This is a genomic window from Acidiphilium sp. AL (assembly GCF_025499445.1).
In the GTDB taxonomy this organism is placed as follows: Bacteria; Pseudomonadota; Alphaproteobacteria; order Acetobacterales; family Acetobacteraceae; genus Acidiphilium; species Acidiphilium iwatense.
The window spans coordinates 1-48452 of the sequence record NZ_JAIMBZ010000025.1 but is presented as its reverse complement, the minus strand read 5'-3'; the positions used below and the strand labels follow the sequence as shown (position 1 = coordinate 48452).

Annotated in this window: 35 protein-coding genes, 1 tRNA gene and 1 pseudogene; 20 read left to right on the top strand and 17 right to left on the bottom strand. The window is 63.8% G+C overall.

Annotated elements, in window-relative coordinates; genetic code table 11:
• Nucleotides 1-132 precede the first annotated feature (132 nt).
• Together AiwAL_RS13735 and pbpC are read left to right on the top strand one after the other, a co-directional pair.
• Nucleotides 133-4422 carry an alpha-2-macroglobulin gene (locus AiwAL_RS13735; protein ID WP_262312864.1) on the top strand — a complete coding sequence of 1430 codons (4290 nt, stop codon included), beginning with the start codon at nt 133-135 and terminating at the stop codon, nt 4420-4422.
• Nucleotides 4388-6403, top strand: coding sequence for a penicillin-binding protein 1C (gene pbpC / locus AiwAL_RS13730; protein WP_262312863.1), 2016 nt, complete (start codon nt 4388-4390; stop codon nt 6401-6403). Before AiwAL_RS13735 ends, pbpC begins: the two co-directional genes overlap by 35 nt.
• Here the strand turns inward: pbpC and AiwAL_RS13725 are convergent.
• The 3 genes from AiwAL_RS13725 to AiwAL_RS13715 are packed head-to-tail and all read right to left on the bottom strand — an operon-like array spanning nt 6360 to nt 8835.
• The gene (locus AiwAL_RS13725) at nt 6360-6962 is read right to left on the bottom strand and encodes a hypothetical protein (protein WP_235703077.1); all 603 of its coding nucleotides are present in this window, start codon (nt 6960-6962) and stop codon (nt 6360-6362) included. The two genes, pbpC and AiwAL_RS13725, sit on opposite strands and share 44 nt — an antisense overlap.
• Nucleotides 6959-7636, bottom strand: coding sequence for a leucyl/phenylalanyl-tRNA--protein transferase (gene aat / locus AiwAL_RS13720; RefSeq protein ID WP_235703076.1), 678 nt, complete (start codon nt 7634-7636; stop codon nt 6959-6961). The genes AiwAL_RS13725 and aat overlap by 4 nt, the downstream gene beginning before the upstream one ends.
• Before the next feature lie 20 nt (nt 7637-7656).
• A complete protein-coding gene (locus AiwAL_RS13715; protein ID WP_262312862.1) occupies nt 7657-8835 on the bottom strand; it encodes a hypothetical protein in 1179 nt (392 codons plus the stop codon).
• A gap of 175 nt (nt 8836-9010) precedes the next feature.
• On the opposite strand from AiwAL_RS13715, the gene AiwAL_RS13710 reads away from it, so the two are divergent.
• Genes AiwAL_RS13710 through AiwAL_RS13690 form a run of 5 tightly spaced genes read left to right on the top strand, consistent with a single transcriptional unit; the run spans nt 9011 to nt 17054 of the window.
• Nucleotides 9011-10378, top strand: a complete 1368-nt coding sequence (locus AiwAL_RS13710; protein WP_262312861.1) for a UDP-glucose/GDP-mannose dehydrogenase family protein — start codon at nt 9011-9013, stop codon at nt 10376-10378.
• Nucleotides 10371-12116 carry a methyltransferase gene (locus AiwAL_RS13705; RefSeq protein ID WP_235703073.1) on the top strand — a complete coding sequence of 582 codons (1746 nt, stop codon included), beginning with the start codon at nt 10371-10373 and terminating at the stop codon, nt 12114-12116. The genes AiwAL_RS13710 and AiwAL_RS13705 overlap by 8 nt, the downstream gene beginning before the upstream one ends.
• Nucleotides 12113-15238 carry a class I SAM-dependent methyltransferase gene (locus tag AiwAL_RS13700; protein ID WP_262312860.1) on the top strand — a complete coding sequence of 1042 codons (3126 nt, stop codon included), beginning with the start codon at nt 12113-12115 and terminating at the stop codon, nt 15236-15238. The genes AiwAL_RS13705 and AiwAL_RS13700 overlap by 4 nt, the downstream gene beginning before the upstream one ends.
• A complete protein-coding gene (locus AiwAL_RS13695) occupies nt 15238-16284 on the top strand; it encodes a rhamnan synthesis F family protein (RefSeq protein ID WP_262312859.1) in 1047 nt (348 codons plus the stop codon). Before AiwAL_RS13700 ends, AiwAL_RS13695 begins: the two co-directional genes overlap by 1 nt.
• A 20-nt stretch (nt 16285-16304) precedes the next feature.
• Nucleotides 16305-17054 (top strand): 1-acyl-sn-glycerol-3-phosphate acyltransferase, encoded by a 750-nt coding sequence (locus AiwAL_RS13690; protein WP_235703070.1) that lies wholly within the window; start codon nt 16305-16307, stop codon nt 17052-17054.
• Nucleotides 17055-17104: 50 nt separating this feature from the next.
• Here AiwAL_RS13690 and AiwAL_RS13685 read toward each other — a convergent pair whose 3' ends face one another.
• A complete protein-coding gene (locus tag AiwAL_RS13685) occupies nt 17105-18046 on the bottom strand; it encodes a glycosyltransferase family 2 protein (RefSeq protein WP_235703069.1) in 942 nt (313 codons plus the stop codon).
• Nucleotides 18043-20769 carry a hypothetical protein gene (locus AiwAL_RS13680; protein WP_262312858.1) on the bottom strand — a complete coding sequence of 909 codons (2727 nt, stop codon included), beginning with the start codon at nt 20767-20769 and terminating at the stop codon, nt 18043-18045. The genes AiwAL_RS13685 and AiwAL_RS13680 overlap by 4 nt, the downstream gene beginning before the upstream one ends.
• Before the next feature lie 104 nt (nt 20770-20873).
• Between AiwAL_RS13680 and AiwAL_RS13675 the strand changes: the two genes are divergently transcribed.
• Entirely contained in the window at nt 20874-21920 is a 1047-nt protein-coding gene (locus tag AiwAL_RS13675; protein WP_262312857.1) for a glycosyltransferase family 2 protein, read from the top strand.
• Nucleotides 21917-22195: pseudogene (locus tag AiwAL_RS13670) on the top strand (hypothetical protein); the annotation flags it as partial. The gene AiwAL_RS13675 and the pseudogene AiwAL_RS13670, both read left to right, overlap by 4 nt.
• Here the strand turns inward: AiwAL_RS13670 and AiwAL_RS13665 are convergent.
• Together AiwAL_RS13665 and AiwAL_RS13660 are read right to left on the bottom strand one after the other, a co-directional pair.
• Nucleotides 22138-22770: a DUF2142 domain-containing protein gene (locus tag AiwAL_RS13665; RefSeq protein ID WP_262312856.1), complete on the bottom strand. Its 633-nt coding sequence runs from the start codon at nt 22768-22770 to the stop codon at nt 22138-22140. The pseudogene AiwAL_RS13670 and the gene AiwAL_RS13665 overlap by 58 nt on opposite strands.
• A gap of 285 nt (nt 22771-23055) precedes the next feature.
• Entirely contained in the window at nt 23056-25734 is a 2679-nt protein-coding gene (locus AiwAL_RS13660; RefSeq protein WP_262312855.1) for a hypothetical protein, read from the bottom strand.
• Between the two features lie 171 nt (nt 25735-25905).
• On the opposite strand from AiwAL_RS13660, the gene AiwAL_RS13655 reads away from it, so the two are divergent.
• Genes AiwAL_RS13655 through AiwAL_RS13640 form a run of 4 tightly spaced genes read left to right on the top strand, consistent with a single transcriptional unit; the run spans nt 25906 to nt 30181 of the window.
• A complete protein-coding gene (locus AiwAL_RS13655; RefSeq protein WP_235703065.1) occupies nt 25906-27351 on the top strand; it encodes a DUF2142 domain-containing protein in 1446 nt (481 codons plus the stop codon).
• 60 nt (nt 27352-27411) lie between these two features.
• Nucleotides 27412-28260: an undecaprenyl-diphosphate phosphatase gene (locus AiwAL_RS13650; RefSeq protein ID WP_235703064.1), complete on the top strand. Its 849-nt coding sequence runs from the start codon at nt 27412-27414 to the stop codon at nt 28258-28260.
• Nucleotides 28260-29435 carry an MFS transporter gene (locus tag AiwAL_RS13645; RefSeq protein ID WP_235703063.1) on the top strand — a complete coding sequence of 392 codons (1176 nt, stop codon included), beginning with the start codon at nt 28260-28262 and terminating at the stop codon, nt 29433-29435. The genes AiwAL_RS13650 and AiwAL_RS13645 overlap by 1 nt, the downstream gene beginning before the upstream one ends.
• Entirely contained in the window at nt 29432-30181 is a 750-nt protein-coding gene (locus AiwAL_RS13640) for a GDSL-type esterase/lipase family protein (RefSeq protein ID WP_235703062.1), read from the top strand. Before AiwAL_RS13645 ends, AiwAL_RS13640 begins: the two co-directional genes overlap by 4 nt.
• A 7-nt stretch (nt 30182-30188) precedes the next feature.
• Here the strand turns inward: AiwAL_RS13640 and AiwAL_RS13635 are convergent, their stop codons facing one another.
• From AiwAL_RS13635 to AiwAL_RS13600, 8 genes are all read right to left on the bottom strand, one after another.
• On the bottom strand, nt 30189-31961 hold the full coding sequence (locus AiwAL_RS13635; RefSeq protein WP_262312854.1) for a glycoside hydrolase family 15 protein: 1773 nt from the start codon (nt 31959-31961) through the stop codon (nt 30189-30191).
• 22 nt (nt 31962-31983) lie between these two features.
• Nucleotides 31984-33312: a ribose 5-phosphate isomerase A gene (gene rpiA / locus AiwAL_RS13630; RefSeq protein WP_262312853.1), complete on the bottom strand. Its 1329-nt coding sequence runs from the start codon at nt 33310-33312 to the stop codon at nt 31984-31986.
• Complete coding sequence (gene pgl, locus AiwAL_RS13625; protein WP_262312852.1) at nt 33270-34010, bottom strand: 6-phosphogluconolactonase; 741 nt, start codon at nt 34008-34010, stop codon at nt 33270-33272. Before pgl ends, rpiA begins: the two co-directional genes overlap by 43 nt.
• The gene (locus AiwAL_RS13620) at nt 34007-34828 is read right to left on the bottom strand and encodes a Cof-type HAD-IIB family hydrolase (RefSeq protein ID WP_235703058.1); all 822 of its coding nucleotides are present in this window, start codon (nt 34826-34828) and stop codon (nt 34007-34009) included. The genes pgl and AiwAL_RS13620 overlap by 4 nt, the downstream gene beginning before the upstream one ends.
• Nucleotides 34825-36435 carry a glucose-6-phosphate dehydrogenase gene (gene zwf / locus AiwAL_RS13615; RefSeq protein WP_262312851.1) on the bottom strand — a complete coding sequence of 537 codons (1611 nt, stop codon included), beginning with the start codon at nt 36433-36435 and terminating at the stop codon, nt 34825-34827. The genes AiwAL_RS13620 and zwf overlap by 4 nt, the downstream gene beginning before the upstream one ends.
• A 2-nt stretch (nt 36436-36437) precedes the next feature.
• A complete protein-coding gene (gene gnd / locus AiwAL_RS13610) occupies nt 36438-37436 on the bottom strand; it encodes a phosphogluconate dehydrogenase (NAD(+)-dependent, decarboxylating) (RefSeq protein ID WP_262312850.1) in 999 nt (332 codons plus the stop codon).
• Between the two features lie 17 nt (nt 37437-37453).
• On the bottom strand, nt 37454-40279 hold the full coding sequence (locus tag AiwAL_RS13605) for a bifunctional transaldolase/phosoglucose isomerase (RefSeq protein WP_262312865.1): 2826 nt from the start codon (nt 40277-40279) through the stop codon (nt 37454-37456).
• A gap of 166 nt (nt 40280-40445) precedes the next feature.
• Entirely contained in the window at nt 40446-41219 is a 774-nt protein-coding gene (locus AiwAL_RS13600; protein ID WP_235703054.1) for an ROK family protein, read from the bottom strand.
• Between the two features lie 153 nt (nt 41220-41372).
• Here AiwAL_RS13600 and lepA point away from each other — a divergent pair, with 153 nt between their 5' ends.
• The 7 genes from lepA to AiwAL_RS20415 all read left to right on the top strand — a co-directional run bounded on the left by lepA (nt 41373) and on the right by AiwAL_RS20415 (nt 47322).
• Nucleotides 41373-43178: a translation elongation factor 4 gene (gene lepA, locus AiwAL_RS13595; RefSeq protein WP_235703053.1), complete on the top strand. Its 1806-nt coding sequence runs from the start codon at nt 41373-41375 to the stop codon at nt 43176-43178.
• Nucleotides 43179-43211: 33 nt separating this feature from the next.
• Nucleotides 43212-44555: a DNA recombination protein RmuC gene (locus AiwAL_RS13590; RefSeq protein WP_235703052.1), complete on the top strand. Its 1344-nt coding sequence runs from the start codon at nt 43212-43214 to the stop codon at nt 44553-44555.
• 51 nt (nt 44556-44606) lie between these two features.
• Nucleotides 44607-44696 (top strand) — tRNA-Ser (locus AiwAL_RS13585).
• A gap of 170 nt (nt 44697-44866) precedes the next feature.
• On the top strand, nt 44867-46081 hold the full coding sequence (locus AiwAL_RS13580; RefSeq protein ID WP_262312849.1) for a phage integrase central domain-containing protein: 1215 nt from the start codon (nt 44867-44869) through the stop codon (nt 46079-46081).
• A 394-nt stretch (nt 46082-46475) separates the two neighbouring features.
• Entirely contained in the window at nt 46476-46721 is a 246-nt protein-coding gene (locus tag AiwAL_RS13575; protein WP_235706234.1) for a type II toxin-antitoxin system Phd/YefM family antitoxin, read from the top strand.
• A 1-nt stretch (nt 46722) separates the two neighbouring features.
• The gene (locus tag AiwAL_RS13570) at nt 46723-47133 is read left to right on the top strand and encodes a type II toxin-antitoxin system VapC family toxin (RefSeq protein ID WP_235706235.1); all 411 of its coding nucleotides are present in this window, start codon (nt 46723-46725) and stop codon (nt 47131-47133) included.
• A 42-nt stretch (nt 47134-47175) separates the two neighbouring features.
• The gene (locus tag AiwAL_RS20415) at nt 47176-47322 is read left to right on the top strand and encodes a hypothetical protein (protein WP_407932581.1); all 147 of its coding nucleotides are present in this window, start codon (nt 47176-47178) and stop codon (nt 47320-47322) included.
• 63 nt (nt 47323-47385) lie between these two features.
• Here the strand turns inward: AiwAL_RS20415 and AiwAL_RS13560 are convergent, their stop codons facing one another.
• Both AiwAL_RS13560 and AiwAL_RS13555 read right to left on the bottom strand, forming a co-directional pair.
• Nucleotides 47386-47643 carry a hypothetical protein gene (locus AiwAL_RS13560; RefSeq protein ID WP_262312866.1) on the bottom strand — a complete coding sequence of 86 codons (258 nt, stop codon included), beginning with the start codon at nt 47641-47643 and terminating at the stop codon, nt 47386-47388.
• A 459-nt stretch (nt 47644-48102) separates the two neighbouring features.
• Nucleotides 48103-48276, bottom strand: a complete 174-nt coding sequence (locus tag AiwAL_RS13555) for a hypothetical protein (protein WP_235706236.1) — start codon at nt 48274-48276, stop codon at nt 48103-48105.
• Nucleotides 48277-48452: the final 176 nt, after the last annotated feature.

Below are 48452 nucleotides of genomic sequence, written 5' to 3'. Positions count from 1 at the left end.
CATGCTATACGAACTCATCCCCACCATGCCGGAGCCTCGCCTGCTGCCACTGGTCCAGAAATTCGCCGATATGCTCGCCGACCTGCCCGTCTTCGCCGAGACTTTCGGGGCAGTGTGAAAATGAGGGGAGTCTTGAGCCGCATCGCCGAACGTTCCCTGACCGGATTTTTCAGCAATCATCCGCTGTTCAACCCCACCGAATATCAATCGTCACTCGGCGACAATTACGGCAAGACGATCTGGAAAGGCGAAGCGAAAATCCAAAACTTCGTCTCCAACAGACTGATCCATTCAGTCATCGCCCTGCCGGATGTGATGAAGAAAACCGGCCTCTACGCCATCGCGATCCGACCCGGTCCGGGCCTGCCGGATGCCTATGCGCTGAACACCGTCCAGCTCGTGCTGCGCACCAACATGGCGCCCATCGTCTGGCGCGGCTGGAACGGCATGAATGTGCAAATTCGCAAATTCACCAGCGCGCAACCCTATGCCGATGTCACGGTCAATCTGATCGCCGCCGATAACGCGATTCTCGCCTCGGCAAAAACCAACGGTAAGGGCATCGTCAGCTTCGCCGGTCCTCTGCTCGCCGGCATCGCCGGACAATCGCCCGCAGCACTCCATATCACCGGGCCGGACGGCGATTTCACCGTTTTCAATCTGACGGGCTCGCCGCTCGATCTTTCGGATCGCGGTATTTCCGGCCGGCCGGTGCCGAACCGGATCGATCCCTATCTCTGGCTCGATCGCGGGATCTACCGGCCAGGCGAAACCGTGCATGTCGCCGCCCTCTACCGCACCGATCGCGACACGCCGCTCGACCTGCCGCTTCATGTCATCATCCGCCGCCCGGCAGGGCAGGTCTATCTCGACCGCGTGGCGCCGCGCACCGACGATGATTCGATCGCGTTGCCGGTGAAACTGCCCGGCGCGGCCCAGGCCGGCAACTGGTCGGTCAGCCTCGCCCTGGGCGCACACAAACCCGCGCTCGCCCGCCGCCAATTCACCGTCGCCGCCTTCGTCCCCGCGAAGCTCAAGGTCTCGCTCGGCCGGTCGCACCCGCTTACCCCAGGCAAGATCGACCACTGGCCGCTCAATGTGCGATTCCTCTACGGCGCGCCCGGTTCGAAACTGACCGGCAACGCCACGCTTCGCCTCATCGCCGATAACCAGCCGTTTCCGCAATGGCGCGGCTATTCCTTCGGCCTGCAGAACGAGATTTTCCAATCCAAACTCACCCGCATCGCGCTTCCCGAAACCGGCCCGCGCGGTAACACCTCGGTGCCGATCGACCTCACCAGCCCGCCCGACACCACGCGCGCGATCGAGGCGAAATTGTCGGTCAGCATCAACGATCCTTCGGGCCGCGCCGTCACCTCGGCGATCACCCTGCCGATAACCCCGGCGAGGCCGCTGATCGGCATCAAGGAAAATTTTGCCGGCCAGACCGTCGGCAACAAAATCGCGCCAGGTTTCAACATCGTGGCAATCGGCCCAGCGGGCAGTCAAGTGAAGATGGCGGTGACCATCAGCCTGGTCCGTCAGGAGATCGAATGGCACATCTATTTCAACGGTTCCGCCGCGCGCTGGGCGATCACCCATATCGACCGCCCGGTCGAAACCAGGACCATCACCCTGGCCGCCGACAAGCCCACGGTTTTCACCGCGCCCGTGCTCGGCTGGGGCCGCTACCGGCTGCGCGTGGTGCAGGCGAAAGGCGGTTTCGCGGCGAGTTCGGTGATCTTCTATTCCGGCTTCGCGACCTCCGCCAACCCGGCAGTGCCGCAGCGCGTCACCGTCTCGTCCGACCATCAGGATTACGCACCCGGCGATACCGCCGAGCTCCATGTCACGGCGCCATTCCATGGCCCCGCCACGCTGGTCATCGCCAATAACGCCGTGTTGTCGATGCGGAATTTCACCCTGCCGAACGGCGGCACCACGCTCGACGTTCCGGTGAAGCGCGCCTGGGGTCCGGGCGCCTATGCGATCGTCGAGGCGTTCCAGAAACCCGACGCGACCAGCCAGCCCTCCCGCGCGGTCGGGCTCACCTGGCTCGCGGTGAAACCGGGCAGACGAAAGATCGACGTGTCGATCCCGACGAAAAAACTATACCGCCCAGGCCACGACATTACCGTCGATGTCCATGCGCGGCCCGGCGCCTATGTCACCCTCGCCGCCGTGGATGAAGGCATATTGCAGCTAACGGACTTCCCGAACCCTGACCCGATCGGCCATTTCTTCGGCAAATGGCGGCTCGGCGTCGGCATCATGGACGATTACGCCGCTTTGCTCCTGCCGCCATCGGGGCAGGCCGCATTGCTGAAAAACGGCGCGGGCGCCAATTTCGGGCCGGCGGTGAAACCGATCCCGCAGCGCATCGTCTCGCTGTTCGCCGGTCCGGTGCGGGCCGGGTCCGACGGCGTCGCGAAAATCACCCTCCATATCCCCGAATTCAACGGACAGATCAGGCTGATGGCGGTAGCCTGGACCAAAACCGCGGTCGGCGCCGCGCATACCGATATCATCGTGCGCGACCGGGTGATCGCCAACGCGCTGCTGCCACGCTTCCTCGCCCCCGGCGACATCGCCAATGTCGGGCTGATGCTGCAAAATCTCGACCTGCCGGACGGGCAATTCACCGCAACCGTCGCGGCAACCGGCCCGCTCGCGTTCAAGGGCAGAACCAGCACCACGCTCGACCTCAAACCCGGCACGCGCCATGTCGTGCCGTTCCAGCTCGCCGCGTCGAACGCCGAAGGCACCGGCCAGATCAGCCTCGATCTCACCGGCCCGAACTACGCGCTGAAACGGCACTGGACGCTCACCGTCCATTCCGCACGCGCGCCGGTCACCAGACTCGCAGCCGCCAGCATCAAACCGGGAGCGACACAACAAATCGGGTTGAACGAGTCCGGCCTCTATCCCGGCTCGGTGCAGTCCACCGTCACTTTCGGCAACACGCTGCCCTTCGATCCGGCCGAATACATGCAGGCGCTTGCCGCCAACACGCTGCCGTTCCTTGCACAAAGCGTCAGCCGCGGCCTGCCGCTCACCGTGCTGCGCGGACCGGTCGCGGGACCGGACCCGACCGGGCGGCTCGCCCGCGCGGTGGAGCAGGTGCTCGATCTCCAGCGCTTCGACGGCTCCTTCGGCCTGTGGTCCTCGCATGATTTCAGCGAACCATGGCTGACCGCCTACGCTACCGAGTTCCTGCTCCGCGCGCGCAAGGCGGGTGTCTATGTGCCGGGCGTGCAGATCGATCAGGCGCTGGCCTGGCTGCACAACGAGGTTGTGCAAGGCAATCACGGCAGATTTTCGCAAATCTATGCCACCTATGTGCTCGGCCTCGCGGGCCGGCCACCGGCCGGCGCCATCCGCCTGCTCGGACAGGATGTCGATGCGCTGCACATGCCGCTCGCCCGCGCGCAGCTCGGCGCGGCGCTGAACGATATCGGCGAACCGAACCACGCCCGCGCCGCCCTGAACGCCGCACTCGCCATCCATAACCGGCTCACCGGCGACTGGTGGTTCCTCGATCGGGATTGGCAGAACGCCTTCGGCTCGCCGCTGCGCGACGCCTGGGCGGTTCCGGCGGTGATCGCGCAAACCGGGCTGTTGCGCGATAAAATCCCCGAATTGCGCGCCAATCTTCCGGGCAAGGGAATCAGTGTCGACGATCTGAACGCGCAGGAACTCGCCTGGGCCTGCTTCGCCAACGGCATTCTGGGCGCACCGCCGCCGCCGATGGATTTCCGCATCGGCACGCGGGAGATGAAATCGGCGAAGGCGATCAGCCAAAAGCTGACATCGCCGGTCAGCATCGACAATCTCGCCGCGACCCCGCTCGCGGTCAGCGTCGCGACCACCGGCATTCCGGCCAAACCACCCGCCGCCGCCCGGCAGGGCATGATCGTCGATCGCCGCTTCTACACGATGTCGGGCGACAAGCTCGATCCTTCCAATCTCGCGCAGAACACGGTTTTCATCATGGTGATCAGCGGACGATCGGTGGATTCCGCCCCGCATCGCGCGGTAGTCGATGCCGGGCTGCCGGCCGGCTGGGAACTCGCCGGCAATATCTCGAGCGGCAAGGTCAGCCACATGCGCTGGCTCGGCACGCTCAGCCATCCGCGCATCCGCGCCGCCGCCGACGATCGCTACGAAGCCGCGTTCGATCTCGCGCCCCACGAGTCCAATTTCTTCGGCGAGGATAACGGCGTCGATCGCGAATTCCGCGTCGCGGTCATGCTGCGCGCGGTCACGCCGGGCCGGTTCACCCTGCCCGGCGTCACGTTGTCGGACATGTTCCACCCGATGGTCTACGGGCGCACCGAAGGCGGCAGCGTCGCGGTTCTCGCACCGGGTCAAATTCCGCCGAAACCCAATGCCCCGACCAATGGTGGCCAGACGCATCCCTGACCCACTGACACGCTGGACGACCGCGGCGATCGTCACCGTCGCGATCGTCTTCGGCGCGGCGTGGCTCTTCCCGCCGAACCTCGCGCGGCTGCACGATCGGAGCCGCGTCGTGTTCGGCCGCCACTTCCACCCCATCGCAACTTTCGAAGACCGTCGCGGCGAATGGAAACTCCCGACGACCGAAGCCGAAGTCGACCCGCTCCTGCCGCGCATGCTGATCGCGTCCGAAGACCGGCATTTCTATCTCGACCCCGGCGTCAACCCGTTCTCGATTCTGCGCGCAACTGTGCAGATGCTCGCCGCCGGCCATGTCGTCTCCGGTGCGTCCACCCTCACCATGCAGGTCGCCCGCCTGCTGCATCCCGCGCCGCGCACGCTGAAGGTCAAAATTGGCGAGGCATTCCACGCCATCGCGCTGAACGAGCACGACGGCAAAGCCGAAATCCTCGGCATGTGGCTCTCGCTCGCCCCGTTCGGCGGCAATATCGTCGGCGTCGAGGCCGCTTCGCGCGCCTGGTTCGGCCACTCGCCCGCGACGCTCAGCCCCGCCGAAGCGGCGCTCCTCGTCGCTTTGTGCCGCCGGCCCGCCGCGCTCGACCCCGCGGTTCATCCGCGCGCCGCGCTGACCGCGCGCAACCGCATCCTGCTCGAAGCCGCCTCGCTCGGCGTCATTTCCCGCGCTGCCCTGATCCACGCCGAGGCAACGCCGGTGCCGCGCCGCCGCCATCGTTTCCTGACCCTCTCCCCGCAAATCACCGATCATCTGCCGGATCGCGCCCGCACCACGATCGACGGCGCGCTCGACACCGCCATCGCCCGCTTCGCGCGCGGCCAGTTGCGCCGGCTCGCCCCCACCGAAAGCCTCGCCATCATCGTCGCCGACGCGAAAACCCGTGCGATCCGCGCGATCTATGCCGGGGACTGGACCGATCCGCGCCGCGCCGGCTTTCTCGATCTCACGCGCACCATCCGCTCGCCGGGCTCGGCGTTGAAACCGTTTCTCTACGGCCTCGCCTTCGCCGACGGTCTCGCGCGCCCGAGCACACTGCTCACCGATCTGCCGCGCGATTTCGGCGGCTACGCACCCGACGATTATACCGGCGCGTTCAAGGGCGATGTCACCGCGGCCACCGCGCTGCGCCGTTCGCTCAATCTGCCCGCGGTCGCGCTGATGCGCCGTTTCGGCCCGGCAAAATTCGCCGCGCATCTGGCGAGCGCGGGCGCGCCGCTGGCCTTACCGCGTGGTGTCGCGCCCACCCTGCCGCTCGCGCTCGGCGGCGCCGGCATCACCATGCGCCGCCTCGTCGCCCTTTACGCCGCACTCGCGACCGACGGCACCGTCGAGCCCCTCCATCTCATCGCCGGGCAGCGGCGCAACCGGCGCCGCCTGATCTCGCCGGCAATCGCGCGCAGCATCACGGGCATTCTCACCCGCCCGTTCCCCGGCGGCGGCCCCGCGGGAATCGCCTGGAAAACCGGCACCAGTGCCGGCAATCGCGATAATTGGGCGATCGGGTACGATCGCCGTTATGTAGCGGGCGTGTGGATCGGTGAACCCGATGGCGGCGCTCTGCCGAACCAATCCGCCCTCGCCGCCTTGCCGGTCCTCGCCGATGTCTTCGGTTTCCTGAAACCGGCGCCGCTGCCGATGCGCCGCGCGCACCCGCCGGTCACCCTCGTCTCCGCCGCCCGGCCGAAGCTCGCTTTGCTGTTTCCGCCGCCGAAAGCCATCCTGCCGGTCGGTCCGCCAGTACATCTGCGCGCGATGGGCGGCGACCGGCCGCTAAACTTCATGATCGACGACCGGCTGCTCCCGTCCATCCCCGCTCTGCGCAGCGCGGACTGGCAGCCTCCCGGCCCCGGCTTCTACCACCTGACCATCCTGGACGCGAAAGGCGACGCGATCACCCGCACCCTGCGCGTCGGCAATCCCCGGCTCACCCGCCCAGCAACTGCGCCAGCATCTGCGGCGGCAGGGTGATGCTGGAATAGCCCGCCGGCGGGGTGAAAGCGGCGGCCTGTTGCGGCGCGTTGGTGATCGACAGCGCCTGCACGGCAACCGACCCATGATCGTTCTTCCCGGTCGCCTGCAGCACCACGCCGCCCGGCGTGATGCAGGCGCTGCCGTCGCCCTTGGGTTTCAGCACGAGATAGCGCGTGCACGCTCGGCCGGCGATGGTGGCCTGCCCCAGCCTGGTGAAATGCGCGCCGCGATTGTCCATCACCTTTTGCATCATCGCCGACAGGCCGGGCACCGCGACCACCGCATGCATCTGCGGCAGCACCACATTCGCTGCCCCCGAAGCGAGGTCGAGCAGGATCGCCGTTCCCGCCGCCTGACCGGACAGGCTGACCGCGCGCACCCGTTCGCTCGCCGCCAGATATCGCACCCGCCAGGTCTGCGTCGGCTTTCCGGGCTGGCTGATCCGATACACGCCCATCGCGTCATGGTCCGGGATCAGGCGCGGCGCCGCCGCCGCATGCGCCACCCCCATCGCGAGCAGGAAGGCAGCAAGAGCTGCGGTATTGTGGATCGTCATGCTTGGTCCTCCTGAATGATTCTGTGCATCGTCTCGATTTCGCGCGCGATTGTGGCAGGATCGAGTTCGGTCACCCAGCGCGCCGGCAGCGCGACCGCCTCGGCCAGCAAGGCGTGATAGGTCGCCTTCGAGACCTCGTAGGCGCCGAACCGGGCGAGATGGTCGGTGAGAAACTGGGTGTCGAGCAGCCCGAAGCCGCACAGACGCAGCCGCGCAACCAGATGCGCGAGGGCGAGTTTCGAGGCGTCGCGGGTCAGCGAAACCATGCTTTCGCCGAAAAACGCCCCGCCGATCACCAGACCGTAAAGGCCGCCGGCCAGCCGCCCGCCATCCCACACCTCGACGCTATGGGCGTGGCCGAGATCGTGCAGTTCGACGAACAGGCGCTCGATTTCCGCGTTGATCCAGGTTTCCGGCCGGTTCGCGCGGGGCTGCGCGCAGGCCGCGATCAGCCCCCGGAAATCCCGGTCGGCGACGATCCGCAGCCGCGTCGTGCGCAAGGTGCGGAACAGGCGGCGCGGCATATAAAACCCGTCGAGCGGCAGCACGCCGCGCCGCTCGGGATCGAGAAAATGGAGGCTTTGCGACTGCCGGGTCTCCGCCATCGGAAACAGCCCAAGTCGATAGGCGCGGAGCAGCATGTCGGCATTCAGCACACGGTCGCGCACAGTCATGTGGCATGATCGCCCGGATTTCAGGCGGCGGCAACCACGCGCGCGCGGCCGCGCCTGCCGTCGAACCGGCCCAGCGCCTCGGCATAGAGCGCGCGATCGAGGGTGGTGAGTCGATCGAGTTCCGCCGCGACCTCGGGGGTGATTTCGGCGCGCGGCGCCGCACGGAACCAGCCGCTCGGGTCGGTATGGTTCTCCGCCGCGACATTGCCGCGCACCTTCCCGCCCGGCGGCACCGCACCGATCGCCTTGGCCAGCCGGGCCACGCTCTCGTCCATCCGTTCGGTGATTCCGACGAAGCCGATCCGGTCCAGGGCCGCGATCGCCTCGGTCAGGGCAACGCGCGGATTGGCATGCAGCGGATCGTGCGCGGCACTTGTCCGATAGCGTCCGGTCAGGCGCCGGACATAGAAATTGTCGAGATAATTGACGATGAACGGATCGCTCCCGCGCAGAAAACCGAGCAGATCGTGCCGGTGCGCCGCCGCCACGGTGAAATTGCCCTCTGCGGGGTCGAGCAAGGCGGGATCGACGCTGCGCCAGTAATTGTACAGCGAAACGATCCGCGCGCGCGGATCGCGCAGGAAGGTGAATATGAACCGCTCTGGGTCAATCCGTTCCAGCGCCGGCAGGCCGTAGTGACCCCAGAGCAGCGGATAGCGCGCGATGTCGCGGCTGAGCCCGCACGGTGCGCGAAACCATAGATGCGGCGGCATCGAGCGAACCGGGTCGGGGTCGATCTGATCCGGGTGGAATTGTTCGGAGAGCCAGCGCATCACCGCGATCCCGCCGCATTTCTCGAAATGGAGGAAGCCGAGCTTCGGCCCGGTCCAGGCGGTGAACAGATTGCCGGTGAGATCCGGCACGCCCGGTACGCCCAAGGGCGTTACCCGGTCCGCGAACGGGTCGCCGCCGCCGCGGCAGCGCTCATGATACCAGGCGAGACCGACCGCGAGACGCATGATCCGGCGCGCCTCCGGCAAAACCAGCAGCCCTCGGATCAATGGCGGAATTTCGCGCGCATCGTCGATATAGCGGGTGCGCAGCGCCCGGCGGAACGCACCGCGTTCGTCCGTGCTGGGCCGGCGCCCGAGCGAAAGGCGCAGCAAAGCCGGCCCGATCGTGAAAGCGAGGAGATCGGCTCCCGCTTTGCCGATCAGGTTGCTCCATCTCGATTGTCGCAAAATCCGAGGCTTAGACATCAATAACTACCTAATTTGCGAATAATGTCGTATCAAGTAGCTAAAAGTTGCGGATTGTTGCTGAATGTTACAGGCGACGCGGCAGGGCCATCATGCCGGACGGGGCCGGCGGGGCTTGCAACCGAGGATGGGGCTTGCCAGAAGAACCGGGCTGGCTTGATGGGAGTGAACCGGGTTGAAGATCGCGATCATCGGCGGCGGCTATGTCGGCCTGGTGTCGGCGGCGTGTTTCGCGGAATTCGGCGTCGAGGTGATGGTCGCCGAAACCGATCCGGTGCGGCTCGACCGGCTGCGCGCGGGCGTGATGCCGATCTATGAGCCGGGACTCGAGGAACTGGTCGCCGCCAACCGCGCCGCCGGCCGGCTCGGCTTCACCGGCGCGCTCGACGCGGCGATCGCCGGAGCTCAGGCGGTGTTCATCGCGGTCGGCACCCCGTCGCGCCGGGGCGGCGGCCATGCCGATCTCACCTATGTCTTCGCTGCCGCCGAGCAGGTCCTGACCTCGCTCGACCATCCGGCTGTCCTGGTCACCAAATCCACCGTGCCGGTCGGCACCGGGCGGAAACTGGCGCAGCTTGCCGCCGCGCTGCGGCCCGATCTCGCGGTCGAGGTCGCCTCCAACCCCGAATTCCTGCGCGAGGGCAGCGCGATCGGCGATTTCATGCGGCCAGACCGGGTGGTGGTCGGCGCCGAGACCGAGCGCGCCCGCTCGGTGCTGCGCGCGCTGTACCGCCCGCTCAACCTGATCGAAACGCCGATCCTGATGACCGGGCTGGAAACCGCCGAGCTGATCAAATACGCCGCCAACGCCTTTCTCGCGATGAAGGTCACCTTCATCAACGAAATGGCCGATCTCTGCGAAGCCGTCGGCGCCGACGTGCACGACGTCGCGCGCGGCATGGGCTTCGATGGCCGGATCGGCCGGAAATTCCTGCATCCCGGCCCCGGTTTCGGCGGCTCGTGCTTTCCGAAGGACACGCTCGCCCTCGCCCGCATCGCGCAGGACGCGCGCGCGCCGAGCCGGCTGACCGAAACCGTGGTCGCGGTGAACGAAGCGCGCAAGGCCGGGCTCGGCCGCCGGATCATCGACGCCGCCGGGACGGAGCTTCGCGGCCGGCGCGTCGCGGTTCTCGGCCTCGCCTTCAAGCCGGGAACCGACGACATGCGCGATTCGCCGGCGATCCCGGCGATCGAGGCCCTGGCCGAGGCCGGCGCGCACATCGTCGCCTACGATCCGGCGGCGATGGAGGCGGCAAAACCGCTGCTCCCGGCCTCGGTGCGCTACGCCGCCAGCGCGCCTGAGGCGATCAAGGGTGCCGAGCTTCTGGTGGTAATGACCGAGTGGAACGAATTCCGCGCCCTCGCCCCCGCGCGGCTCGCCGCCGCGATGCGCGGCCGGATCATCGTCGATCTGCGCAACATCTTCGATCCGGCCGCGATGCGCAACGCGGGATTCGTGTATCATGGGGTGGGCAGGGGCCATGCCCCGCGAAAAATCGCCCCGCAAAAAATCGAATTGGACAGGGAAGTCGAGCATGGATGATGTGACCGCGCCTCAGCAAGTCCGCCTGGACCCGAACGGGCTTCCGATGATCGGCGCCTATCCCGATTTCGCCAATCCCGACCTGCTGGACGCGATTCCGCTCACCGCGCGCACCGTGCTCGATATCGGCTGCGGCGGCGGCGCGCTCGGCGCCGCATACCGGCGGCGCAATCCCCGCGCGCGGGTGCTCGGCGTCGATACCCACCCCGAATCGATCGCCCTGGCGCGGACCCGGCTCACCGAAGCCGCGCATTGCGACGTTCAGTCCGATCCCCTGCCCTTCGACCTGCCGGACGGCATCGACTGCCTGATCTATGGCGACATCCTGGAACATCTGGCCGATCCATGGGCGGTGCTCGCGCGCCACGCGGAGCAACTCAACCCGGACGGCACCGTGCTCGTCTGCTTTCCCAACGTGGAGAACTGGAGCATCGTCTATCGCCTGCTGAAGGGCAGCTTCGACTACGAGGACGAAGGCTTGCTCGACCGCACCCATCTGCGCTGGTTTACCCCGCGCATGATGGCGGCGGCGCTGGAACAGGCCGGTCTCGCTCTCTGCGATGTGCGCCCGCGCCTCACCAACCCGACCGAGGCGACCCGCTTCGTCGAGGCGATGACGCCCGCACTCAAGGCGATCGGCGTCGATCCCGCCGAATATCTGAACCGCGCGATTCCGATCCAGTTCGTCTGGCGGGCCAAGAAACAGCCGCGGCCGCGCCTCGTGCTCGCCACGACCATGCTGCCGCCGGTCGGCGGCGTGTCCGACGTGCGGGTGATCGAGCCGGTGCGCGCACTGGCGAGCGACGCCTCGGTGCTCGCGGCGATCCGCCCGGAAGCCGAAATCGCCCTGCTCATGCCAGAAGCGCCGCACATCGCGGTGCTGCACCGCCCGCTTCTGCTGGGCGAGCCGGGCCTCGGGCGGGTGCGCGCGCTGATCGACAAGGGCTATCTGGTGGTCACCGAATTCGACGACCATCCGGGATTTCTCGAAGGCCGCGGCGTGGCGACCGAGGATCTCCTCACCTTCAGCGCGGCCCACGCGGTGCAGACCAGCACCGAGGCGCTCGCCGCCGTACTGACCGAATACAACCCGGAAATCGCGGTCTTCCCCAACGCGATCGTGGAATTGCCCGAGCCGCGCAACTTCGCAGCACCAGACCGGATGACCCTGTTCTTCGGCGCGCTGAACCGCGAGGAAGACTGGGCGCCCTATATGCCAGTGCTGAACGAGGTGCTGCGCGCGGTGGGTGCCAGGCTCAACGTGCTGGTGCTGCATGATCGCGGTTTTTTCGACGCGCTCGACACCGCGAACAAGGAGTTCGTCCCGACCAGCGACTACGCGACCTATATGCAGCGCCTGGGCGAGGCGGAAATCTGCCTCATGCCGCTCGCCGACACCGCGTTCAACCGGGCGAAATCCGACCTCAAATTCATCGAGGCGAGCGCCGCGCGCGTGGTGTCCCTCGCGAGCCCGGTGGTCTATGAGGCCAGCATCCGGGACGGCGAAACCGGCCTCTTGTTCCGCTCGCCGGACCATTTGCGCATGCAGTTGCTGCGCCTGCTCGCCTATCCCGAGGCGGCGAAGCGTCTGGCCGAGGCGGCGCGCGCCCACATCGCCGCCGAACGCATGCTGGCCTATCAGTTGCGCGCACGGATCGACTGGTATCACTCGCTCTGGGCGCGGCGCGACGAACTGACCGAGGCGCTGCGCAAGCGCGTGCCGGCGCTGTTCGCTTGAGCGCCTTGTCCACCGCCGCCGAACCCGGCGGTCTCACCTTCGACTGGAGCGACGGCGCCCCTCACCAGGGACCCTGCCCGAATTGCGGCGCCGCCGGCCCGAGTCCGCTTCTCGTGCTGGTGCGCTGGACCGGCACCAAAAAAATGGCGCCGATGCGGCGCGCGATCTATGCCTGCCCAAATTGCGACGCGCGCTTTTACGAGACGATGCGCCTGCCCGACTATCATCACGAAGAGACACGGGTGATCGGCTGGCCGCAATTCTACATCCAGCAGAATGCCGGGCTCTGGCCGGTCACCGCCCCGATCGCGCGAATCGCCAAACCGCGCGGCGCGCGCTTCCTTGAAATCGGCGGCGGCTACGGCTTCGGCCTCGATTTCGCGATCCACGCGCTCGGCTGGACCGGCATGGGCATCGACCCCTCGCCGCTCGCCGAACGCGGCCGCGCCGAGCTTGGCCTGCCGGTGCGGGTCGGCTATTTCCCCGAGGCCGACGATAGCGGCGGGCTGCCATGGGACGCGATCGTCGCGACCGAGGTGATCGAGCACATGGATCATCCCGGTGTGCTGCTGCGTGACATCGCGGCGCGGATCGCGCCGGATGGCGTCGTGCTGCTGACCACGCCGGACGGCGGCGCGATCGCGCCCGGAACCCCGTACGAAGCGCTCGAACAAATCCTTGTCCCCGAAATCCACATGGTGTTCCAGACCGTGCGCAGCCTCGAGCACGCGCTGCGCACCGCCGGGTTCGCGCATGTCGCGGTCACCCGCGATGCCCATTCCGTGGTCGCCTTCGCCTCGATGGCGCCGCTCGCGCTCGACGATGATCCTGCCTTGCTGCGCCGCCGCTTCCGCGCCTATCTCGATGGGCGCGCGGCGAACCTGGATCCGGTCAGCGATGCCGGCATCGGCCTGCTCGGCCGTGCCCTGTTCGAAGCCGCCAATGACGGCGATTTCGCCGCCGCCGCGGCCGCGCGCGACCTCCTGTTCCCCGCGATCCGGCGGCGCTTCGGCCTTGATCTCGCGACGATCGAAACCCTCCCCGAACCATGCCTCGAGCCGCGCCTTGCCGCTCTGAAGGACCGGATCCCCTTCAATCTCGGCCCGGTGATGTACGCCGAGGCGATGCGCCGGATCGGCCTGGGTGCTACGCGGGCGGAGGTCGTGCGCGAACTCGGCCTTGCCGGACAGGCGGCCGGCGTTCTGGTCGAGGCGTTGCGCGCCTTGTGGCTGACCGATGCCATGAGCGAGGACATTGCCTTCCGCGCCCGCGCCGAGCAGGCGATCGGCCGTGCCGAGGCGGGGGATGACGAGGCGGTCGCACTGCTCGCCGGCCTGAAGCCGCGCGGTGAGACGGACGCCACGCGCCGCATTTATCTTTGGCGCGGGGTGATCGAGCTGACCAATGCCGACGCGACCGGCGCGGCGCGCGCGCTCAGGGCCGCCGAAGGACTCGGTCTGCCCGATGCCGATCTGCCGGCCGATCTGCGGCGCGACATCCATATCGTGCTCGGCCAATTGGCGCTCGCCGAAGGCGGCGACCCGGCCCAGGCGATCGCGATGGCGAACGCGCTCGGCGCGAGCGATCCGGTCGTCCCCGACCTCCTGCTCGGCGGCTTCATCCGGCTGGTGAATGCGGCGCGCTATGACGAGGCGATCGCGGTCGCCGAACGCGTGATCCCGCTCGCCTGCTCGCGCACCGACGCGGCTGGGACCGATGCGCGCGCCGCCCTTGCCATCGCCTACGAAAAAACCGCCGATCCCGCCGCCATCCCAACCCTGATCCGTCCGCTCGCCCTGCCGCCCGCGCGGCGCGACGCGATCCTGCTCGATGCGTTCAGCCGACTGGTCGGCACCGCCCGCTACGACGAGGCGGTGGCAATGGCGGATGCCGAGAATATCGTCAGCCGCGCGGTCGCACGGGATGACGATGCCGGACGCGATGCCCGCCTCGCCCTCGCTTTGCTCGATCTCGCGACCGGCGATCCGATGGACGTGCCGGCCAGGCTCTCCGGCCTCACGATGGATGCCGGCCAGCGCCGCGCCTTCCTGATCGGTGCCTTCTCGCGGCTGATCAACGCCGCGCGCTATGCGGAGGCCGCGCGTTTCGCCGGCGAACAGGCGATCGAAATCCTGATCGGCGACGGCGGCGACGAGCCGGCACGCGACGCGACGATCGGGATTGCGATTCTCGATCTTGTCGTGGGCGATCCCGCCATGGCACCGGCACGAATCGCGGATATCGCGATCGATGCCGAGCGCCGCCGTCAAATTATGCTTGGCGCCTTCGTCACCCTGGTCAATCGCTCCCGCTACGACGAGGCGCTTGCATTGCGCGACGCAGCCCCGATCGAAGCCTGGGCCGCCGCGCCGGAGGATGCCGACGGCGCCGACGCCTCGATCGCCCTGATCGCTCTCGCTCTCGCGACCGGCGATCCGGCGGAGGTTCCGGCACTGCTCGACCGTCTGCCTCATCTCGCCAGCGAGGTCGGGAACGATGCGCGGGCTCAGGCAACGCTGCGGCTGATCCATCTGGGACGGCTCGGCGAAGCCCGGCCGCTGATCGCGACGATCGATCTTTCGCTCCTCGATCCGGCGAGCCGGAGCGATCTGGTTGCGACCGAGGCGCATTTCGCGATCGAGGCGGCGGACACCGACCGGCTCGCCGCCCTGCTCGATACTCTGGAAAGCGACGCGGCCGAACCGGCCAGGATCAAGGCGCTGGCGGTGTCCGGCTTCGTCACCGCGGTCAATCGCGGCGATTTTGCCGCGGCTTCGCTGCTGCGCGGGCGGATCGAGCCGGATTTCGCGAACTACGCCAAGGCTGCCACGGAAGGCATGCGCAGCGCGGGTTTCGCGCTCGGCGTGCTCGATCTGCAGGAACCGGCACAACCGCATCGCGCCGAAGCCGCTTTCGCCGCAGTCCGCCGCGGCTTCGCCGCGGAACTGGCCGAGAGCGAAACCGCGCCCGCTCTGTTCTGGGAATCGCTGCGCGGCGAGATCATCGCATTGCACCAGACATCGCGCGCCGCCGAGGCCACGGCGCTCGGCCGGGCGATGCTCGCCCGCTATCGCGGCGCGCCGGAGGATCTGGCGCAGGAACTCATGACGGATCACCGATAATGCTGGCGATACTGCGGAAACTGAAACTCGGGTTCGGTGCCGCCCGCGCGGCAGTCACCCTGGCCGTTGCCGGCGTACTCGGCCGGCTGCGCAGCGCGCATCAGGTGGTCGCCAGCAAGCCAACGACGGGAATCACGCTCGGCCCGAAAGTGGTTCTGTTCCTGCACTGGGATCGCGGCGGCCGGGTGCGCGAGGCGCTGTTCACCTATATCGCGCAGCTCGCCGAATCCGGCCGTTCGGTGGTGTTCGTCACCAATGCCGGCAAGATCGAGCCCACCGCCGAGGCGCGGCTGCTCACTTTGTGCGCCGGCGTGCTGGTACGACGCAATATCGGCTATGATTTCGGCGGCTGGCGCGATGCGATCGAAACGCTCGACCTGCCGCGCACCGAGACCGAGGAAATCATCATCGTCAACGACAGCGTGTTCGGCCCGGTGCGCCCGCTTGAGGCCACGCTGCTGCGCCTCGACTACGAGCATGTCGATGTCTGGGGCCTGACCGAAAGCTGGCAGCGGCGCTATCATCTGCAATCCTATTTCGTGGCCTTCGGCCCGCGCGCGATCCGCTCGCCCGCGTTCCGCAAATTCTGGGCGCAGGTGATTCCGGCACCGTCGAAAGCCTATGTCATCGGGAAATACGAGGTCGGCATGACCCAGGCGATGATCAAGGCGGGGCTCAGGGTCGCCGTGCTCTGGCCCTACGAGGCACTGACCAAGCTGATCACCCGCGACCAGCTCGCGGGATATCTCGATACCGATGCCGGCGCCGCGATGCGCAACGACCCGATCGACATGACCCGCTGGCTGCATATTCTGCGCCTGCGCGACGCGATCGCCCGGCGCAAGCCGCTCAATCCGACCTCGGATCTGTGGCGGCATCTGCTGCTTTCGGGTTACCCGTTCATCAAGCGCGAACTGCTGCGTGACAACCCCACCAGGGTCGAGGATGTCGGCGACTGGGCGGATGTACTGCGCGATACGCTCGGCGTCGATCCCGCGCCGATCATCGCCGATCTCAGGACCATGCTGCGCGGCGACGCGCCCTGAAGATGGCAGGCACCGCGCGCATGCTGGCACGGCTGGCCGCGGTGCTGGCCTGGACGGTTCTGCTCCTGCCGGTGCAATTCGTGCTGATCCGCCTGAAGGGAGCGGCGAAGCAACGCCTGCCGATGATCTACTGGTCGGGCATGGCGCGGCTGCTCGGGGTGCGACTCCGCGTGATGGGTACCCTTGCGTCCGGCAACGGGCGACCGGTTCTGTTCGTCTCGAATCACAGTTCCTGGCTCGATGTGATCGCCCTCGGCGCGGTTCTGCCCGGCTGTTTCGTCGCCAAGGGCGATATCGCCAACTGGCCCGGCATCAATTTTGTAGCCAAGGCGGGGCGAACGGTATTCGTCTCCCGCGCGCGGTCGGGCACGGCGCGCGAGCAGAAAGATCTCGCTTCCCGGCTCGACGCCGGCGACAATCTGATCCTGTTTCCCGAGGGCACGACGTCGGACGGCGCGCGGGTTTTGCCGTTCCGGTCGAGTTTTCTGGCCCTTGCGGAGCGAAACGACGCGCCGATCGTCCAACCGGTGACGATCGTTTACGACCAACTGGACGGGCTGCCGATCTGCCGGCGCAACCGTCCGCTGATCGCCTGGTATGGCGACATGGATATCACCTCGCATTATGCGCGGCTGGGCCGGCATAATTGGCGGGCGACCATCGTGCTCGATCCGCCGGTCGATGCAAGGATCGGGCGAAAAATGCTGAGCGCTACGCTGGAACACGCAATCGCCAGTCGCGCCGCCGCGATCCGGCAGGGCAAAAATTAGGTCCGGTCTGGTGCCTTTGTTTCACGTGAAACAAAGGACAGTTATTATGACTAACTTTTCGTTATGTCAGATTTTTCCCAGATCGCGCGGACCAGATAGATCGGGCGCTGCTTGCTTTCCTCGTAGAGCCGGCCGAGATATTCGCCGATCACGCCGAGCGCCAGCAATTGCACGCCGCCCAGGAACAGCACCGCGACCAGGAGCGACGGATAGCCCTTGACCGGGTTGCCGTAGACCAATTTGTCGAAAATTGTGACGATTGCGTAAATAAAAGCAAAAATTGAGACAGCAAAGCCCAGATAGGATGCCAACCGGAGCGGCACGCTGCTGAACGAGGTGATGCCCTCAAGGGCGAGATTCCAGAGCTTCCAGTAGTTCCAGGTGGTGGCGCCGGCGTGGCGGGGGGCACGCCGATAGGTGATCGTCGCGGTGCGAAAACCCACCCAGGCGAACAGACCTTTCATGAAGCGCCGCCGCTCCGGCAGGCGTTTCAGCGCGTCCAGCGCCGGGCGGGAGATCAGCCGGAAATCGCCGGTATCGGGGGGAATATCGACATGGCTCATCCGGTTCATCACCCGATAAAAGCCGTGCGCGGTGAGGCGCTTCATCGGGCCGTCGCCCTCGCGGGATTCGCGCACCGCGTTGACCACTTCGAAGCCTTCCCGCCATTTGGCGATCAGTTCGGGGATGACTTCCGGCGGGTCCTGCAGATCGGCGTCGAGCGGGATCACCGCCTCGCCGCGCGCGTGGTCGAGCCCGGCGGTGAGTGCGGCCTCCTTGCCGAAATTGCGCGAAAGATCGATCACCCGGACGCGGGAATCGCGCTCGGCGAGGGCGACCAGACGCGCCAGGGTATCGTCCCGGCTGCCGTCGTTGACGCAGACGAGTTCCCAGGATTCCGCTCCGGCATCGAGCACCGCGCAAAGCCGCTCGTGCAGCTTCGCGATATTCGCGGCCTCGTTATGGAACGGAACGACGATCGAAATGGTCATCGGTGCGGGCGCCTGATTGCGATTATCGTGGGACCAAGGCCTTGCCAGATCAGGGCGAAAACACCCAGAAAAAACCCGATCCAAGCATAGACGATGTAGGGTGGCGCAAAGCGGAACCGGACGATGTTGCGGCCAGGACGAAGCTCGACGCTCTGGACGATCTCGTGATGGACCGATACCGGCACGCTCATTCCATTGATCGTGGCGCGCCATCCCGGCATGAACAATTCGCGGCGAACCAGCGATGCATGCGCGGAGCAGGTCGCGATCACGCTGTCGCGCCTGGCGTTTTGCAGCGTGCAGGCGGAGCCGCTCGTCGTGTAGAACGGATCCGCTCCTTTGAGACGCCAGATATTCATCAGCCTGTCGGCATAGACTTGCTGGAAATCTCGTGCATCACTACTATTTCCGAAAACCAGTTGGATGGTTTTCCCGGTAACGTCTTGACCAGCATTTGTACTTAGGACCACACCATGATCATGTGTCGGCCAAAGCCAGATCGCCTCCGGGTTGTTACCGCTCACATGCGTTACCGTCACGGTGAACTGCTCGCCAGGCACCAAGTGTATCGCTTTGTTCAGAGTCATTTCAAACGCGCTGTTATCGCCGGAACGGTTAAGATTAGCAGCCGTTTTGCTGCATCCGTTTCGCGTGCAAAGAGAAATTGCCAGTATTCCATCCGCGGTATTATCGTAATTGCCCTGTTCGACACCGATCCGATCGATCACCGGAAAGCGTACAATACTCCGAGGGGCGGCTTCGGTAACGGTCACGGACTGGCCGGCATAGAGCCGCAACGGTATACCGTTTACTGGTTCGCTCGGAAAACTGATTGTCGGGATAAGGTTCGTGCTAGGATCGGTTACGATATAGCGGACACCAAGATATAAGTAGCTCTTTTTAAAAAGCACGATATCATTCGCCGCTACTGGAATCTGCAACGGCGGAAATGGCGCCCAAAAAATAGTGCCGCTCAGTTCAGCAACAGACGGCAAAAGATGCTTTATAACGTAACTCGACCAATTAAGCGGAAGCGGAAGATAGTTATGGTTGATGCTTGAGATTCTGAAATATGCACTATAGTTCGGAGCAATAGGTCCGAGTGTATAAAACCGAGAAAGGCCTAGATTTGTTCGGAGGTAGCGTATCCCTGTCTTGTCGATCTGCCCTGGCTTCAAGCCAGATAGCTGTGGCAACATATACAGACAAATTGTGTTGATAACCAATATAATCGAAAGTGCCCAACGACGCTTTTCGTCGCGCAACGCAGCAACGCTGATTACCCCAAGAACAAGGCCGCTGAGCCCAATCGACAAGGCGAAAATAAGCCATTTGACCATCTGGGCACGATGAACGGAATTCCAATGCCAGAAAGCCGTCCAAGGCCAAACGAGATACACCGCTATGGCCAACAAGAAGAGGGTGATAAACGTTGCCCTGAGAAGGATTACACGAGGGAATATCTCCTGTTCCAGAACACAACAGGCTAGAATGATTGCCGCAATCTCCCAGGAAGGTGCCGCATAACGGAAAAATTCAACATCCTGCATGAAAGGTATGATATTCATAAGTGGCATAATCGGTGGAATGCCGAATGTTTTTCCTGCACAAAGAATAAGCCAAACCAATAACAGGATACGAAGCCTACGGTCGCGACACAGGAATACGCCCAGGCACGAAAAACCCAAAAGGGTTGCGCCGAGGAATCCGCCGACACCGCCGTTAATCGCGACAATCAATTGTCTACCGTACGATGCCGTAAGCGGGCCGAAGACATATGGCAACAAAATTACCGACATACCCCGTATAGACAGTGAAAGCAGTCCATATTGATGTAACCCAACAACATCGCTCTGGGTTAAAAAATCGAAAAATGCGACCAACTGTGGCGCGGCGATGAGAAGCCCGATCACGCCGCCGCACAGGATGTTACCAACATATTCTATTCTATCGTCCGCCTCGAACAGGCGAAATCCTGCCCAGAGCAGGGCGAACAATCCGTCGATATAAGCCTCTTCTGGAAATCCGCCCAGAATTGAAAAACCAATCCCTGCCGCAATCAGTAGAACAGATTGTCGTCGACAACGCCTGTCTCTTGCGTTTTCGATGCCGAGCAGCAATGTCGGCAGGAAAGCCATGACATTCAGCAACACCTCGCCGGGAGTCCAGGCAAATGTGCCAGAGAATGCATAGAGGAGTGCGCCAGATAAGGCACTCAAGCGGGTGAATTTCAAGCGCCTGAGCAATGCATAGGTAGAGAGACCTGCAATGATTTGCATGGCCCGCTCAAGCCAAAATATTCCATGATGAAAAAACAACAATAAAACAAAAGGAAGGAAAAATGCTGCCGGTTGAATTTCTCCGGCAAGCGGCAGTCCTATCCCGGAATAGGGGTTCCACCATGGAATAATTCCATGCAACCAATCATAGGCGGCTAGATTGCCAAGAGCCTGCGTGGTCCAGCCAGTATTCGGATCATCAAACGGCATTCCCCCTAACAAACCGTGCCGAACGCCAATGACTGCAGAAGAGGTGGACCAAATCGGATCGCTGCTGATGCCTAGAATTAGAGCCGGTATTTGACCAGCGAAAGGCGCAATCAGCAAAACAAGTACAGGAAGCCATTGGTAGCGACCAAGAAAGCCGACATGCGCCTCAGATATTTCAGGTGCGTCAGCAGCATTTCTGGCACGAGCCGTTGATGTTTCTGTCAAATCGGTCATAATGACATAGATGCCAAAAGTGACGTGGCGTTGCAAATTTTTGCTTTTTTGAGGCTTGAAGCGGTATTCATCTCTTCATGAATTGAGGAGAGGTTAGGAGTGTCTTGTCGCTGTCTGAGGTTCCCCCGACCGGGCAAATCGCCGCGGTAATTCCCTGCTACCGGGTCCGGGCGCATATCCTTGATGTGATCGAGCGGATCGGTCCTGAGGTGACGGCGATTTATGTCGTCGACGATTGCTGCCCGGAGCAGACGGGGGCGTTTGTCCGCGAGGCATCCCGCGATTCGCGGGTCCGTGTCATCATGCGAACGGTCAATGGTGGCGTCGGTGCGGCAACATTGAGTGGGTATCGCCAAGCCCTCGCCGACGGAATGACGGTGATCGTCAAGATCGATGGCGACGGCCAAATGGACCCAGCGCTCCTACCCATATTCGTCCGACCGATTCTGGAGGGCCGCGCTGACTACACCAAAGGCAACCGCTTCTTCAATCTCGACGATGTTCGAACGATGCCTACCATTCGCCTGTTCGGCAATGCCGTTCTTTCGTTCATGACAAAATTGTCAACGGGCTATTGGACCCTGTTCGATCCGACCAATGGCTATACCGCGATCCATGCCAATGTCCTTCGGCAATTGCCGCTCAATTCGATTTCGACCCGGTATTTCTTCGAATCCGACATGCTGTTTCGCCTCGGCATTCTGAGAGCCTGCGTTCTCGACATTCCGATGACCGCGATCTATGCGGAAGAACAGAGCAATCTGCGAATTCGTGCGGTGCTGTTCGGCTTCCTGAAGGGGCATCTGAGGAATCTCGTGAAACGCATTGTGTACAGCTATTTCGTTCGCGATTTTTCCATCGCCTCGGTCGAACTCGTCGTCGGCCTGCTGCTACTCGGCTTCGGCACGATATTCGGGTTTTCGCACTGGTGGTACAATGCACATCACGACGTGGTGACGACATCGGGCACGGTGATGCTTTCGGCATTGCCAGTGATTCTTGGGTTGCAGATTTTTCTGTCTTTCCTGGGTTTCGACATCGCGGCCGTGCCGCAAACCGCAATTCATCGGCTTCTTGATTCCACGATACGCAGCGGCACGAAAGCGCATGCGGACGTTTCCAAATTGCCTGCCGGATCAGGCAAGCGATGATAAATACGCTGGCATTGCTGGCCTTCACGATCCTGTTGGCGCTCGGCCAGCTTTTATTCAAAAAAGTCGGGCTTGAGCTGCGCGGAATCAGCCTGACCGATGGCATTTTACGCATTCTCGGGCGGCCGGCCATCTATGCCGCCGGGCTGCTCTATTTTATCGCGACTGTACTTTGGATATGGATTTTGTCGAGGGTGCCGTTAAGCCGTGCCTACCCTTATGTCGCAGTTGGCGTCGGGCTCGTGCCTTTCCTGTCGATTTTTGTCTTCGGTGAGCACGTACGACCGTCATTCTGGGTTGGAGTCGTCCTGATCATGGCCGGCATTATCATAACCCAGCTCGGCAATTCCGCCGGGTGATGCGGCGGCGACGGCGGGGCGGCGCCGATGCCGATGGTTCCGGGCAGGTAGAAGAACGGAAAATACTGGACGGTGTTCGGGCAGATATCGAATCCGGTCTGCTTCGACCATTTGATCGCATTCGCCTGCCGCACGCGTTTCTGGGTCAGTGGCCGGGCCGGACCGGACGGAAGTTCGGCCGCCGATTCGGCGATGATCGCCAGATTGGCGTTCACCCCGGAGACCGGAAAGGTTCCGTGCCGGATCGAGTCGGGGAAGTGCTCCCGAAACCCGAGAATCTGGCCGTAGAGCAATCCATCCGCGCGGGCGATATGCGCCGGCTCGTCGGCGACCTGTCCCATAGGAGTCAGCAAGGCGAGGCGGATGCCGGTCGGCAGCGCGCAGGCCAGGAAAAGGATTGGCAGCCAGCGCGTGTCGAGAAGCAGTCGCAGGAAACGGCCAGGATACGCGGTGGCGGAACCGGAGACCCGGCGGTGCAAGGACAGATCCATCGGGTGCGACGCATAGCCAAGAAGCCGACGCCGGTCCATGGACCGGATGGCTTGCGCCCCAGGCTGGATTGCTTCGGCGCTTCGCTTCTCGCAATGACGAGTCGGCGTCAGGCGTGAGTCGTAGGCTACGGCGGTTGGTATAAGTGACCCTTCAGCCCGGTCATTGCGAGCCGTTACAGCCGGCGCGACGATCCATTTTGTGGTAGCGTTATGCACGAAAAATGGATTGCTTCCGCCTCGCAAGCTCGGCGTCGCAATGACGGGTGGGGCTGTTTGGTGGCGCTGCTACCGGCGGCGGATGAAAGCCGCCGCCCCGGTTGCCTGCCACGCGATGCCAAAAATGCCGATCCAGAAGGCGATCCAGCCAAATGTCATGTAGGGCGGCTCGAAATCGAAACGGACATGGTTGCGGCCCGGTTCGAGCGCGACCGCCTGGACGATGGCGTGGTGCTTCAGGACCGGCGCCGGAACGCCATCGATCGATGCGCGCCATCCCGGCATGAACAATTCCCGCCGGATCAGGAGCGCGCGGGTCCGGCAGATCGCGGTCACGCTGTCGAGCCGAGCGTTTTGCAACGTGCAGGCGGCGCCGTGCGTCGTGTAGAACGGCTCTGCTCCCTTGAGCCGCCAGATGGTCATGAGCGGGTCGGAATAGACGCGCTTGAAACCGCTATGGCCGGTCGTCCCGAACACGAGCTGGATGGTTCTGCCGGCGAGAGACTGACCGGTGTTCGACGACAAATCCGACTTCTGACCGTGCTTCGGAGGAAGCCAGATCGCCACCGGGTGGTTGCCGCTCTCATGCGTTACCGTAACGGTGAAACGCTCTCCGGGAGCAACATGGATAGGTTTGTCCAGGCCGATCACGAAAGCACTGTCATCGGGAGAATTATGCAGTTTGCCGCTGCCCACGCCACATTGTCCATCGACGCACAGCGTCACGGACAGAGTGCCGTTGGCGGAATTGGCGTAAGTGCCCTGGTTGACGCCCACACGCCCGATCACGGGAATTCGCCTGAGGACGGGCGGCGCGACCGCGGCGATCGTCAGCGACTGGCCGGCCCAGAGCGGCAGCGCAGTGGCGTTGCTGGAATCCGCCGGCATGGCGAAGGAAGGCGGCAAGGAATCGCCCGGCATGGTCAGAAAATAGCGGACGCCGAGATATCGATAGCTGCGTTTGAAGCGCACGACGTCGCGGCTTGCCTGCGGCACCTCGTTGTCGGGAAACGGCGCCCAGAAAATATCACCGCTCGATGTCGATAATTTGGGAAACAGGTGACTCTGGACGAAATCGGCCCAGTTTCGCGCGACCGGCAGATAGTTGTGGTTGATGTCCGGGATTTCGAAATAGGCGCTGTAATTCGGCGGCATCGGGCCCAGCGCGTAGAAGCGCGACAGGCCGAGATGGGTTTTCAGGAAATCGATCGCTGGCCAATCGATCCGTCCCGGCCTGACGCCGGAGAGTTGCGGCAGGGCGAACAGGATGATGGAATTGCCGACCAGGATCAGCCCCGCCAGCCAACGCCGCCTCTCACCCTTCGCCAGAACCCAGATCAGGGCGATGGCGATCATCGAGCCGATCGGCAAAGCGGTGGCGCGGATCAGCCATGTCACCATGATCGCCCGGTCATGCGCATTCCAGTGCCAGGATTGCGCCCAGGGCCAGGCGAGCCCGATCGCCAGCGCGATGACGGCCAGGGTCGCGGCCAACGGGAGAACCAATCTCATCCGTCCCTCGCGCGCGTCTTCCAGGGCGTTTGCCGCGAGGATGATCGCCGCCAGTTCCCAGGCGGGCGCGGAATAGCGGAAAAACATGGTATCCATCATGAACGGCAGCGCGTTCATCAGCACCATGACCGGCGGAAACCCGAAAATCTTACCGGCGGCAAGCACGATCCAGACGGCGAGCATGATCGCGATCGGGCGATCGCGCCGCGAGGCGAGCCCGGCGAAAGCGAAGGCCAGGGTGAGCGCGCCGATATAGCCGCCGATGCTGGACGAGACCGGCAGGAGCCGCGCGCCGCCCAGATCGCCGCCCAGCGGCCCGTAGATATAGGGCAGGATGATGGACGCGAACCCGCGCAGATCGACCGAAAGATTGCCGATGGCGTGGGTCTGGAACACATCGCTCGCCGCGCTGAAATCGGCGAAGGCGACGATGGCGGGGGCGGCGATCAACAATCCCAGAATGCCGCCGAATGCCACCCTCCAGGCGAATGCCGGGCGATCCGGCGACTCGAACAGCCGGACGATCGCCCAGAGCAGCGCCATCAGCCCGTCGATATAGGCGGCCTCGGGAAAACCGGCGAGAATCGAGCCACCGATGCCGAGCGCGACCAGCACCACGGCATGGCGGCGAGAAGCCGAATCCCGCGCATATTCGATGCCGAGCAGCAGCACCGGCAGGAACGGCAGGACGTTGAGGATGGTTTCGCCCGGCACCCAGGCGAATGTGCCGTTGAATTCATAGAGAAGCGCGCCAATCAGCGCGGCGAGCCGGCCGAGTTTCAGGCGCCGGAGCAGGCAGAAGGTCGCGATGCCGGCGAAGATTTGGAGCGCCAGTTCCAGCCAGACGATGCCGCCCCGGAACGCGAGCAGCAGCACGAAGGGCAGGAACAAGGCCGCCGGCTGCATTTCGCCCGCCAGCGGCAGACCGATTCCCGAATAGGGGTTCCACCAGGGCACTCTGCCGTGCAACCAGTCCTGTGCCGCGAGATGGCCGAGCGCCTGATTGGTCCAGCCGACATTGGGATCGCCGAAGGGAGCGCCCGCCAACAGGCCGGGCCCGACGCCGAGCACCACGCCGGACTGGAGCCAGATCGGGTTGGTGCTCAGCTCGAAAATCCATGACGGAACCTGCCCCAGTAGCGCGGCGAGAACGATGACCAGGAACGGCAGCCATGGATAGCGATCGAGCCATTCCGCCGGAGGCGCGGCGCTCAAAACCAACCCTGTTTCAGACATATCCCGCAAATCGGTCTCCCCGTGCCTCGATGTCGCGCCGTCGCGGCGGCTCCGGTATGGTGCGCGTGCGACGCAAGGCGCCGAAGCGTTGCGTTCGCGCCACACTTAACCATGAAGCAAGGAATGGTCCATGCCGAAGTCATGTCATCGTCAGGCCAGCGGCGGGGGCCGATGAGGCGGTTCCTCCGGTCGCACTGGATCGCGATCCTGTTCGTCGTCACCGCGCTGCCCACCGGGCTGAGGCTGGCGCTGGTCACGCCGATCGGGCAGGTCGCCGACGAACCGGCACATATCGCGCGGGCCGGCGCCCTGCTGCATGGCGAACTGCTCGGCCATCGGGTGCCGTTCCGCCCGCCGGGCCGGAACACCGTCATCGTGCCGGCCACGATGGTCGATGCCGGGCTGATCGGCGCCTCGTTCGGCGAAATGAACGAGACCTGCGGCGATCAGACATCGGTGGCGAGCACCGCCGCGCTGCGCTGGGCGAAAGCCCGCAACATCGATATCGATTTCAACACGGTCCAGTATTTTCCGGCGCTGTATCTGCCGGGGACGCTCGGCATCGCGGCCGGGCGGGCGGCGGGGCAGCGCCCGCTCGCCGCCTTGTTCACCGGACGCATTTTCATGCTGCTCGCCTATCTGGCGGTCGCCGTGGCGGCGATCGCGATCGCGCGATTCGGCCGGGGGCTGATCTTCGCCACGCTGTCGCTGCCGATGGCGCTGAGCCTCGGCGCTTCGTTCAACCAGGACGGGCTGCTGATCGCGACCAGCGCGCTGACGGGCGCGCTGCTGACGCTCGACCCCGCGCGATACCGGCGGATACGCTGGCTGGCCCTGCCGGCGTTCACCCTGGTGATCTGTTCGAAGCCGCCCTATGGGCTGCTGCTGTTCGCGGCCCTTGTGCCGCTGGCCGCGCCGCGCCTGGTGCGGCGGGGGTTGACCACGGCGGTATGGGCGCTTCCGCCGCTGCTGTGGGTTGCGGTGATGGCGCACGTGTCGCTGATGCCGTATCTGCGCGGCTCGTATCATCCCGGACCGCTCTGGCCGGGCAATCCGGCGACGATATTCCATACCACCGACCCGCTGGCCAATCTGCGCGTGCTGCTGGCGGAGCCGGCGCGGATCGTCACCATGCCGGTCGGGTTTCTCGTCGCGAACGGGTGGATCATGACGACATCGGCGATCGGCAGCCTCGGCTGGCTTTCGATCGGCCTGTCCAACTGGGCCTATGGCGCGTGGCTCTTCGCGGTCCTGGCCGCCGCGCTCGGGGTGGCTGCCGGGCGAGACGATGGCGGCGTGCGGTGGTTCGCGCGCGATGCCGGCGCGATTCTGATTCTCGTCGCCGCCAGCGTGATCGCGGTGGAACTGGCGATCTATCTGAGCTGGGACGACGTGGGGGCGGCGGCGATTTCCGGCCCGCAAGGGCGGTATTACCTGCTGTTCATCCCGTTTCTGATGCTTGCGATTCCGCGACTCGGCGAGCGGATCGCCGGACGGTTCGGGCCGGGCGCCACGGGGTTCGCCGAAGCGCTGACCGCCCTGCCGGCGATCGTGATCGCGGCAATCGACATGGCGTATCTGCCGGGATTGATGCTGCGCCGGTTCTGCCTTGGATAGTGTGGTTTGCGTTCCGCCCGAGGCTTTGCCACTGAAGGCGCACAATTTCCCGGAGCCGTCATGACCCCGTCGATCGCCGTACTGTTCGCCCTGATGCAGGGCGCCACCGAATTATTCCCCGTCTCCAGCCTGGGCCATGCGGTGATCGTGCCCGCGCTGCTGCACTGGCACGTGGACCAGCACGCGCCGTCCTTCCTGCCTTTCGTGGTGATGCTGCATGTCGGCACCGCGACGGCGCTGCTGCTGTATTTCTGGCGCGACTGGTGGGCGATGCTGATGGGGCTGCTCGGCCGGGGTGAGGCGCGCGCGGTGGATGCGCAGCGCGGGCTGCTGCTGCGGCTGGTGATCGCGACGATTCCCGCCGTGGTGATCGGATTCGCGTTGAAAAAGCCGATCCAGCATCTGTTCGCGACGCCGATGATCGCGGCGGGATTCCTGATCGCCAATGCGATCCTGCTGCTGGGCGGCGAAAGGCTGCGCCGGCGCAAGGTGGGGCGGGATTTCGGGATCGGGCAGCTCACGCTGGGCGATGCGTTCATCATCGGGCTGTTCCAGTGCCTCGCGTTTCTGCCCGGACTGTCGCGTTCGGGAGCGGCGATCGTCGGCGGGCTGACGCGCGGGATCGACCACGAGGCGGCGGCGCGCTTCGCGTTTCTGATGGCGACCCCGGTGATCGCGGGGGCGACGGTGATCGAGGTGCCGAAGCTGATTCATCATCACGCGGCGATGAGCGGGATGCTCGGGCTGTCGGTGCTGGCGGCGGTGGTAGCCGGCGTGGTCGCGTTTCTCTCGACCGCGTTCCTGATGCGCTATTTCCGCGGCCATGACCGCTGGGCGCTGGGACCGTTCGCCGGATATTGCGCGGCGTTCGGGGTGTTGAGCCTCGTTCTGCTGTCGATCGGAGCCTGATGCCGCCGATCCGCCCCGAGGCGAAACGCCTGATGGCGGCGCGGTTTTCCCGCAGCATCGCCCAGGGTGCGCTGGTGGTCGATTTCGCGCTTTATGCGACCAGGCTCGGCTGGAGTGCGGCGTTTCTCGGCGTGGTGTTTGCCGTTGCCGTGCTGTTCACCGTGATGCTGACGGCGGCGATCGGCCCGGCGAGCGACCGGCTCGGGCGCAAGCGGTTCGTTCTGGTCTACGAAGCGATTTCGGCGCTTGCCGCGGTGATCGCGCTGGCGAGCCACGCGACCTGGCCGCTGGCTTTCGCCGCCGTGATCGGTGGATTCGGGCGCGGCGCCAATGGCGCGGCGGGACCGTTCGGTCCCGCCGAACAATCGTGGCTCTCGGGGTTCATCGAGAGGCGCGATTTCGGAGCGGTGCTGTCGTTCAACATCGCGATCGGATTTTTCGGCATGGCGACCGGGGCGGTGCTGGCGGGTGTGGTCGGCGCGCGGCAGGAGCTGTTCCTGCTGCCGCTGGTGGCGGCGCTGATCGCGGCGGCTCTGCTCATCGTCACCCCGGACCCGCCGCGCGGTGCCGTGCCCGCACGGTCGGGCCAAGCCGCGGCGACGCGCGGCGAGAATGGCCTGCTGTGGCGGCTGGCCGGGCTGAACATCCTCAACGGCACGGGAATCGGATTGAGTGGGCCGTTCATGTCCTGGTGGTTCGCGGCCAAGTTCCATGCGACGGCTGGCACGATCGGCCCGGCGCTGGCCGTGGCCTTCGCCGCCGGTGGGATTGCCTCGGTAACCACCGGGGCGCTGACCCGCCGGCTGGGCGTGGTGCGGGCGGTGGTGCTGATGCGCGGCATCGGGCTGGCAAGCCTGTTCGCCTTGCCCTTCGCGCCGAGTTTCGCGACCGCGACCGCGATCTATGCGCTGCGCTCGGCGTTCAATCGCGGCACCGCAGGAGCGCGGCAGGCCGTGGCGCTCGGGCTGGTCGGCGACGAGCGGCGCGGCCTCGCCGCGAGCGTGAACAGTATTTCGGTGATGGTGCCACGCGGCATCGCCCCCGCGCTCGCCGGGGTGTTGTTCGAGTCGGGCGCGCTTGCCGCACCGTTTTTGCTCGCGGGGTTGTTTCAGGGAGCGTATCTGTTTCTCTATCCGCGCGTGTTCGGTGCGCATGATCCGTCGAGGCCGCCATGATCCGTCGATTTTTGCTTGGCCTTTCGCTCGCACTGCCGATCGCGGCCCGTGCCGGGATCAATCTTGCCGCGGTACCGATCGGGCGGACCGATTTGCCGTGGTGGCGCGCGCGATTCGAAACGACGCTGCGCGAGGCGCACGCCGATCCTGACGCAAAGTTAGTATGGCTGGGAGATTCGATCACCCAGTACTGGCAGCGCACCGGACCGGCGCGGTTCGAGGATGTTCTGCCGGTGTGGAACCGCTATTACGGACGGTACAATCCGCTCGATTTCGGGCTGATCGGCGACACCACGGCGAGCGTGATCTGGCGGCTCGATCATGGCGAATTCAATGGGCTGCACCCCAAGCTGGTGATCGTTCTGATCGGGGCGAACAATCTGGGTGCGACGCATTGGGGCGCGCATCTGACCGTGCCGGGGATCGAGGCGGTGGTGAATAATCTGCATCGCCGCGTGCCGGGAGCGAAAATTCTGCTGCTCGGCATTCTGCCATCGATCCGCTCGGCGTGGATTTCGGCGGAGACGGTGAAAATCAACGCCGAGCTTGCGGGTATTTATGCACACAGTCCGGTGGTGACGTTCCGCGATGTCGGCGCCGTGCTGGAGCATGACGGCAAACCCGACGCCTTACTTTATGTCGATCCGAAATTGCATCCGCCGCAGCCGGCACTGCACCCGGACGCGGCGGGGATGCGGCGGATCGCGCATGCGCTGCAGCCGACCGTCGAACGGCTGATGCAATAATAGGTGGTCAATCCATCGCGCTGAGGCGCATCGCCGAATTGACCAGGGCGACATGGGTGAAGGCCTGTGGGAAATTGCCGATCTGGCGCTGCCGCGCGGTGTCGTATTCTTCGGCAAACAGCCCGACGTCGTTGCGCAGCGCGATCAGTTTTTCGAACAGGGTTTCGGCGTCGTGCTTGCGGCCCATGAGCGCGTAATTATCAACCAGCCAGAAACTGCACGCGAGGAACACGCCTTCGGTACCGGAAAGACCATCCTTGCCGGTATCGGTGTCGTAGCGGCGGACAAATCCGTCCTGCAACAGATCGCGTTCGATGGCTGCGACGGTGCCGATGATGCGTGGATCGTCGGGCGGCAGAAATCCCACCACGGCCAGAAGCAACAGGCTGGCATCGAGCGTCCTGGAGCCATAGACCTGGGTGAACGTGTTTCTCGAAACGTCGAATCCCTGGGCGCAGACCTGATCGTGAATGTCCTGACGGATTTTACGCCAGTGCTCCGCCGGTCCGTCATAGCCGAATTCCTCGACCGAACAGATCGCCCGATCGAACGCCACCCAGGCCATCACCTTGGAATGTACAAATTGCTGGCGCCCGCCGCGCACCTCCCAGATGCCTTCGTCCGGCGCGGCCCAGAATTTTTCGAGATCATCAAGGAGATTGCAGCGCAGTTCCCAACTGTTCTGATCGTGCTTCAGGCCGCCGCGATGCGCCTGATACAGCGTGTTCATCATTTCGCCGTAGACATCGAGCTGACGCTGCTCGGCGGCGGCATTGCCGACCCTGACGGGCCGTGAATTTTCATAACCACAGAGCCAATCGACCCGCCATTCGGCAAGCCGTCTTTCGCCGGCGATGCCGTACATGATCTGGATGTCGGCGGCGCTGCCGGCGACCGCGCGGTCGAGCCAGTGGCGCCAGGCGCTTGCCTCGTCGCGGTACCCCGCATTCATCAGGGCCTGGAGGGTGAAGCTCGCGTCGCGCAGCCAGCAATAGCGATAGTCCCAGTTGCGTTCGCCGCCGATTTCCTCGGGCAGCGAGCACGTCGCCGCCGCGACGATGCCGCCGGTCTCCCAATGGGTCAGCGCTTTCAGCGTGATCAGCGAGCGCTTCACGATTTCCGCCCAGCGCCCCTTGACCGGCGCTCTCTGAGTCCATTTTTGCCATTTTTGGGTCGCGAGTTCGACGCTGTGCGCTGGATCGAACGATTTCGGCACATGACGGTGCGAGGGCAGCCATTCCAGCGCGAAGGCGACGGTTTGGTCGGCTTCGACGGTGAACCGTGCTTCGGTGTGCTGGTTCTGCCCTTCGAGCGGCACGTCGGACCACACGACCGCCATGTCCGGCCCGGCGATCGCCACGATCCCCTCATGGCCTGGCATACGGCGCACCCAGGGCACCACCCGGCCGAAGCCGAAGCGGAAAACGAGTTCCAGCCGCATCTCGACGCTGCCGGAAAGCCCGGTGACCAGACGCACCATGCGCGTGGTATCGTGCGGATGCGGCACCATGCAATCGGTCAGGCGCACGGCACCTGTATCGGTATGCATGTCGGTCTCCAGCACCAGCGTATCGTCGCGGTAACGGCGGCTGGTTTCTTTGATCGGGTCGGCCGGGGCGATCAGCCAGCGGCCATTGTCGCGGGTTCCCAGCAGCGCCGCGAAACAGGCGTCGGAATCGAATCTCGGCAGGCACAGCCAATCGATCGAACCATCCTTACCGACCAGAGCCGTGGTCTGCCGGTCGCCGATCAGCGCGTAATCCTCGATCCGAAGAGCCATCCGTCATTATCCTTCAATTAAGTCAGGAGCGGGCATCACGCGCGGCGAGCCGCTCCACGATATCCCTGACGATCTCGATGGGCGACGCGTCCACCTTCACCACGATCGCGTTCTCGCCCTCGCCGGGCAGTTCCAGTGTGGCAAACTGGCTGTCGAGCAGTTTCGCCGGCATGAAATGCCCGTGACGATTTGCGATGCGATCGGCCAGCAGATCGCGATCGCCGTCGAGATGAATCAGGGTCACATCGTCTGATCCGCCACGCACAAAATCGCGATAGCATCGTGTCAGAAGAGAACTGACAATGACGCCACCCGATCCGGCATCCCGCCAGCCGCGCAGTTCCAGCGCGATGCGGTGCAGCCAGGGCATCCGGTCGTTATCGTCGAGCGGCTTGCCTTCGTGCATCTTCCGTCGGTTCGATGCGGGATGCAGATCGTCGCCATCGCGGAACGGCACGCCGAGCACGCCGGCAAGCATCGCTCCGATCGTGCTTTTGCCCGAGGCGGAAACCCCCATCACGGCGAGCAGCGGTTTGTGCGCAAGGTGCTGCAGACGCAGTGCGCGCAAAGTCGCGATCATGGTGGAGACACCGAGCTTCGCGAAAACGTCACCCTCGAAACAGCGTGTGCTGCCATCGTCATAGCCGATGATCGCGCAATCGCAGCCGGCGGTGAACAGCCCGGTTTCGACCACGCCGGCAATCGATTTCAAAGCCCGATCGAGCGCCACCGCATCGATCCGTCCTGGAAGCACACAGTCGGCGATGACATTGCCGTTGTCGGAGATGAAGGCCTTGCCATTCGCCTGTTTGCGCGGTTCGGCAAGCAAGCCCAGTTCGCCGATGCGTGCGAGGGTTCGCGCGACCGCGAAATTCACGATTTCGACAGGCAGTTTCGAGCGCTCACCCAGGCGCGAGACCAGCTTACCCTGATCGGCGATGACGACGAAGCGGTGGGAGGATTCGGCGATCTGCTTTTCGCGCAACAGCGCGCCGCCCAATCCCTTGATGAGGTGCAGGCTGCCGAATTCGACCTCGTCGGCGCCATCGACCGCAAGGTCAAGCACGCCATCGAGTGCTGTCACCTTGATGCCGAGTTCGGCGGCGCGGCGCTCGGTTGTCACTGATGTCGCCACGCAGGCGAGATCGATGTTTTCGGTTTTTACCCGCTCCGCCAAGGCATCGAGAAAATGCGCGATGGTCGAGCCGGTGCCGAGTCCGAGCCGCATTCCGGGTTCGACCAGTTTCGCCGCCTCGCGCGCGGCCGCGCGTTTTTGATCGTCCTGTGTGGTCATGCGGATTGCTTCGATCAATCCGCCCAGCGCCCGGCGGCGGCACGATCGGCCAGCCATAGCAGGCGTCCCTGGGGACGCAGCCTTGCCGCCGGAACCTCGCGCTCTTCGCCGCTCAGGATACGATCCAGCATCGCGCGTTTTCCCCCGCCCGAGACGACGAACACGACCAGTTCAGCACTTTCGAGCACCGGATATGTCAGGGTGACGCGCGATTCCGGGCGCCCTTCGGTGACCGGCAGGACCCAGCGTTTTTTCTCGTCGAGCAGTTTTGGCTGGCCTGGCAGCAAGGATGCGGTATGGCCGTCATCACCCATGCCGAGAAAGCAAATATCGAAAAATTTCCGATCCGGTTCCAAGCTTTCCGAACCGTAGAGGGATTTCAGGGTTTTTTCATAAGCTATGGCGGCCTCGTTCACCGTCAAACCCTCGAACGGCACCGGATGGATTCGCGGCTTTTCATGATCGAGCCGGTCGAACAGCGAATTGCGGACCATGTGAAGGTTGCTGTCGTCATCGTCCGGGGAGACGAAACGCTCGTCGCCGAGCACGAAGTCGATCGCCGACCATCTGATCTGCTGCCGATAGGGTGCGACGGCGAGCCGTTCGTAGAGTGATTTCGGCGTCGAGCCGCCGGCAAGGCCGGCGACGAAGCGGTCTGGCGCCACCATCGCCGCATCGGCGAACAGTTTTGCGCCGGCTTCCGCGAAAGCCTCGGCATCGGGAACGACCAGAATCTCGCCCAGCACCGGTTTCATGCGCCGTCTCCGTCGAGCACGAAGCGCCGTATCGCCTTCGCGAATCCATCATGCTCATTGCTGTCAGTGGCGAATTTCGCGTGTGCCTTGACCGTGTCATCGGCATTGCCCATTGCGATCGACACGCCGCTGCGCTTGAACATTCTGACATCGTTCGGCATGTCGCCGATCGTGGCGATGTGGTCCGGCTCGATCTTGAGAATACGGGACAGCGAATCGACCACCGCACCCTTGTTGGCTTTTGCGTTGGTGATGTCGAGATAATAAGGCTGCGAACAGGAGGCAGCGACATTGTCGCCGAATTCGTCCTGAGCGGCCTTCAGAGCCTGCTGCATTTTTTCATGGTCATCGGTGACGCCGACGATCTTGACCACGGTTTTCAAATCGTCGGCGGAAAAATCCTCGATGATTTCGGGATCGAACTGCACCGTGCGCGCCTCGCGATCGACATGCGGTGCCAACTTATCGCGCACCAGCCAGCGCCTTTTGGTATAGACCCACGCATCGAGATCGTGCTCGCCGAGCAAATCGATCGCGCGCTTGATGACCTCGCTCGGAAGATCATGACTGTCGATCACCGTTTTGAGATCGGGCGCGATCAGCACGCCGCCATTGAAACCGGCGATCGGCGTGTCGATGCCGAGTGGCTTGCTGACCATCGCCATGCCGCGCGGCGGCCTTCCGCTGGTGATCGCGAATTTGATGCCGGCTTTGTGCAGATCGGCAACCGCGCGTTTCGCCCCCTCGGTGAGTTCCTTTTCGTTGGTGACCAGGGTGCCGTCGACATCGGCGAGAACCAGCTCGATTTTGCGGCTCATGAGCGCCCCCCCGTCTTGGGCAGGGCGACATCGCGCCAGCGGCGCCCGGCATCGTCGTCCGACAGCAGGCGATCCGCCGCATCCGGGCCCGGACTGCCCGAAGCATAATTCGGAAAATCGCTCGGCTTCGTCGCAGCCCAGCGATCGAGGACCTGTTGCACGACGCGCCAGGTTTCCTCCACCATGTCGGCGCGCTGGAACAAAGTCTGATCGCCGATCATGCAGTCATACAGCAGGGTTTCATAGCCGACATTGGGTTCCGGCGCAAACCAGTCGCGATAGCGGAAATCCATTTTCACCGGAGCGAGGTGCATCGCCTGGCCGGGGCGCTTGACCTCGAACTGCAGCGAAATGCCCTCATCCGGCTGGATGCGCAGCACCAGCCAGTTCGGCGGCATGGTGTCGAGCGAGGTGCCCTGGAACGCCGCCAGAGGCGCCTTCTTGAAGCGGATGGCAATTTCGCTCATCCGCTGGGGCATGTGCTTGCCGGTGCGGATGTAGAACGGCACGCCGGCCCAGCGCCAGTTGTTGATTTTCAGTCGCATCGCCACATAGGTTTCGATGGCAGAGTCTTTTGCGACATCCGGCTCGTCGCGATAGCCGATGACCTGTTTGCCGGCGACCGTGCCGGGGCCATACTGGCCGCGCACCGCATCGGTTTCGGTCAATGTCTCGATCGCGGCGAACAACTCGTATTTTTTGTCGCGGATCGCTTCCGGCTTGAACCCGATGGGCGGTTCGATCGTCACCATGGCGAGCAACTGGAACACGTGGTTCGGCACCATGTCGCGTAATGCACCGGTCTGTTCGTAGAATTTACCGCGCCCTTCGACGCCCACGGTCTCTGCGACGGTGATCTGCACATGATCGATCCGGTCGCGGTTCCAGATCGGCTCGAACATCCCGTTGCCAAAGCGCAGTGCCATGATGTTCTGCACCGTTTCCTTGCCGAGGAAATGGTCAATGCGATAGATCTGGCGCTCCTTCAGGATGCCGAGGATCTGCGTATTCAGCGCCTGGGCCGAGGCGTAGCTGTGGCCAAAAGGTTTTTCGATGACCACACGGCACCATGGCGCATCGATGGCAGCATCGTCTTTCTCGTGAACCAGCCCGGCTTCACCCAAATGCTCGACGATGGTGCCGAAGAACCGGTCCGCCACGGCGAGGTAGAACAGCCGGTTGCCGCCGGTGCCGTGCTGGGATTCGAGCGATTCCAATTCCTGTTTCAGCGCCTGATAGAACGCGGCATCGGTGAAATCACCCTGGACGTAGGAAAGGTGACCGGCAAATTTGTTCCAGGTATTCTCGTCGATTTTCTTGATCTGGTCTTCGGCGTTGGGGTCGCCAATGAAGCTTTCCAGCGTCTTGTGCAGCGAGTTTTTCCAGTCATCGGCGCTGCGTTTGGCGATATCCGCGCCGATCAAGACGAATTTCTCGGGAATCAGCCCGGTATGCGCGAGGTTGTAGAGGGCCGGAACCAGCAGGCGCTTGGTGAGATCGCCCCCGGCGCCGAAAATGACGACGCTGCACGGACCGGGCGGTTTCGCCGAACTGGGCTGTTGCGTGGTCGCGTCGTCGCGCAGCGGATGATTGGCCATCGCCGTCATGGTCAGCTTCCCTTTTTGCCAGTGTCGTGACCTTGTTCGATGTGACCACCGAAACCCTGGCGCATCGCCGAGAGCATTTTTTCGCCGAAAGTGTGTTCCTTGCGCGAGCGGAAGCGGGCGAACAGCGAGGCTGTCAGAACCTCGGCGGGCACGGCTTCTTCGATGGCGGCCTCGATGGTCCAGCGGCCTTCGCCGGAATCCTCGACATAGCCGGTATAGTTGGTGAGTTGTTCGTCCTTGGCCAGAGCCGAGGCGGTCAGGTCGAGCAGCCAGGACGAGACCACGCTGCCGCGCCGCCATACCTCGGCGATGTCCGCCAGATTGAGCTCGAAGCGATGGTCTTCGGGCAGATCGGTCGAGGATTTGTTGCGCAGGACGTCGAAACCTTCCGCATAGGCCTGCATCAAGCCGTATTCGATGCCATTATGGACCATTTTCACGAAATGCCCGGCACCGACCGGGCCGGCATGGATGTAGCCCTGCTCGGCGCGGGGGTCTTTCCCGTCGCGATCGGGGGTTTTCTCGATCGTGCCGATGCCGGGTGCCAGGGACTTGAAAATCGGATCGAGCCGTTTCACCACATCGGCCTCGCCTCCGATCATCATGCAATAGCCGCGCTCGATGCCCCAGATCCCGCCGGAAGTTCCGACATCGAGATAATGAATGAATTTTTTCCTGAGCGTGGCCGCGCGGCGGATATCGTCCTTGTAGAAGGTATTGCCGCCATCGATGATGACGTCGTCCTTATCCATCAGCTCGGCGAGGGCTTCGATGGTTTCCTCGGTGATATGTCCCGACGGCAGCATGACCCACACCGCGCGCGGTGCCTCCAGCGCCTTGATCATCGCGGCAAGATCACCGACGCCGGTTGCGCCGTCTTTCTGAAGATCCTTGACCGTGTCAGCGGATTTGTCGAACACCACGCACTCGTGTTCTGCACGCATCAGACGACGCGAGATATTGGCCCCCATGCGGCCAAGGCCGACGATTCCGATTTTCATATTCTTGCTCCGCTCCGTTAATGGAATGCGTGGTCGACGGCCTGTTGCAATTCCTTCAAGCCCGTGCCGACATCTTTCAGGTGAACGCGCAGAACGCGCCGGCCGCGCTCGACCAGGACGCTGAGATCGCCCTGGGCTTGCGCGGCCTTGACCTGGCCGAAACTATAGGAGTGGCCGGGAACCGGAAGATCATGCGCATCGTCCGCAGTGATTTGCAGGAACACGCCGCTGTTCGGTCCACCCTTATAGGCCTGGCCCGTCGAATGCAAAAAGCGCGGCCCGAAACCAAGGCAGGTGGCGACTTTGCGTGCGTCGCGCAGCCGGGTTCGGATCGCCTCCAACGCTTTGCCGTGCGCCTCGTTGCGCTCGATATAGGCGAGGATGGCGATGTAGTCGCCGGCGTGGGCGCGGCCGAAATGCTTCGCAAGATATGTCGCGAGCGAATTATGCCGGCCGAGTGCTTCGGCATTCTTCGCGTCGGCATGGATCGCGACGCCGTTCGCGCGGAACACCGGCTCGTTCTGCGCGACGCCGCCGGATTTTTCATAAGCGTCAGTCAGGGCACGGGTTTTGATCTTGCTGGCTTCGACATCCGGCTGGTCGAACGGGTTGATGCCGATGATCGCACCCGCGACGGCAGTTGCGATTTCCCAACGGAAAAATTCCTGCCCGATATGCGCGACATCGCGCACCGCGATACGCACCACCGGATGCCCCGCTTTCGCCAGGGCCGCGACATGAACGGATTGCGCCTTCTGCTCATTACCGTCGAGAACGAGATAGGCGAACACGCGATCCTTGCCATAGACGCTGACATCGCCCAGCGGTTCACTGTCGAGCGGGATCAGGCCGTGACCCTGCTTGCCCGTGGACTCCGCGATCAACTGCTCAAGCCAGGCGCCGAGATCGGCGATTTTCGGCGAGGCGATGATGGTGACCTTGTCGCGCTTGAACTGCTTGACGGCGATGCCCAGCAGCAGGCCGAGTTCCGCGCCGGGGTTCTGGTCCACCGGAACATTGGCGCCGCAACCGGTGACCATGTGGGCGGTGATTTCCAGGAACCGCGCCACGTCGATTCCCATGGCGGCGGCGGGAACCAGGCCGAATTTCGACAGCACCGAATAGCGCCCGCCGATCGATTTCACGCCATGGAAAATATGGGCGAAACGATCCTTCCTGGCCTCGGCTTCGAGCGCGGAACCCGGATCGGTGACGGCGATGAAATGCTCGGCCCAATGGGCGTCGCCGACCGTCTCGATCATGCGCGCCTTGAAATAGGCGAGAAAGATGTTCGGCTCCAGCGTGCTGCCCGATTTCGACGACACGATGAACATGGTTTTCTTGAGATCGAGCGTGCGTTCGAGCGTGCGGATTTGCGCGGGATCGGTGCTGTCGAGCATGTGAAAGCGTGGCCAGCCCGCATGGTGACCGAAGCTCTTTGCCAGCACTTCCGGCCCGAGGCTCGACCCGCCCATGCCGAGCAGAACGAGATGCGCGAATCCGCCGGATTTCACCGCCTCGGCGAAGCGCGCCAGCGTGCCGACATGGTCGTGTTCATGCCTGACGATATCGAGCCAGCCGAGCCAGTGATCTTCGTCCTTGCCGGTCCAGACCGATTTATCGCCTTCCCATAATTTGCGGATTTTGCCTTCCGCGAGCCATTGTTTCTGCTCTGCCGCGATTGCGGATTTGAGCGCATCGTCGGTCTCGACGGTCGCCTTGTTCACCGAGACCGACGCCGCGCGCTTTTCGGCCACCGCGCCGAGCAGCTTGTCGAACGCATCAGCGAATTGCTTCACCCCGTCCACCACCAGATCGGCGGTGACTTTTTCGAGAGAAATGCCGGATTTTTCGAGCGATTTCAGGATTGCCCTGCCGCCGGCGAGATCCTGTTCGACCGCATCGGGCACAACTTTGCCGTGGTCGCGGAACGCATCCATCGTCGCCGGCGGCATGGTGTTGACGGTGTCGCGGCCGATCAAGGTTTCGACATAGAGCGTGTCGGGATAGGTGGGGTTTTTCACGCTGGTCGAGGCCCAGAGCAGCCGCTGGGTGTGGGCCCCCTTGGCGGCGAGCGCATCCCACGCCTTGCCGGAAAACAGCTTCTTGTATCTCTCATAGGCGACTTTCGCATTGGCGATGGCGGCTTTGCCGAGCAGCGGTTTCAGCGCGGTGTCGCCGGCATCGATTTTCGCCTGAAGCTGCTTGTCGATGACGTTGTCGATCCGGCTGACGAAGAAGCTGGCGACGCTGGCGACTTTGGAAACATCGCCGCCCTGTCCGGCGAAATGCTCGAGCCCGGCGATATAGGCTTTCGCCACCTCCTCGTAGACCGGCACGGCGAACAGCAGGGTTACGTTGATCGACAGCCCCTCGCCGATCAGGGTGCGGATCGCCGGGATTCCGGCCGTGGTGGCCGGCACCTTGACCATCAGATTGGGCTTGCCGACCGCTTTCCACAGGCGCCGCGCTTCGGCGATGGTGGCTTCGGTGTCGTTCGCGAGATAGGGCGAAACCTCCAGGCTGATGAAGCCGTCGCGGCCCTTGGTTTCTTTGAACACGGGAAGCAGGACATCGGCCGCTTCCTTGATGTCGGCGATGGCGAGATGCTCGTAGATCGCCATCGGACCATGATCGGCGTGCTTGAGGAACGCGGCGAGATCATCGCCGTAATCCTTCGAGCCGGCGATGGCTTTTTCGAAGATCGATGGGTTGGAGGTGACGCCCTTCAGCCCGTCCCGCTCGATCAGGGTTTTGAGGTCGCCCTGTTGGATCAGATGGCGCTGGACGAAATCGAGCCACGGCGCCTGGCCGGTCTCGGCGAGTTGTTTCAGGGCATTCATCATGAATCTCCTAGCAGATAGCAGAAGGCGTGGATGTCGATCGTTTCGGTTGGACGCGGCCTCCCTCCCGATCATCCGTCAGGACAGATGGGGCGGGCGGCCACTGATGTCACGCGATGTCGGGCGGGGTCGGGCGTTCCTGACCGTATCGTGAACGCGGGGGCGATCATGCGTCTAGCTGCCCCGGAACACCGTCCCACAACCTGATCCCGCCGGTGATGCCGGTCTCGTTCGAGACCAGGTGGACGTCAGCGGGCAGGTCGAAGCCGATCCGCTTCGTATTGCCGCCGCCGATATAGAGCATGTCGAAATTGACCAGGACGCGCAGCGCCTCGATGACCTTCTGCACGTGCTTGTTCCATTTGCCTGCGCCATCGACCTTCAAGGCGGCTTCGCCCACGTAATGATCGTAGCTGCGCTTGTTGCGCGCGATGTGCTGGCCGAGTTCCAGATGCGGCGCGGGTTCGCCGTTGCTGAACAGCGCGAACCCCATGCCGGTGCCGAGCGTGATGGTGCATTCGAGCCCACGCCCGGAGATGGCGCCGAGGCCCTGCACCGTCGCGTCGTTGGCGAGCCGCACCGGACGGCCGAGCCGGGCCGACAATTTTTCCACCAGCCGGAATCCGTGCCATTCGGCGCCGCCGAGATTGGGCGCCGTCAAGATGAGTCCATCGCGCACCGCGCCGGGAAACCCGACCGAAACCCGGTCGAACCCGCCGAGCGGGGCGGCCAGCGCGGCGATGGTTTCAACCAGGACCGAAGGCGCGCCGCCGAGCGGGGTGACCACCCTGACCTGATCGGTCAGTTCAGTCGAATCCTGGCCGACGATCGCGGCCTTGACATGGCTGCCGCCGACATCGACACACAGGGTACGGAGCTGCGCCGTGCCAGGTTGCTTGGCGTCGGCCCGGTGCGTTGCCTGGCTCGTCGATCGGTCCATGGTTCCATCCCCGGCTAATAATGCGCCTGAAGGCGCACGCGGAACAATCTGGCGCGTTCCGCCACTCTTTTCAATTGCGTCGCGGAATCGTCACCCCGGCACGCCGGACGGAGCGGCGCTGACACGGAAGCGAAACTGGACTAAAGGGCGCGTATGACCGCGACCCCTACCGAACTCATCCGCAATTTCTCGATCATCGCCCATATCGACCATGGCAAATCGACCCTGGCCGACCGGCTGATCCAGGCCACCGGCGCGCTGACCGCGCGCGAAATGACCGAGCAGGTGCTCGACACCATGGATATCGAGAAGGAGCGCGGCATCACCATCAAGGCGCAGACGGTGCGGCTGTCCTACCCCGCGAAGGACGGCAGGACCTACACGCTGAATTTGATGGACACGCCCGGCCATGTCGATTTCGCCTATGAGGTGAGCCGCAGCCTCGCCGCGTGCGAGGGGTCGCTGCTGGTGGTCGATGCCTCGCAGGGCGTCGAGGCGCAGACCCTTGCGAACGTGTATCAGGCGATCGACGCGCATCACGAGATCGTGCCGGTGCTCAACAAGATCGACCTGCCGGCGGCCGAACCCGAGCGGGTCAAGCAGCAGATCGAGGACGTGATCGGGCTGGATGCGTCGGATGCGGTGGAAATTTCCGCCAAGACCGGGTTGAACATCGAAGCCGTGCTGGAAGCGCTGGTGACGCGGCTGCCGCCGCCGGTGGGCGATGCCGATGCGCCGCTGACCGCGCTGCTGGTGGATAGCTGGTACGACCAGTACCTCGGCGTGATCATCCTGGTGCGGGTGAAGAACGGCCGGCTGAAACGCGGCCAGCGCATCCGCATGATGTCCACCGGGGCAGTGCATACGATCGATCAGGTTGGGGTGTTCGCGCCGAAATTGCGCGCGGAGGCGGATCTGGGGCCGGGCGAAATCGGTTTCATCACCGCCGCGATCAAGACGGTGGCTGATTGCAACGTGGGCGACACGATCACCGACGATCGGCACCCCTCGGCCGAGGCGCTGCCTGGCTTCAAGCCGTCGATTCCCGTCGTGTGGTGCGGGCTGTACCCGGTCGATGCGGACGATTTCGAGAAACTGCGCGACAGCCTGGGCAAGCTGCGGCTGAATGACGCGAGTTTCCACTACGAGGCGGAAACCTCGGCGGCCCTGGGCTTCGGATTCCGCTGCGGATTCCTGGGATTGCTGCATCTGGAGATCATCCAGGAGCGCCTGTCGCGTGAATTCGACCTCGATCTGATCGCGACCGCGCCTTCGGTGGTGTATCGGCTGCACAAGACCAATGGCGAGACCATGGAGCTGCACAACCCGGCCGACATGCCGGACGGATCGGTGATCGATCATATCGAGGAGCCGTGGATCAAGGCGACGATCATGGTGCCGGACGATTATCTCGGCGCGGTGCTGACCCTGTGCAACGAGCGGCGCGGCCAGCAGGCGGATCTGACCTATGTGGGCAATCGGGCGATGGCGGTGTATCGGCTGCCGCTGAACGAGGTGGTGTTCGATTTCTACGATCGGCTGAAATCGGTCTCGCGCGGCTATGCGAGCTTCGATTACCAGATGGACGATTACGTCGAGGGCGAGCTGGTGAAAATCTCGATCCTGGTCAATCTGGAGCCGGTCGATGCACTCGCCTTCATCGCCCATCGTTCGGTCGCCGAGACGCGCGGCCGGGCGATCTGCGCCAAGCTGAAGGATCTGATCCCCAAGCAGTTGTTCAAGATCGCGATCCAGGCGGCGATCGGCGGGCGGGTGATCGCGCGCGAGACGATCGGCGCACTGTCGAAGGATGTGACCGCGAAGTGCTACGGCGGCGATATCAGCCGCAAGCGCAAGCTGCTGGACAAGCAGAAAGAGGGCAAGAAGCGGATGCGCCAGTTCGGCAAGGTCGAAATTCCGCAGACCGCGTTCCTCGCCGCGTTGAAGATGGACGCCTGAGTTTTGCTCCTCCTCGATGCCGGGATTTTGTTGTTGTTGCTCCTCCTGGTGCTGCTGGCGCTGGCGGTGCTGTCGCTGCAATCCCGGCGGATTGCGGGGCTGAGCGAAACGCTGCGGAGCGAAATCGCGGAGCAGTCGCGCGCCGGATTGATTACCGCGTTCGAGCGGGTGCAGGAGGGGGCGCGGGCGCAGAACGAGCAGTTGGGCCGGCTGCACGGCGCGATCGGCGATCTTTCGCTGCTGATGACGGAAAAACTGGCGGAGGCGGAGCGCGCCGCCCAGACCGGCCGCGCCCAGGCGCTGAACGAGACGCTGGCGGTGATCGCGCGTCTCACCGACAGCCAGACCCAGCTCGCCGACCGGATGGGGCGCGATTTTGGTGGTTTCTCCGTCGCGCTGCGCGAGGAGCAGGAGAAATTGCGCGGCCGGGTGGAGCAGAAACTCGACGAAATGCGGGCCGGCAACGAGGCCAAGCTGGAGGCGATGCGGCTCGCGGTCGATGAGCAACTGCAATCGGCCCTGGAAAAGCGGATCGGCGAGAGTTTCCAACGGGTCGCCGACCAGTTCGCCCAGGTGCAGCAGGCGATCGGCCAGGTGCAGAACGTCGCGACCCAGGTGGGCGATCTCAAACGCCTGTTCGCCAACGTGAAATCGCGCGGCGGCTGGGGCGAGGCGCAGATCCGCCAGACCATGGAGGATACCCTGCCGCCGGGCACCTTCGAGGCGAATTTCAAGGCCGATCCGAACAGTGCGGAGACGGTGGAATTCGCGCTGCGGATGCCGGTGCGCGAGGGGGAGCAGCCGGTATATCTGCCGATCGATGCGAAGTTTCCGACCGAGGATTACGACCGGCTGCTGCTGGCATCGGAGGCGGCGGATCGGGTGGCTGAGGAGATCGCGATCGTGGCGCTGGGCGCGCGGATCAGGGCGGAGGCGAAGAAGATCGCCCAGAAATATATCCGTCCGCCGCGCACCACCGACATCGCGGTGCTCTATTTACCGAGCGAGGGGTTGTTCGCCGAAGTGGCGCGGATACCAGGGCTGATCGAGCAGATTCAGCGCGAAACCCGTGTGCTGATCCAGAGCCCGAGCTTGCTCCCTGCCCTTCTGCATACCATCCGAGTCGGCCATTTCACCGTGCAACTCGAGCGCAAGGCGGGCGAAATCGGCAAGATCCTGAGCGCGGTGAAAGCCGAGTGGGGCAAACTCGGCGACACGATGGAAAAACTCGCCAAACGCTCAATCGACATGAGCGGCGATATCGAAAAAACCCAGATCCGCATCCGCGCCGTCGGCCGCACCCTGCGTGCGGTCGAAGCAGTGGACTACATCGAAGCCGCCCCCCTGCTCGGCATCGAAGCCGCCGCCGAGGAATAGCCCGCCCCCGCTTGAGCCGCCGCGTTTCTTTGGCTAAGAAGCGCCGGCGCCGGAGGGATGGCCGAGCGGTCGATGGCGCACGCTTGGAAAGCGTGTGTGCGTGAAAGCGTACCGTGGGTTCGAATCCCACTCCCTCCGCCAGACCCCGGTTGCCCCTTGTCGATCACCATCGAAAAATCCCTTGAAATCCCTTGTTTTCTGAGCCTATCGTGTGGCTGTTCATCGGCTCCGATGGGCGGCAAGCGCGATGGAAGGCGGGGTAGAATGCGGGGTATCGAAATCCGAGATGGGGTATTTTCGGGGTTTACCACATGCTGACCGACGCGGCGGTGCGCAAGGCACCTGCTGCCGCGAAGCCCTTCAAGCTCTATGATTCAGGTGGCCTGTTCGTCCAGGTGACACCCGGCGGTAGCAAGCTCTGGCGGATGCGATACTCGCTCGCGGGCCGCGAGAAGCTGTTGAGTTTTGGTGCCTATCCTGCCGTGAGCCTCGCCGCTGCGCGGGATGCGCGGGATGCGGCGCGGGCGGAGTTGCGGGCCGGCCGTGACCCGTCCCTGACGCGGCGGCAGATGCGCGCAAACGCCCAGGCGAGCGATCGCGGGTTTGAGGCGGTCGCGCGGCAATGGCACGCCCTCCATGCGCCGCACTGGACCGAACGCCACACCGAGGATGTGCTCGGCAGTCTCGAAAAGCTGGTTTTCCCTGCCATTGGCGGCATCGACATTCGTGAGATCACCGCACCAATGGTTCTTGAGGTTATACGGCGCATCGAAAAGCGTCCGGCGCTTGAGACCGCGCGGCGCGTGCGGCAGCGGATGTCAGCGGTCTTTGTCCATGCGATCGGCAGCGGCTTGGCCGAGGCCGACCCGGCGGCGATCGTGGCCGGCGCCATGGCGCCGATGAAAAAGGGACGGCAGCCGGCCGTGGTCGATCTCGAATCAGTGCGCGAGGCCCTCGTCGCAGCGGAAGCGATCCCCGCCCATCCGGTCACGAAGCTGGCGCTTCGGCTGATCGCGCTGACCGCCGTGCGCCCGGGGGAAATCAGGTTCGCACGTTGGAGCGAGTTCGTTCTCGAGGGCGACGAACCCACATGGTCGATTCCGGCCGAGCGGATGAAGATGAAGCGCCCCCATGCGGTTCCCCTCGCGCGCCAGGCTGTCGAAGTGATCGAAGCCGTGCGGTCGCTTACCGGGCGGCTGCCTTTCGTCTTTCCGAACGGCAGAAGCGGCCACAAGCCAATGTCTGAGAATGCGATGGGGTATTTGCTCAACCGAGCGGGGTATCACCACCGGCACGTGCCCCATGGATGGCGCGCGGCGTTCTCTTCCATCATGAACGAGCGTTTTCCGGTCGACCGGCACACCATCGACCTCATGTTGGCACATGTGTCCAAGGACAAGGTCGAAGGGGCCTATAATCGGGCGCTGCATCTTCCCCGGCGCCGCGAACTCGCCCAGGCATGGGCCGATTTGCTGCTGGACGGGGCCAAGTCGGCCATCGGTCTGCTCTCAGGTAGCAGACGTTAATGCGCTGCTTTCAAAGGGATGCGTTTGCCACCAGGACCAGAACGCCTGCGAGCGCAGCCGCGGTCATCCATTTGAGGACCAGCAGATCGGCTTCGATCCGGGAAAAGCAGTCAGGGAGTCTCTTCCTTGGCATGCGGCGTATGATCATGCGGAGTCGCGCCCTTGCTCGTCTGTGCCTTGAATCAGCCTTGCGGGTGGCCAGGCGGCCTCGGAATCTGGTTTCGAATCACTCTCAGCCAAGCGCCTTCTGGCGCCGATTTTTTGTATGATGACGTTCTTATCATACGAAATATTCCGGGAAGACAAAGCCATGAGCAGGCTCAGTTTGACGCCGGCATCCCGGCATGATAACCATTTAGATTGGTTGAATCAACCAGTCTAAATGGTGAATTTTATGCGAGACATCCAAGCGTCCGAGGCCAAGACCCACCTGCCCCAGATTCTCGACGAGGTGGAGCGCGGAGAGACCATCCGCATCACCCGTCACGGCCGCCCGATCGCGCGCATCGTCCCTGAGACCGACCGGCGGCAGACCGAGATCGACAAGGCGATCACGAATATCAAGGCGTTGCGGCGCCGGACCGGAAAGATCACCCTGGAGGAAATTCTCGCCTTCCGCCACGAAGGCCATAAATACTGACATGCCCTTCATCCTCGATGCGTCCATCGCGGCATGCTGGGCATTTGACGATGAAGATCATCCTGTTGCGGCCCATGCCCTCGAGCGGATCCGTGTTGACGCGGCACTGGCGCCCAGCCTCTGGTGGTTCGAGATCCGCAACACGCTGATCGTCAGTGAGCGCCGTGGCCGTTTGGTCGAAGCCGATACAGCTACATTCTTGCGCGAGCTGTCCCGGTTCGGCGTGATGATCGACCGCACGCCCCAGGAAGCCACGATTCTCACGCTTGCGCGGCAGCACCGGCTCACCGTTTATGACGCAAGCTACCTCGAGCTGGCACAACGCGAGGCGGTGCCGCTCGCGACGCTGGACAGCAATCTTCGAAAAGCCGCAGCCGCACTCGATATAACCTTGCTCGGCGCGGGGACGTGATGGCCGAACAGCTTCCCGTTTCCCGTGCAGCCAGGGAACCTGATGGCTTCGATCGAGCTCGGCCTGGGGCCGGCTTTGATCGCCGATGCCAGCGACCAGGTGGCCTGGCGTCCAATAGCGCAGGTCGACATCCCGATCCGGCGCTCGGCTACAAAAACCACGTCTCGATCGACGGCCGTCATAGCGTGATCCGCCGGTTTCTGGTCACGGATGCTGCTTCCACCGATGGCGCACGGCTGCGCGAGTGGTTGATCATCCGGGACGGCGTCCTTGCTCGTCTGCATCCAGAACCTCTTCTATCCTTATGATGCGCGCGTCGATGCGGTCGGCACGTTCAGCAAGTCGTAGACGACTGGCTCGCTGATGGCTGAGGTTGCTCCGCAGTTCGAGGAGTGTGTTCTCGGCGCTCGCGAGGCGAGCTCCCAGATCCCGCAGATCGGAGTGTAGCCCGATCATATCGGCCAGGATCTTTGGCAATTCGTGAGCAAGCATTTCATCCGACAGGGTCATCGTGGCGCGCGCTCCTTGCCTATCCGGACAGGTGATTTTAGGCGGTTTGCGTCAGGGTCAGCAACTATAGCCGCGATCTGTGGGACGCCACGGCGGCGTCCAGTCTTGGGTCCATTTCGGCCGGTGATTGGCAGCTGCGCGCGCCATGGTGTGTTCCCGCGAAAGTGAGGCGCCCCAAGGGTACGCAATCGGTCGCCGCGACAGCAAAAAACGATGCACGGGCACAAAATTATTTCGTTGGTCGAAGATAGTTTTCGGTTGCGGCGACCGGATTCCCATGAACGGAGACCACGGTCGATGCTGGAGCCATGCGGCTAGGGCATAGGATTTGGCTCTGCCCTGTGCCGATCCCGCGGTTTTCCGCTTGCACGGCGATCATCGCCTCGTTCCACTTTCACCTTGCGCGACGGGGGCGTTCCAGACATGGCTACATCCCCGGTCCCATATTCCGGGTCCACTTCATTCCAGATTCCATTGGTTCCCCTGCATGAATAAGGTTTGCTTTATCTGGCCCCGCTTGATCCAGCCGGAGTTTGGTTGCTGAAAATACTTTGCCAGATCGGCCGGGGCTGCACGTTGGTAGTTGAGGTCGATGGCACCACGCGGCTGGCCTGTTACTTCCTCGGAAGCCATTGCGTAAACGAGGGAGACGAAATTGGAGCAAAAGAATTGTAAGCGCGAATTTCGGCGCACCTAGGCCGGGTGGCGGGCTGCTGGGAATAGGTGTCCACTTACGGGAGGTGGATACTTATGATGGAGCGGATTGGACCGCATGGTCTGGAAATAACGGGCGTGAGGCGCGATGGGCG

Excerpts from the sequence above, each read along its gene's own strand:
- pbpC (WP_262312863.1), top strand. The coding sequence starts at position 4,388 with ATGCCCCGACCAATGGTGGCCAGACGCATCCCTGACCCACTGACACGC.
- AiwAL_RS13725 (WP_235703077.1), bottom strand. The coding sequence starts at position 6,962 with ATGACGATCCACAATACCGCAGCTCTTGCTGCCTTCCTGCTCGCGATG.
- aat (WP_235703076.1), bottom strand. The coding sequence starts at position 7,636 with ATGACTGTGCGCGACCGTGTGCTGAATGCCGACATGCTGCTCCGCGCC.
- AiwAL_RS13715 (WP_262312862.1), bottom strand. The coding sequence starts at position 8,835 with ATGTCTAAGCCTCGGATTTTGCGACAATCGAGATGGAGCAACCTGATC.
- AiwAL_RS13705 (WP_235703073.1), top strand. The coding sequence starts at position 10,371 with ATGGATGATGTGACCGCGCCTCAGCAAGTCCGCCTGGACCCGAACGGG.
- AiwAL_RS13695 (WP_262312859.1), top strand. The coding sequence starts at position 15,238 with ATGCTGGCGATACTGCGGAAACTGAAACTCGGGTTCGGTGCCGCCCGC.
- AiwAL_RS13690 (WP_235703070.1), top strand. The coding sequence starts at position 16,305 with ATGCTGGCACGGCTGGCCGCGGTGCTGGCCTGGACGGTTCTGCTCCTG.
- AiwAL_RS13685 (WP_235703069.1), bottom strand. The coding sequence starts at position 18,046 with ATGACCATTTCGATCGTCGTTCCGTTCCATAACGAGGCCGCGAATATC.
- AiwAL_RS13680 (WP_262312858.1), bottom strand. The coding sequence starts at position 20,769 with ATGACCGATTTGACAGAAACATCAACGGCTCGTGCCAGAAATGCTGCT.
- AiwAL_RS13665 (WP_262312856.1), bottom strand. The coding sequence starts at position 22,770 with ATGGATCTGTCCTTGCACCGCCGGGTCTCCGGTTCCGCCACCGCGTAT.
- AiwAL_RS13660 (WP_262312855.1), bottom strand. The coding sequence starts at position 25,734 with ATGTCTGAAACAGGGTTGGTTTTGAGCGCCGCGCCTCCGGCGGAATGG.
- AiwAL_RS13655 (WP_235703065.1), top strand. The coding sequence starts at position 25,906 with ATGAGGCGGTTCCTCCGGTCGCACTGGATCGCGATCCTGTTCGTCGTC.
- AiwAL_RS13650 (WP_235703064.1), top strand. The coding sequence starts at position 27,412 with ATGACCCCGTCGATCGCCGTACTGTTCGCCCTGATGCAGGGCGCCACC.
- AiwAL_RS13645 (WP_235703063.1), top strand. The coding sequence starts at position 28,260 with ATGCCGCCGATCCGCCCCGAGGCGAAACGCCTGATGGCGGCGCGGTTT.
- AiwAL_RS13640 (WP_235703062.1), top strand. The coding sequence starts at position 29,432 with ATGATCCGTCGATTTTTGCTTGGCCTTTCGCTCGCACTGCCGATCGCG.
- AiwAL_RS13635 (WP_262312854.1), bottom strand. The coding sequence starts at position 31,961 with ATGGCTCTTCGGATCGAGGATTACGCGCTGATCGGCGACCGGCAGACC.
- rpiA (WP_262312853.1), bottom strand. The coding sequence starts at position 33,312 with ATGGCTGGCCGATCGTGCCGCCGCCGGGCGCTGGGCGGATTGATCGAA.
- pgl (WP_262312852.1), bottom strand. The coding sequence starts at position 34,010 with ATGAAACCGGTGCTGGGCGAGATTCTGGTCGTTCCCGATGCCGAGGCT.
- AiwAL_RS13620 (WP_235703058.1), bottom strand. The coding sequence starts at position 34,828 with ATGAGCCGCAAAATCGAGCTGGTTCTCGCCGATGTCGACGGCACCCTG.
- zwf (WP_262312851.1), bottom strand. The coding sequence starts at position 36,435 with ATGACGGCGATGGCCAATCATCCGCTGCGCGACGACGCGACCACGCAA.
- gnd (WP_262312850.1), bottom strand. The coding sequence starts at position 37,436 with ATGAAAATCGGAATCGTCGGCCTTGGCCGCATGGGGGCCAATATCTCG.
- AiwAL_RS13605 (WP_262312865.1), bottom strand. The coding sequence starts at position 40,279 with ATGAATGCCCTGAAACAACTCGCCGAGACCGGCCAGGCGCCGTGGCTC.
- AiwAL_RS13600 (WP_235703054.1), bottom strand. The coding sequence starts at position 41,219 with ATGGACCGATCGACGAGCCAGGCAACGCACCGGGCCGACGCCAAGCAA.
- lepA (WP_235703053.1), top strand. The coding sequence starts at position 41,373 with ATGACCGCGACCCCTACCGAACTCATCCGCAATTTCTCGATCATCGCC.
- AiwAL_RS13580 (WP_262312849.1), top strand. The coding sequence starts at position 44,867 with ATGCTGACCGACGCGGCGGTGCGCAAGGCACCTGCTGCCGCGAAGCCC.
- AiwAL_RS13575 (WP_235706234.1), top strand. The coding sequence starts at position 46,476 with ATGCGAGACATCCAAGCGTCCGAGGCCAAGACCCACCTGCCCCAGATT.
- AiwAL_RS13570 (WP_235706235.1), top strand. The coding sequence starts at position 46,723 with ATGCCCTTCATCCTCGATGCGTCCATCGCGGCATGCTGGGCATTTGAC.
- AiwAL_RS20415 (WP_407932581.1), top strand. The coding sequence starts at position 47,176 with ATGGCTTCGATCGAGCTCGGCCTGGGGCCGGCTTTGATCGCCGATGCC.
- AiwAL_RS13560 (WP_262312866.1), bottom strand. The coding sequence starts at position 47,643 with ATGACCCTGTCGGATGAAATGCTTGCTCACGAATTGCCAAAGATCCTG.
- AiwAL_RS13555 (WP_235706236.1), bottom strand. The coding sequence starts at position 48,276 with ATGGCTTCCGAGGAAGTAACAGGCCAGCCGCGTGGTGCCATCGACCTC.